Origin of the sequence: Paenirhodobacter huangdaonensis (assembly GCF_004022465.1) — a bacterium.
In the GTDB taxonomy this organism is placed as follows: Bacteria; Pseudomonadota; Alphaproteobacteria; order Rhodobacterales; family Rhodobacteraceae; genus Rhodobacter; species Rhodobacter huangdaonensis.
In genome coordinates this window covers 110,021-164,819 of sequence record NZ_SAVA01000009.1, presented here as the reverse complement: position 1 = coordinate 164,819, position 54,799 = coordinate 110,021, and the positions used below count along the sequence as shown (strand labels likewise).

Annotated in this window: 58 protein-coding genes, 1 tRNA gene and 2 pseudogenes (2 of these 61 cut by a window edge); 35 read left to right on the top strand and 26 right to left on the bottom strand. The window is 66.9% G+C overall.

The features are described 5' to 3' along the window. The 3 genes in view from EOW66_RS15555 to EOW66_RS15545 are tightly spaced (each overlapping or abutting the next) and all read right to left on the bottom strand, a layout consistent with a single transcriptional unit that may run on beyond the window. Positions 1-803: the 5' portion of a site-specific tyrosine recombinase XerD gene (locus EOW66_RS15555; protein WP_128157209.1), read on the bottom strand. 139 nt of this gene lie to the left of the window's left edge; 803 of the gene's 942 nt are visible here — the first part of the coding sequence; it begins with the start codon at positions 801-803; its stop codon lies beyond the left edge, outside the window. Continuing rightward, positions 800-2,374 (bottom strand): hypothetical protein, encoded by a 1,575-nt coding sequence (locus EOW66_RS15550; protein ID WP_239017606.1) that lies wholly within the window; start codon positions 2,372-2,374, stop codon positions 800-802. Before EOW66_RS15550 ends, EOW66_RS15555 begins: the two co-directional genes overlap by 4 nt. Then, positions 2,364-2,711: a hypothetical protein gene (locus tag EOW66_RS15545; RefSeq protein WP_128147288.1), complete on the bottom strand. Its 348-nt coding sequence runs from the start codon at positions 2,709-2,711 to the stop codon at positions 2,364-2,366. Before EOW66_RS15545 ends, EOW66_RS15550 begins: the two co-directional genes overlap by 11 nt. Before the next feature lie 80 nt (positions 2,712-2,791). On the opposite strand from EOW66_RS15545, the gene EOW66_RS15540 reads away from it, so the two are divergent. Next, entirely contained in the window at positions 2,792-3,346 is a 555-nt protein-coding gene (locus EOW66_RS15540) for a shikimate kinase (protein WP_128157248.1), read from the top strand. Continuing rightward, positions 3,339-4,448: a 3-dehydroquinate synthase gene (gene aroB, locus EOW66_RS15535; protein WP_128157208.1), complete on the top strand. Its 1,110-nt coding sequence runs from the start codon at positions 3,339-3,341 to the stop codon at positions 4,446-4,448. The genes EOW66_RS15540 and aroB overlap by 8 nt, the downstream gene beginning before the upstream one ends. Before the next feature lie 252 nt (positions 4,449-4,700). Here the strand turns inward: aroB and EOW66_RS15530 are convergent, their stop codons facing one another. Both EOW66_RS15530 and EOW66_RS15525 read right to left on the bottom strand, forming a co-directional pair. Further along, positions 4,701-5,249, bottom strand: a complete 549-nt coding sequence (locus EOW66_RS15530; RefSeq protein WP_113898738.1) for a peroxiredoxin — start codon at positions 5,247-5,249, stop codon at positions 4,701-4,703. Between the two features lie 163 nt (positions 5,250-5,412). Further along, positions 5,413-6,096, bottom strand: coding sequence for an aquaporin (locus EOW66_RS15525; RefSeq protein WP_128157207.1), 684 nt, complete (start codon positions 6,094-6,096; stop codon positions 5,413-5,415). A gap of 259 nt (positions 6,097-6,355) precedes the next feature. On the opposite strand from EOW66_RS15525, the gene lipA reads away from it, so the two are divergent. The 10 genes from lipA to EOW66_RS15475 all read left to right on the top strand — a co-directional run bounded on the left by lipA (position 6,356) and on the right by EOW66_RS15475 (position 21,590). After that, entirely contained in the window at positions 6,356-7,306 is a 951-nt protein-coding gene (lipA, locus tag EOW66_RS15520) for a lipoyl synthase (protein WP_128157206.1), read from the top strand. Positions 7,307-8,104: 798 nt separating this feature from the next. Beyond that, positions 8,105-12,067 (top strand): Hint domain-containing protein, encoded by a 3,963-nt coding sequence (locus EOW66_RS15515; RefSeq protein WP_128157205.1) that lies wholly within the window; start codon positions 8,105-8,107, stop codon positions 12,065-12,067. Positions 12,068-12,398: 331 nt separating this feature from the next. Further along, positions 12,399-13,493 carry a Hint domain-containing protein gene (locus EOW66_RS15510; protein WP_164881150.1) on the top strand — a complete coding sequence of 365 codons (1,095 nt, stop codon included), beginning with the start codon at positions 12,399-12,401 and terminating at the stop codon, positions 13,491-13,493. 225 nt (positions 13,494-13,718) lie between these two features. After that, a complete protein-coding gene (locus EOW66_RS15505; RefSeq protein WP_128157203.1) occupies positions 13,719-15,263 on the top strand; it encodes a Hint domain-containing protein in 1,545 nt (514 codons plus the stop codon). Between the two features lie 151 nt (positions 15,264-15,414). Then, a complete protein-coding gene (locus EOW66_RS15500) occupies positions 15,415-16,434 on the top strand; it encodes a BMP family protein (RefSeq protein ID WP_128157202.1) in 1,020 nt (339 codons plus the stop codon). Beyond that, a complete protein-coding gene (locus EOW66_RS15495; protein WP_128157201.1) occupies positions 16,431-17,963 on the top strand; it encodes an ABC transporter ATP-binding protein in 1,533 nt (510 codons plus the stop codon). Before EOW66_RS15500 ends, EOW66_RS15495 begins: the two co-directional genes overlap by 4 nt. Then, the gene (locus EOW66_RS15490; protein WP_128157200.1) at positions 17,953-18,999 is read left to right on the top strand and encodes an ABC transporter permease; all 1,047 of its coding nucleotides are present in this window, start codon (positions 17,953-17,955) and stop codon (positions 18,997-18,999) included. Before EOW66_RS15495 ends, EOW66_RS15490 begins: the two co-directional genes overlap by 11 nt. After that, the gene (locus EOW66_RS15485) at positions 18,996-19,943 is read left to right on the top strand and encodes an ABC transporter permease (protein ID WP_128157199.1); all 948 of its coding nucleotides are present in this window, start codon (positions 18,996-18,998) and stop codon (positions 19,941-19,943) included. The genes EOW66_RS15490 and EOW66_RS15485 overlap by 4 nt, the downstream gene beginning before the upstream one ends. Next, positions 19,940-21,235 (top strand): amidohydrolase family protein, encoded by a 1,296-nt coding sequence (locus EOW66_RS15480; protein ID WP_128157198.1) that lies wholly within the window; start codon positions 19,940-19,942, stop codon positions 21,233-21,235. Before EOW66_RS15485 ends, EOW66_RS15480 begins: the two co-directional genes overlap by 4 nt. 106 nt (positions 21,236-21,341) lie before the next feature. Then, the gene (locus tag EOW66_RS15475; RefSeq protein WP_113898728.1) at positions 21,342-21,590 is read left to right on the top strand and encodes a hypothetical protein; all 249 of its coding nucleotides are present in this window, start codon (positions 21,342-21,344) and stop codon (positions 21,588-21,590) included. A 151-nt stretch (positions 21,591-21,741) separates the two neighbouring features. Here the strand turns inward: EOW66_RS15475 and EOW66_RS15470 are convergent, their stop codons facing one another. Continuing rightward, entirely contained in the window at positions 21,742-21,939 is a 198-nt protein-coding gene (locus EOW66_RS15470) for a DUF1127 domain-containing protein (RefSeq protein WP_128157196.1), read from the bottom strand. A gap of 89 nt (positions 21,940-22,028) precedes the next feature. Here EOW66_RS15470 and EOW66_RS15465 point away from each other — a divergent pair, with 89 nt between their 5' ends. The 4 genes from EOW66_RS15465 to EOW66_RS15450 all read left to right on the top strand — a co-directional run bounded on the left by EOW66_RS15465 (position 22,029) and on the right by EOW66_RS15450 (position 26,451). Continuing rightward, positions 22,029-23,441 (top strand): aminotransferase-like domain-containing protein, encoded by a 1,413-nt coding sequence (locus EOW66_RS15465; protein WP_128157195.1) that lies wholly within the window; start codon positions 22,029-22,031, stop codon positions 23,439-23,441. Positions 23,442-23,642: 201 nt separating this feature from the next. Then, on the top strand, positions 23,643-24,524 hold the full coding sequence (locus tag EOW66_RS15460; protein WP_128157194.1) for an ABC transporter permease: 882 nt from the start codon (positions 23,643-23,645) through the stop codon (positions 24,522-24,524). Then, positions 24,521-25,327, top strand: a complete 807-nt coding sequence (locus EOW66_RS15455) for an ABC transporter permease (protein ID WP_128157193.1) — start codon at positions 24,521-24,523, stop codon at positions 25,325-25,327. Before EOW66_RS15460 ends, EOW66_RS15455 begins: the two co-directional genes overlap by 4 nt. A gap of 47 nt (positions 25,328-25,374) precedes the next feature. Beyond that, a complete protein-coding gene (locus EOW66_RS15450) occupies positions 25,375-26,451 on the top strand; it encodes an ABC transporter ATP-binding protein (protein ID WP_128157247.1) in 1,077 nt (358 codons plus the stop codon). Between the two features lie 173 nt (positions 26,452-26,624). Here EOW66_RS15450 and typA read toward each other — a convergent pair whose 3' ends face one another. From typA to EOW66_RS15430, 4 genes are all read right to left on the bottom strand, one after another. After that, positions 26,625-28,445 carry a translational GTPase TypA gene (gene typA / locus EOW66_RS15445; RefSeq protein ID WP_128157192.1) on the bottom strand — a complete coding sequence of 607 codons (1,821 nt, stop codon included), beginning with the start codon at positions 28,443-28,445 and terminating at the stop codon, positions 26,625-26,627. 61 nt (positions 28,446-28,506) lie between these two features. After that, positions 28,507-28,839, bottom strand: coding sequence for a DMT family transporter (locus EOW66_RS15440; RefSeq protein ID WP_128157191.1), 333 nt, complete (start codon positions 28,837-28,839; stop codon positions 28,507-28,509). An 18-nt stretch (positions 28,840-28,857) separates the two neighbouring features. After that, the gene (locus EOW66_RS15435; protein WP_113898721.1) at positions 28,858-29,472 is read right to left on the bottom strand and encodes a YitT family protein; all 615 of its coding nucleotides are present in this window, start codon (positions 29,470-29,472) and stop codon (positions 28,858-28,860) included. A 73-nt stretch (positions 29,473-29,545) separates the two neighbouring features. Continuing rightward, entirely contained in the window at positions 29,546-30,163 is a 618-nt protein-coding gene (locus tag EOW66_RS15430) for a YitT family protein (RefSeq protein ID WP_128157190.1), read from the bottom strand. Positions 30,164-30,577: 414 nt separating this feature from the next. Between EOW66_RS15430 and EOW66_RS15425 the strand changes: the two genes are divergently transcribed. Then, positions 30,578-30,814, top strand: a complete 237-nt coding sequence (locus tag EOW66_RS15425) for a hypothetical protein (protein WP_128157189.1) — start codon at positions 30,578-30,580, stop codon at positions 30,812-30,814. Positions 30,815-30,869: 55 nt separating this feature from the next. Here the strand turns inward: EOW66_RS15425 and EOW66_RS15420 are convergent, their stop codons facing one another. From EOW66_RS15420 to EOW66_RS15400, 5 genes are read right to left on the bottom strand one after another with little or no spacing between them, the layout of a single operon-like run. Next, on the bottom strand, positions 30,870-32,084 hold the full coding sequence (locus tag EOW66_RS15420) for an NADP-dependent isocitrate dehydrogenase (RefSeq protein WP_128157188.1): 1,215 nt from the start codon (positions 32,082-32,084) through the stop codon (positions 30,870-30,872). A gap of 60 nt (positions 32,085-32,144) precedes the next feature. Beyond that, a complete protein-coding gene (locus tag EOW66_RS15415) occupies positions 32,145-32,576 on the bottom strand; it encodes a hypothetical protein (protein ID WP_128157187.1) in 432 nt (143 codons plus the stop codon). Further along, positions 32,573-33,172 carry an HD domain-containing protein gene (locus EOW66_RS15410; RefSeq protein ID WP_113898716.1) on the bottom strand — a complete coding sequence of 200 codons (600 nt, stop codon included), beginning with the start codon at positions 33,170-33,172 and terminating at the stop codon, positions 32,573-32,575. Before EOW66_RS15410 ends, EOW66_RS15415 begins: the two co-directional genes overlap by 4 nt. Next, a complete protein-coding gene (locus EOW66_RS15405; protein WP_128157186.1) occupies positions 33,169-33,423 on the bottom strand; it encodes a hypothetical protein in 255 nt (84 codons plus the stop codon). The genes EOW66_RS15410 and EOW66_RS15405 overlap by 4 nt, the downstream gene beginning before the upstream one ends. Continuing rightward, entirely contained in the window at positions 33,423-34,082 is a 660-nt protein-coding gene (locus EOW66_RS15400; protein ID WP_113898714.1) for an alpha/beta hydrolase, read from the bottom strand. Before EOW66_RS15400 ends, EOW66_RS15405 begins: the two co-directional genes overlap by 1 nt. A 191-nt stretch (positions 34,083-34,273) precedes the next feature. On the opposite strand from EOW66_RS15400, the gene EOW66_RS15395 reads away from it, so the two are divergent. From EOW66_RS15395 to EOW66_RS15345, 11 genes are all read left to right on the top strand, one after another. Then, complete coding sequence (locus EOW66_RS15395) at positions 34,274-34,732, top strand: Fe-S cluster assembly transcriptional regulator IscR (protein ID WP_128157185.1); 459 nt, start codon at positions 34,274-34,276, stop codon at positions 34,730-34,732. Positions 34,733-34,889: 157 nt separating this feature from the next. Then, on the top strand, positions 34,890-35,966 hold the full coding sequence (locus EOW66_RS15390) for a cysteine desulfurase family protein (protein ID WP_128157184.1): 1,077 nt from the start codon (positions 34,890-34,892) through the stop codon (positions 35,964-35,966). Between the two features lie 36 nt (positions 35,967-36,002). Then, positions 36,003-37,517 carry a Fe-S cluster assembly protein SufB gene (sufB, locus tag EOW66_RS15385; RefSeq protein WP_128157183.1) on the top strand — a complete coding sequence of 505 codons (1,515 nt, stop codon included), beginning with the start codon at positions 36,003-36,005 and terminating at the stop codon, positions 37,515-37,517. Between the two features lie 105 nt (positions 37,518-37,622). Further along, positions 37,623-38,156: a hypothetical protein gene (locus tag EOW66_RS15380; protein WP_128157182.1), complete on the top strand. Its 534-nt coding sequence runs from the start codon at positions 37,623-37,625 to the stop codon at positions 38,154-38,156. Positions 38,157-38,187: 31 nt separating this feature from the next. Then, positions 38,188-38,793 (top strand): hypothetical protein, encoded by a 606-nt coding sequence (locus EOW66_RS15375; RefSeq protein WP_128157181.1) that lies wholly within the window; start codon positions 38,188-38,190, stop codon positions 38,791-38,793. Between the two features lie 30 nt (positions 38,794-38,823). After that, the gene (sufC, locus tag EOW66_RS15370; protein ID WP_128157180.1) at positions 38,824-39,594 is read left to right on the top strand and encodes a Fe-S cluster assembly ATPase SufC; all 771 of its coding nucleotides are present in this window, start codon (positions 38,824-38,826) and stop codon (positions 39,592-39,594) included. Continuing rightward, positions 39,591-40,877 carry a SufB/SufD family protein gene (locus EOW66_RS15365; RefSeq protein ID WP_380710867.1) on the top strand — a complete coding sequence of 429 codons (1,287 nt, stop codon included), beginning with the start codon at positions 39,591-39,593 and terminating at the stop codon, positions 40,875-40,877. Before sufC ends, EOW66_RS15365 begins: the two co-directional genes overlap by 4 nt. A 1-nt stretch (position 40,878) precedes the next feature. Then, complete coding sequence (locus EOW66_RS15360) at positions 40,879-41,364, top strand: YIP1 family protein (RefSeq protein ID WP_128157178.1); 486 nt, start codon at positions 40,879-40,881, stop codon at positions 41,362-41,364. Then, on the top strand, positions 41,364-41,951 hold the full coding sequence (locus EOW66_RS15355; protein ID WP_128157177.1) for a YIP1 family protein: 588 nt from the start codon (positions 41,364-41,366) through the stop codon (positions 41,949-41,951). Before EOW66_RS15360 ends, EOW66_RS15355 begins: the two co-directional genes overlap by 1 nt. Positions 41,952-41,962: 11 nt before the next feature. After that, positions 41,963-43,183, top strand: coding sequence for a cysteine desulfurase (locus tag EOW66_RS15350; RefSeq protein WP_128157176.1), 1,221 nt, complete (start codon positions 41,963-41,965; stop codon positions 43,181-43,183). 89 nt (positions 43,184-43,272) lie between these two features. Beyond that, positions 43,273-43,349, top strand: a tRNA-Arg gene (locus EOW66_RS15345). Between the two features lie 54 nt (positions 43,350-43,403). On the opposite strand, the gene EOW66_RS15340 is transcribed toward EOW66_RS15345, so the two are convergent. The 7 genes from EOW66_RS15340 to EOW66_RS20830 form a co-directional block, all read right to left on the bottom strand. After that, positions 43,404-44,303, bottom strand: a complete 900-nt coding sequence (locus tag EOW66_RS15340; protein WP_239017605.1) for a tyrosine-type recombinase/integrase — start codon at positions 44,301-44,303, stop codon at positions 43,404-43,406. Between the two features lie 333 nt (positions 44,304-44,636). Next, positions 44,637-44,960, bottom strand: coding sequence for a hypothetical protein (locus EOW66_RS15335; protein ID WP_128157174.1), 324 nt, complete (start codon positions 44,958-44,960; stop codon positions 44,637-44,639). Next, positions 44,957-45,673, bottom strand: a complete 717-nt coding sequence (locus tag EOW66_RS15330) for a hypothetical protein (RefSeq protein ID WP_128157173.1) — start codon at positions 45,671-45,673, stop codon at positions 44,957-44,959. The genes EOW66_RS15335 and EOW66_RS15330 overlap by 4 nt, the downstream gene beginning before the upstream one ends. After that, on the bottom strand, positions 45,670-45,852 hold the full coding sequence (locus EOW66_RS15325) for a hypothetical protein (protein WP_128157172.1): 183 nt from the start codon (positions 45,850-45,852) through the stop codon (positions 45,670-45,672). The genes EOW66_RS15330 and EOW66_RS15325 overlap by 4 nt, the downstream gene beginning before the upstream one ends. Next, entirely contained in the window at positions 45,852-46,256 is a 405-nt protein-coding gene (locus EOW66_RS15320) for a DUF2312 domain-containing protein (RefSeq protein WP_338054886.1), read from the bottom strand. Before EOW66_RS15320 ends, EOW66_RS15325 begins: the two co-directional genes overlap by 1 nt. A gap of 177 nt (positions 46,257-46,433) precedes the next feature. Continuing rightward, positions 46,434-46,742 carry a hypothetical protein gene (locus tag EOW66_RS15315; protein WP_128157171.1) on the bottom strand — a complete coding sequence of 103 codons (309 nt, stop codon included), beginning with the start codon at positions 46,740-46,742 and terminating at the stop codon, positions 46,434-46,436. Then, a complete protein-coding gene (locus EOW66_RS20830; protein WP_275402048.1) occupies positions 46,742-46,876 on the bottom strand; it encodes a hypothetical protein in 135 nt (44 codons plus the stop codon). Before EOW66_RS20830 ends, EOW66_RS15315 begins: the two co-directional genes overlap by 1 nt. Before the next feature lie 461 nt (positions 46,877-47,337). Between EOW66_RS20830 and EOW66_RS15310 the strand changes: the two are divergent. Then, a pseudogene (locus tag EOW66_RS15310) lies at positions 47,338-47,493 on the top strand (Grx4 family monothiol glutaredoxin); the annotation flags it as partial. Positions 47,494-47,567: 74 nt separating this feature from the next. On the opposite strand, the gene EOW66_RS15305 reads toward EOW66_RS15310, so the two are convergent. The 4 genes and pseudogenes from EOW66_RS15305 to EOW66_RS15290 form a co-directional block, all read right to left on the bottom strand. Continuing rightward, positions 47,568-48,722, bottom strand: a complete 1,155-nt coding sequence (locus EOW66_RS15305; RefSeq protein ID WP_128157170.1) for a hypothetical protein — start codon at positions 48,720-48,722, stop codon at positions 47,568-47,570. A 97-nt stretch (positions 48,723-48,819) separates the two neighbouring features. Beyond that, a pseudogene (locus EOW66_RS15300) lies at positions 48,820-49,008 on the bottom strand (IS481 family transposase); the annotation flags it as partial. Positions 49,009-49,247: 239 nt separating this feature from the next. Beyond that, positions 49,248-50,207: a hypothetical protein gene (locus EOW66_RS15295; RefSeq protein WP_164881149.1), complete on the bottom strand. Its 960-nt coding sequence runs from the start codon at positions 50,205-50,207 to the stop codon at positions 49,248-49,250. A gap of 161 nt (positions 50,208-50,368) precedes the next feature. Continuing rightward, positions 50,369-51,031 carry a LexA family transcriptional regulator gene (locus tag EOW66_RS15290; RefSeq protein ID WP_239017604.1) on the bottom strand — a complete coding sequence of 221 codons (663 nt, stop codon included), beginning with the start codon at positions 51,029-51,031 and terminating at the stop codon, positions 50,369-50,371. Between the two features lie 88 nt (positions 51,032-51,119). Between EOW66_RS15290 and EOW66_RS15285 the strand changes: the two genes are divergently transcribed. The 6 genes from EOW66_RS15285 to EOW66_RS15260 all read left to right on the top strand — a co-directional run. Continuing rightward, positions 51,120-51,323: a hypothetical protein gene (locus tag EOW66_RS15285; protein ID WP_128157167.1), complete on the top strand. Its 204-nt coding sequence runs from the start codon at positions 51,120-51,122 to the stop codon at positions 51,321-51,323. A 159-nt stretch (positions 51,324-51,482) separates the two neighbouring features. After that, the gene (locus EOW66_RS15280; RefSeq protein ID WP_128157166.1) at positions 51,483-51,923 is read left to right on the top strand and encodes a hypothetical protein; all 441 of its coding nucleotides are present in this window, start codon (positions 51,483-51,485) and stop codon (positions 51,921-51,923) included. Between the two features lie 178 nt (positions 51,924-52,101). After that, positions 52,102-52,713 (top strand): hypothetical protein, encoded by a 612-nt coding sequence (locus EOW66_RS15275; protein ID WP_128157165.1) that lies wholly within the window; start codon positions 52,102-52,104, stop codon positions 52,711-52,713. A 205-nt stretch (positions 52,714-52,918) separates the two neighbouring features. Beyond that, a complete protein-coding gene (locus tag EOW66_RS15270) occupies positions 52,919-53,506 on the top strand; it encodes a hypothetical protein (RefSeq protein ID WP_128157164.1) in 588 nt (195 codons plus the stop codon). Beyond that, positions 53,503-54,345, top strand: coding sequence for a hypothetical protein (locus EOW66_RS15265; RefSeq protein ID WP_128157163.1), 843 nt, complete (start codon positions 53,503-53,505; stop codon positions 54,343-54,345). The genes EOW66_RS15270 and EOW66_RS15265 overlap by 4 nt, the downstream gene beginning before the upstream one ends. A gap of 96 nt (positions 54,346-54,441) precedes the next feature. After that, positions 54,442-54,799: the start of an HNH endonuclease gene (locus EOW66_RS15260; RefSeq protein ID WP_128157162.1), read on the top strand. The gene runs 482 nt beyond the window's last position; the window shows 358 of its 840 coding nt (coding positions 1-358); its start codon is at positions 54,442-54,444; its stop codon lies beyond the right edge, outside the window.

The window sequence follows — 54,799 nt, the reverse complement described above, 5'->3', positions numbered from 1 at the left end:
TGCAGCAGATGCGTGGCGAAGGCGTGGCGCAGAACGTGCGGCGTGACCCGCGCCGGGCTGACCCCCGCGGCGACTGCAATGTCCTTGAGCAGCCCGTGAAAGCCCTGCCGGGTCAGGTGGCCTTCCTTTGCGCTCGAGGGGAAGAGAAAGCGCGAGGCCGGCACCCGCCGGTTCAGCCGCGCCTCTTCCTCGGCTGTATCTCGGGTCTTCAGCCACGCGCTCAGCGCCTCACGCGCGGGCGGGCTGAGCGGCACCATCCGTTCCTTGCCGCCCTTGCCGCGGATCAGCAGCATCGCCGGATTGCCGCGCGCCGCCGCGACCGGCAGCGAGACCAGCTCGCTCACCCGCATGCCGGTGGCATAGAGCAGTTCCATCAGGCAGCGGTTGCGGATCTGCTCGGAGAGCGACTGGCCCTGATCGCGCGCCGCCTCGAGCAGCGCCTCGACCTCTTCGAGGCTCAGCGTCTTCGGCAGCCGCTGGGCCTTGCCCGGGCCGGTGATGCGCAGCGTCGGGTTGTCGGCGCGCCAGCCTTCCTCATAGGCGAAGCGGAAGAGCTGCCGGATCGCCGAAAGCCGCCGCGCGCGCGTCGATTTCGCCAGCCCCTCGGCCTCGCAGCGCACGAGGTAATCCTCGACCGCCTCGCGGCCGAGTGTGGCAAAGGCCAGATCCCGCGCCTCGACGAAGCCGAGGAAGTCGGTCAGGTCGCGGCCATAGCTCAGGATCGTGTTGCGCGCGGCGCCCGCCTCGGCCGCCTGCGCCTCGAGAAAGGTGGCGATCCAGCGTGCGTTCGGCGGGGCGCTCATCCGTTGCGCTCCAGGATCACCATTTCAAGCGCCGCACGCCGCGCGACCTCCTCGAGCCCGTTCAGCCGCATCAGGTCGAGCCCGCTCTCGACACGGCGGTAATCGCCCTTCGCGCCTTCGGTGATGTCATCGACGGCGGCAAGCAGCGCCTCGCCCTGCCGGTTCGGCATCATCTCGGCATAGGGCGCGGGCACGGTCGTCGCCGGGGTGTCGAAGACCCGCTTCAGCATCAGCCCGAGCTGGTCCTGCGCCGGCACCGTCGCGGTCGCCCCCTGGGCGATGCCGCACAGCAGCTGCTCGTCGGCATCGGCCGGCACATGCGCGCGGGCCACCTTCTCGTAGCCCGCGCTCAGCAGGCCAAGGCGGAAGGCGATGCCGCCCGCCTCCTCCGGCAGATCCATTGCCGCAAGCCGTTCGCCATAGATCGCGGCAAGCGCCGGTTCGAGTTCCTGCGCCTGCATCGCGTCCCAGACCGCGGGCAACAGCTGTGCCACGCGGCCGGCGTCATTTTCGTTCAGCGCGGTGTCGAAGTCGGAGATCAGCGTGACCCGGTCCCACACCCCGCCCGAGGCCGCGGCCTTGTCCTGGGTGTAGAGCCCGAGCAGCTGGTTCGGATCGAGCACCCCCATCCGGGTCAGCCGCTCGGCCGCCTCGAGCTGCGCCTTCCAGCCGGTGTTCGAGCGCAGGTCGGCCTGGGCGAACGCCACCGGCAGGCTGTTCGTCGACATCGGCTGACCGATCGCCTCCATCATCCGGAAGACGAGCGGCGAGGGGCGCGAGGGCGGCGGCAGATCCTCGGCGCCGTCCGCGAGCTCGGGCTCGAGGAAGCGCTCGAGCAGGTCGGCCGTTTCCGGGTCGATCTGGCCAAGCGCGCGGCCGGTGCCGAAGCTCAGCGCCGCCGTCTGCCAGTCGCCCGAGCGGGCAAGGCAGAAGATCCGCGCCGGGAAGGACGGCGCCAGACGCGGCGTCTTTTCCATGATCTCGCAGGCCTTGTTTTCCTCGCCGAGCAGCAGCGCCACGTCGAAGCGGCGGCGGAAGACCTCGGGATCGGTCGCATCGGCCTGTTCCAGCAGCGCCATCGCCTGATCGAGCGCACCCATGTCGAGCAGCCGGTCGACGCGGGCGAGGAACAGCACGTTGTGCCCCGCCGGCGCGGGCACCCGCGGCGGATCGAGCTCGGCGAGCAGCAGCTCCATCAGGAAGGCCTGGATCGAGGGCAGGGTGTCGATGCGCTCCTTGCGCAGCGCCGCGGCAAGCTGCGCCTCGGGCGTGTCGCCCCACAGATCGCGCGGCAGCCCGGTGCGCGCCACCGGCACAAGGCCGAGCGCATTCGCCGGCGGCCGGTCGAGCGACATCACCGAGACGGATTCATTCGTCACACCGCTGCTCACCGGCGGCTCGCCCGGGCGTGCGCCGGGCACCGCAAGGCTGTGCGGCGCCATCGCGGCCGGCGTCACCACCGAGCGCGACAACCAGTCGATCGCCGAAAGCGGCTCGCCTTCGGCTTGTGCCGTGCCGGGCAGGGCCAGAGCGGTCAGCAGCAGGAAGATCCGGCCACGCTCAGTTGCCACCCGCATTCCCCGGCAATGTGACCTCGAGCCGCTGCTCGCCGGTCTGAGGATGCATGTCGCCGAAATAGGCATAACCAATCACCGCAAGCACGGCAAAAACCAGGAGAATCGCGATGGCCTGAAAAATACGCCCCATAAGTCCGTCTTCCGTTTCTTCTTGCTCGATGTTTTGCCCTCCGCGCCGGACGTCCCGGAGATCGCGGCACGCCGCGACGCGCGGTCTGCGCCGCCCCGATACGCCCTGCGGCGGAAACTCGCAAAGATTATATATGGCATTTCGCCGAAGATCACGCCATTCAGGGGGCCGGAATTCACGTTTGCGCAAGCGCCCGCGCATCGGCGGCACTCCGCCCGGGCGCGACGAGGGAGGACCGCTTGACCGAAGAGAGCCCGCACGGCCCGCGCCCGGCGCCGCAGATGCCCCCGAAACTGACCCGCACGATCGTGCTCGTCGGCATGATGGGGGCGGGCAAGACCGCGGTCGGCACGGCGCTTGCGCGCACTCTGGGCGTGCCCTTCCTCGACAGTGACGAGGAGATCGTGAAGGCGGCGCAGATGTCGGTGGCCGAGATCTTCGCCCGTGACGGCGAGCCCTTCTTCCGCGCCCGCGAGAGCGAGGTGATCGCGCGGCTGCTTGCGGGGCCGCCGGCCGTCGTCTCGACCGGCGGCGGCGCCTTCATGAGCGCGGCGAACCGCGAGATGATCGCGCGGCTCGGGGTCTCGGTCTGGCTGCAGGCGGGGCTCGAGCTCCTGTGGCAGCGGGTGCGGCACAAGAACACCCGGCCGCTGCTGCGCACCGCCGATCCGAAGCGCACGCTGAGCGAGCTGTTCGAGACCCGCGCGCCGGTCTATGCGCTGGCGCAGGTGGCGGTCGAGGCCGAGCCCGGTCTGTCGATCGAGGACATGGCACAGAAGGTGGTCGCGGCGCTGCGCGCGCGCGGCGGAGTTTTCGAGGAGGAACGGGATGCGTGAGACGGTTCGGGTCGAGCTGGGATCGAGGTCCTATGACGTGCGCCTCGGCGCGGGGCTGATTGCCGGGGCCGGCGCCGAGATCGCGCCGCTGCTGCGCCGTCCGCGCGTTGCGGTGATCACCGACGAGACCGTCGGCGCGCTGCATCTTCAGGCGCTGCGCGCGGGGCTTGGCGACATCGAGATGGTCTCGCTTGCGCTGCCGGCGGGTGAGGGCACGAAATGCTGGGCCTCGCTCGAGCGCGCCTGCGAATGGCTGCTCGAGCAGAAGGTCGAGCGCAAGGACATCGTCATCGCCTTCGGCGGCGGGGTGATCGGCGATCTCGTCGGTTTTGCCGCCGCGATCCTGCGCCGCGGCGTGCGGTTCGTGCAGATCCCGACGACGCTGCTCGCCCAGGTCGACAGCTCGGTCGGCGGCAAGACCGGGATCAACGTCAAGGCCGGCAAGAACCTGATCGGCGCCTTCCATCAGCCCGCGCTGGTGCTTGCCGACATCGCGCTGCTGGGCACGCTCACCGCGCGCGATTTCCTCGCGGGCTATGGCGAGGTGGTGAAATACGGGCTGCTCGGCGATCCGCTGTTCTTCGAATGGCTCGAGGACATGGGGCCGAAGCTCGCGGCCGGCGACCTCGCGGCGCGGCAGATGGCGGTGAGGCGCTCGGTCGAGATGAAGGCCGAGATCGTCGCGCGCGACGAGACCGAGGAGGGCGACCGCGCCCTGCTGAACCTTGGCCACACCTTCTGCCACGCGCTCGAGGCGGCGACCGGCTATGGCGACCGGCTCTTGCATGGCGAGGGCGTGGCGATCGGCTGCGCGCTCGCCTTCGAGCTCAGCCAGCGGCTTGGCCTGTGCAGCCAGGAGGCGCCGTCGCGGGTGCGCGCACATCTGAAGGCGATGGGGATGAAGACCGATCTGGCCGACATCCCGGGCGATCTGCCCGATGCCGAGGGGCTGATTGCGCTGATGGCACAGGACAAGAAGGTGCTCGACGGCAAGATGCGCTTCATCCTCGCGCGCGGCATCGGCGAGGCCTTCGTCACCTCGGACGTGCCGCGTGACGTGCTGAAGCGGCTGCTCGAGGAGGCGCTCGCGGCGCGCGGCTGAGGGCCGGGCAGGGGGCACTGCCCCCTCGGGCTTCGCCCTCACCCCCGGGATATTTCAGGCAATTGGAAGCATAGAGCCGCGCTCCTCTTCCAATCGCGCCAAATATCCCGGGGGTGAATTGGCGCAGCCAAGAGGGGGCAGCGCCCCCTCGCGCCCGCGCCCGGCATGCACGGCGGATGAAAAAGGGCCGGAGGTTTCCCTCCGGCCCTTCCCGTTCGCGCCCTTTCCCGGGGGCGCGACAGCGGCGACGGCTCAGGCCGCCTGTTCCTTGCCGGCCTCGCGCAGCCAGCCCAGAACGGTTTCCGGCGAGGACACGCCGTAGGGGTCATCCGGGCAATTGTCCATCAGGCCGGGTTCCTCGAACCAGGCCTCGACCACACCATCGTTGACCACCGCGGCATAGCGCCACGAGCGCAGACCGAAGCCGAGGTTGTCCTTGCGCACCAGCATGCCGACGCGGCGGGTGAACTCGCCCGAGCCATCCGGGATCACGGTGACGTTCTCGAGCCCCTGGGCCTTCGCCCACTGGTTCATCACGAAGCTGTCGTTGACCGCAAGGCAGTAGATCGCGTCGATGCCGAGCGCGGCGAAATCGCCGAAGCCCTTCTCGTAGCCCGGCAGCTGGTAGGTCGAGCAGGTCGGGGTGAAGGCGCCCGGCAGCGCGAAGAGCACGACGCGCTTGCCCGCGAAGTAATCGGCGGTGGTCTTGTCCTCCCAGCGGAACGGGTTCGGGCCGCCGACGCTCTCGTCGCGGACGCGGGTGTGGAAGGTGACTTCGGGAAGCTTGGAACCAGCCTGCATGGGTCTCTCCTGATCTGGCATTTTCTGGAATCGTTCTAAGACAACGATAGTCCCGTCACAATGGCTGACCTTGCACTTGCAGCGAAAAAAGGCTGCGCCGCGGCGAAGTGCGCATGAAAAACGGGCGGCCAGGCCGCCCGTTCGGGTCTTGCGGGGAAGGGGCTCAGGCCTCGGCGCTGGTCAGCCCGGCGCGATGCGCGATCCCGGCAAGCGCACCGCCGACCAGCGGCGCGACGATGAAGAGCCACAGCTGCGCGAGCGCCGTGCCGCCGACGAAGAGCGCCGGGCCGATCGAACGCGCGGGGTTCACCGAAACGCCGGTGACGTCGATGCCGACCAGGTGGATGCCGGTGAGGGTGAGGCCGATGGCAAGGCCGGCAAAGCCCGCCGGCGCGCCGGCGCCGGTCACGCCGAGGATGACGGTGACGAAGAGGAAGGTCGCCACCGTTTCAAAGACCAGCGCAGCGCCCATCGAATAGCCGCCATTGTAGCCGGGGCCGAAACCATTCTGGCCAAGCCCGTTCGTCGCGATCGCGTAATCGGCCTTGCCGGTGGCGATCACATAGATCGCGAAGGCGCCGACGATCGCGCCGAGAATCTGTGCGACGACATAGGTCAGGAACTCGGCCGCGCTCATCCGGCCGGCGAGTAGCACACCGAGCGAGACCGCGGGGTTGAGATGCGCGCCCGAGATCGCGCCAAGCCCGTAGGCTGCGGCGACGATCGACAGGCCGAAGGCGATCGCGATGCCCTGCATGCCGACATGGCTGCCCATCAGCACCGCCGAGCCCACGCCGAAGAACACCAGGATGAAGGTGCCGAGGAATTCTGCCGTTGCTTTCTTCATGGAATAATCTGTCCCTTTTACGTTTCACCAAACTGCCGCGGGCAGGGCCGCGCGGCCGCATACAGGCGCCGAGTATGGCGGAATTCGGGGCCTGTGTTAGTGGGAAAGCTGCACCGGCGCTCCCCAGCTCCTGCAACGTCATCCCTGCCGCAAGGGCCGGTCCGCAGCGCGAGGGGCGGTGGCTGACGCGCGCGGAAATTGCATCCCGGGCCGTTTCATCCTATGTGAGGGGCACCCACGATCGGAAAGGATGTCCCCGATGCGCGACCTGAAACTTCCCGGCCAGCGCCACCCCGAGAAGGCGCATCGCCCCGATCATGCGCAGCCGAAGAAGCCGGACTGGATCCGGGTCAAGGCGCCGACCTCGCAGGGCTACAAGGACACCCGCGAGATCCTGAAATCGAACAAGCTGGTCACCGTCTGCGAAGAGGCGGGCTGCCCGAATGTCGGCGAATGCTGGAGCCAGGGCCACGCCACGATGATGATCATGGGCGAGGTCTGCACCCGCGGCTGTTCGTTCTGCAACGTCGCGACCGGCCGGCCCGACGCGCTCGACGTGTTCGAGCCGGGCCGCGTCGCCCATGCGGTCGCGACGCTCGGGCTGAAGCATGTCGTCATCACCTCGGTCGACCGCGACGATCTCGAGGATGGCGGGGCGGAGCATTTCGCCCAGACGATCCGCGCCGTGCGCCACCGCGCGCCCGAGACCACGATCGAGATCCTGACCCCAGACTTCCTGAAATGCCGTCCCGAGGTGCTGGAAAAGGTGGTCGAGGCGCGCCCCGACGTGTTCAACCACAATCTCGAGACGGTGCCGGGGCTCTACCCCGAGGTGCGCCCCGGTGCGCGCTACTTCCATTCGCTGCGGTTGCTGCAGCGGGTGAAGGAGCTGGATCCGGGCATGTTCACCAAGTCGGGGATCATGGTCGGGCTGGGTGAGAGCGCGATGGAGGTGAAACAGGTGATGGACGACATGCGTGCCGCCGACATCGACTTCCTGACCATCGGCCAGTACCTGCAGCCGACGCCCAAGCACCACGCCGTCGACCGGTTCGTGACGCCCGACGAGTTCCGGGAATATGAGCGCGCCGCCTATGGCAAGGGCTTCCTGATGGTCTCGGCGACGCCGCTGACGCGCTCGAGCTATCACGCCGGCGACGACTTCGCCCGGCTGCGTGCGGCGCGGCTTGAAAAGCTCGGCCGCGGCTGAGCCGAGGGGCAGCGCCGCCCGCATTGCGGCGCGGCAGAAGGCCCTGGCGGCAAGGTTACCAAAACGTGATTCGGCGTGAGCCGGAGGGGCAGGGCGACAAACCCTGCCCCGTTTCACATTTGAAGATGATTTGTGCACAATCGATCGGGACGGATTGTTCCCGAATGGCGGCGAAATTGATCCTGTTTCGGAAACGAATGGCGACGTTCATTGTTTCTTAACCATGCACGGATTTCGGCACGGCATCGGGACGGGCACGCAGCGGTCTGGTGCGGCCGGGTCGGTTAATGATTGGTAAAGAAGGCAAAGCCGCAATTCCGGGGCGCCGCAATCATGCCGAAAACGGAAACAATCCTGCGCCGAGGGGGAGAAGATTTTCGCAATTGTGGCGCGCCGCGCCGGAACCTTGCCTGAAATCTGGCGAGAATAAGGCAAGTTTGCCCTTTTCCGGAGGCCGGCTGGGGCGCTATCACCGGGCTGCCCAACTGGGGGGCAACGGGCCGCGGGGGCGGCCGAGTTACGGTGATGCATCCGCTGATGCGCACTGGTTCGTGAATGGTGCTGCCAATGTTCGGGGGCAGCTTTGGCCCCGAAACGCCTTTGAAATGACGTCGAGGTCGTCACCCGCGCATTTGCGGGATGGTCCGTTGCACCCTGAACCCGCGCGTTGACGCATAGCTGCGCCGTGAGAGTCGTCCGGAGGATCGCGAGAGCCTCCGGTGTGTGTCACAGGCGCCGCCGTTGCGCGCCGAGGGAAGACGCGGGCCGCAAGGCTCGGCGGGCGAAGGAGAGGCTGCCATGACCTGGATTATCTGCAATCACGATCCGGTTGCGCGCGACGATACCGCGAGCACCGCCTACAATACCGCGGTAACGATCAAGGTGCTCGCGAACGACTACGATCCCGATTGCGACCGGATCAGCGTCTATGGCACGCCGACGGCAAGCCACGGCACGGTGGCGGTGAATTCGGACGGTTCGATCACCTTCACCCCCGCCGCGGGGTTCTCGGGCGCCGCCACGATCACCTATCAGATCTCGGATGGTCACGGCGGCTATGACACCGCTACCGCCACCGTCACCGTCTGCGAACCGCCCTCGGACGGCATCGTCTCGGGCACCGCGGGCAACGACCTGATCGACCTCGCCTATACCGGCGATCCCGATGGCGACATGATCGACCACAATGACGCGATCCTGCCCGGCGAGACCGGCAATGACGACATCGTGCAGGCCGGCGCGGGCAATGACACGGTGCTGGCCGGCGCGGGCAATGACGAGGTCTATGGCCAGGACGGCAACGACAGCCTCGATGGCGGGGCGGGCGACGACTATCTCTCGGGCGGCAAGGGCGATGACACGCTGCACGGCGGCGCGGGCAACGATACCTTCGAGGGCAACCAGGGCCTCGACCTGATCGACTATTCGGACTCGACCGGCGGCGTCTCGGTCAACCTCGCGACCGGCGCGCTTTCGGGCGGCGCGGCCGCGGGCGACTCGATCGCCGGCGGCATCGACGGGGTGATCGGCTCGGCCTATGGCGACAGCCTCGTGGGCTTCGATCAGGAAGGCACCACCAGCGCCGACACCTTCACCAATGTCTTCTACGGCAACGGCGGCGACGACACGATCGAGGGCGCGGGGGCAGGGGACAGCCTCTATGGCGGCTCGGGCAATGACTCGATCGACGGCGGTTCGGGCAATGATTACATCGAGGGCGATGGCGGCGACACCACCGGCTCGGGCGCGGGCGCGGCGCTGACCCTCGACTGGTCGGATTTCGGCAGCTCGGGCTGTGGCATCTCGAACGGTGCGACCGCCGACATGGGCGGCGTGACCGTCACCTTCGGCTTCCAGGCGCAGGACCAGGGCGCCACCGCGACGGTCACCAACGAAACCCAATATGTCGAAAACGGCGACGGGCTGTCGTCTTCGGGCGGGCTGCGGCTTTACGGCTGCGGCGGCGAGGGCGGGGTCGACAACACCTCGAGCACCACGCTGAGCTTCGCCTCGAACGACGCGGCCTATGGCGACACGATCTCGAACGTCTCGTTCCGGATCAACGATCTCGACCAGGGCACCAGCTCGGATTACCACCGCGATATCGTCACGGTTTACGCCTATGACGCCGATGGCAACCTGCTGCCGGTGACCTACACGCCCGAGGGCAGCCAGACCGTCTCGGGCAATACCGTGACCGGTCAGAACGTCGACAACGGCTCGCTCACCTCGGCCTCGCAGGCCGGTTCGGTGCTGGTGCAGGTCTCGGGCAACGTCGCGCGCATCGTGATCGATTACGACAACGGCGGCCCGACCGACCAGGCGATCACCATCACCGACATCACCGCCACCACCACCGCGGCGACCGATGACGAAGAGGGCAACGATACCCTTCTGGGCGGCGAGGGCGACGACACCATCCTCGGTCAGGGCGGCAATGACCTGATCGCGGGCGGCACCGGGGCGGACCATCTGTCGGGCGGCGACGACCGCGACACCTTCACCGTGGGCTCGGCCGCGGAAGGGGTGGGCGACCACATCGACGGCGGCGAGGGCGGCGACGATTATGACGTGCTCGACCTCACCGGCGCGGGCCCGGTCAGCATCGCCTATGACAACACCAACCCCGAAAATGGCACGGTCAGCTTCCTCGACACCGATGGCAACGTCGTCGGCACGCTCGATTTCGCCAACATCGAGAACGTGATCGTCGATCACGGCGACGGCTATGTCGAGGGCACCTCGGGCGACGATCTGATCGACATCGCCTATACCGGCGATCCCGAAGGCGACATGATCGACCACAATGACGCGATCCTGCCGGGCGACGCGGCGAATGACGACCGGGTTCTGGCCGGCGCCGGCAACGACACCGTCTATGCGGGGCTGGGCGACGACACCGTCTGGGGCGATCTCGGCAATGACTCGATCTTCGGCGAGGCGGGCGACGACAGCCTGATCGGCGGCGAGGGCCGCGACACGATCTCGGGCGGCGCGGGCAATGACACGATCGAGGGCGGCAATGACGCCGACGTGCTCTCGGGCGGGGCGGGCAGTGACCTCGTCGATGGCGGCGAGGGCGATGACGTCATCACCACCGGCCCCGACGGGCTGGCGAACTATGCCCCCGACCGCGGCTATCCGGGCCTGTTCCCGGGCGATGCCGATCCCTACAACGACCGCGACACCGTCTATGGCGGCGGCGGCAACGACACGATCAGCACCGGCGACGATGCCGATTACATCGACGGCGGCACCGGCAATGACTCGATCGACGCGGGCTGCGACGACGACACCGTGCTGGGCGGCGACGGCAATGACGTCATCGTCGGCGCCGAGGGCTCGGACCTGATCTTCGGCGGCACCGGCAACGACACCATCTATGGCGGGCTGGCGCCGGGCTATCCCGACTCGCTGAACGTGCCCGATGCCACCGACCTGCGCCCCGACAACGGCATGGACACGATCCACGGCGGTGACGGCAACGACGTGATCTTTGGCGCCGACGACAATGACATGCTCTATGGCGACGGCGGCGACGATTACATCGACGGCGGCATCGACAATGACACGATCGAGGGCGGCGAAGGCAACGACACGCTGATCGGCGGGCAGGGCGACGACTATATCGACGGCGGCGCGGCCTCGGACACGATCGACGGTGGCGAGGGCAACGACACGCTGATCGGCGGCGAGGGCGATGACAGCATCACCGGCGGCGCGGGCGACGACAGCATTGAGGGCGGCACCGGACAGGACACCATCCACGCCGGCGCCGGCAACGACATCGCCAATGGCGGCGACGGCGACGACCGGATCTTCGGCGAGGACGGCGACGACCTGCTCACCGGCGGCCAGGGCCAGGACAGCCTTGACGGCGGCGCGGGCAATGACACGCTGACCGGCGGGCAGGGCGTCGATACGCTGATCGGTGGCCTTGGCAGCGATACCTTCATCGTCGGCTCGATCGACGACGGCAACCACGATTTCGTCGACGGCAACGAGGACCCGGACAACTCCGACTGGGACGTGCTCGATCTCAGCGGCGTCGGCCGCGACCACCTGAACATCATCTACACGACGCCCGACCACGAGAACGGCACCGTGCAGTTCCTGGATGATTACGGCAACGTCACCGGCTCGATGGAATTCCACAACATCGAGCAGATCGTGCCCTGCTTCACCCCCGGCACGCTGGTCGCGACGCCGAAGGGCGAGCGGCTGGTCGAGGAGCTGCAGCCCGGCGACAAGGTCATCACCCGCGACAACGGCATCCAGGAGATCCGCTGGGCCGGCCGGCGCGACCTGAACCGGGCCGAACTGATGATGGCCCACCATCTGAAACCGGTGCTGATCCGTGCCGGCGCGCTTGGCAACGGCCTGCCCGAGCGCGACATGATGGTCTCGCCCAACCACCGGATGCTGGTCTCGAGCGAGCGCACCGCGCTCTACTTCGAGGAGCACGAGGTGCTGGTCGCGGCGAAGCACCTGGTCGACAACATCGGCATCAAGCCGGTCGAGACGCTGGGCACGAGCTACATCCACTTCATGTTCGACCGCCACGAGGTGGTGCTGGCGAACGGCGCCTGGACCGAAAGCTTCCAGCCCGGCGACCAGGCGCTTGGCGGCATGGGCAATGCGCAGCGGGCAGAGATCTACGAGCTCTTCCCCGAGCTGCAGAACCACGAGGGCCGCGAGGCCTATGGTGCGGCGCGCAAGACGCTGAAGCGGCACGAGGCGCAGCTGCTGATGCACCGCTGAGCGGCGCCGGAACGGACAGGACGGCGCCCGGGCATCCTCGGGCGCCGTCGTCTTGCGGCGAAACGGCCTGTGGCGATTCGTCACGGATGGGGCCGGGAGAGCGGGGACTGTCGTCATTTTGGAAACGACGCCCGGGCGTTCCCGCGATTGTTTTATGTTCGCCCCATAAATGCCGCAATATTAACCAAGCGCATAGATAATCGCGTTTTCACCCGTCTGACGTCTTCTCTGCGCCTGCAAAATGCCTTAATGTTTCCTTAATTCGAGCATCGCGGGCCCAGAGCAGTGTGCACCGTGAGCCGCCCTTCAGCGAACAATTTCGAGGATGCTCATGGCCTGGATTCCGGGAAGTAATGGTGACGACTCACTCGTCGGCACCAACGGCGCAGATTACATCTCGGGCGGAAATGGCGACGACACGATCGTCGGCAAGGCCGGGAATGACACCATCTATGGCGGCAATGGCGATGACCTGATCTATGCCGGCGACGGGTATGACAAGGTCTATGGCGGTGATGGCAACGACACCATCTATGGCGGCGGCGACAACGACGTGCTGGATGGCGGTGACGATGCCGACGTCTTCATTGTGAACCTGTCGTCGACGCCGGACGCCTGTGGTGGCACGCTGAACACCACGGTGGACGGTGATTGCGGCGGCAGGGACTTTGACACGCTCGACTTCTCGGCGCTGCTGCAGCAGGGCTTCGAGATCAAGAACTTCGTCAAGAACCCCGAGACCAACGGCCAGCCCGGGTTCAACGGCCAGATCCAGCTTTACAATTCGACCACGAACGAGTGGGCGAACATCAACTACCACGACATCGAGAAGTTCGTGCCCTGTTTCACCCCCGGCGCGATGATCGCCACGCCCGGCGGCGAGAAGCCGGTCGAGAGCCTGCGCCCCGGCGACAAGGTGCTGACCCGCGACAACGGCATCCAGGAGATCCGCTGGACCGGTCAGCGTGACCTCTCGGCGGCCGAGCTGGCCGTCTCGCCGAACCTGCGCCCGGTGCTGATCCGCGCCGGCGCGCTTGGCCGCGGCCTGCCCGAGCGTGACATGATGGTCTCGCCCAACCACCGCATGCTGGTCTCGAACGAGCGCACCTCGCTCTATTTCGAGGAGCACGAGGTGCTGGTCGCGGCGAAGCATCTGGTCGACAATGTCGGTGTGAAGGCGATCGAGACGCTGGGCACCAGCTACATCCACTTCATGTTCGACCGCCACGAGGTGGTGCTGGCCGACGGCACCTGGACCGAAAGCTTCCAGCCCGGCGACCAGACCCTCGACAGCATGGGCCGCGAGCAGCGCGCCGAGATCTTCACGCTGTTCCCCGAACTGCGCGAGAAGGCCGGTCGCCAGGGCTATGTCGCTGCCCGCAAGACGCTGAAGCGCCACGAGGCCGCGATGCTGCGCCGCGCCTGAGGCGTTTCGCAAATCGAAACGGACTGTTGACCAATCCACCGCCCGGCCCGCCACGATGATGTGGGGCCGGGCGGCTTTTGTCATTGTGCCGCCTCTGCCCGGGGCCACCTTTCCGCCACAAAGCCATCGCGGAAATGCCTTGCCGCCGACGCCGTGTTGCCACCGCCAGCCGCGATCTTCATCGCGAGATGCTGCGTCGAGCGGTTGCGTGATGGTGGAGTGAGCATGGCGACGATCAACGGGAACAACTGGAACAACACGCTCAACGGGACTTCCTCTGCCGACACGATCAAGGGTTATGGCGGCAACGACACGCTCAGCGGCAATGACGGCAACGATTCGCTCGATGGCGGCACCGGCAATGACTCGCTGCTGGGGGGCGCGGGCGATGACACGCTGCATGGTGGTTCCGGCTCCGACGCCCTGAACGGCAGTTCGGGGATGGACTATGCCGACTATTCCGATTCCGGCGCGGGGGTGAATGTCAACCTCGCCTCCGGGGCGGCCAGCGGCGGCGACGCGGCGGGCGACACGCTCTCGGGCGTCGACGGGATCTATGGCTCGGCCTACAACGACACGCTGGTCGGCTTCGACGGGTCCAGCACCGTGCCGGGCGACGCCTATACCAACGTCTTCTATGCCGGGGCGGGCAATGACTACCTCGACGGGGCGGGCGGCGATGACTCGCTTTATGGCGAGGCGGGCAAGGACACGATCTACGGCGGAAGCGGCAACGACCTTCTCGACGGCGGGGCCGACAATGACCTGCTCTATGGCGGCACCGGCGACGATTCCATCTTTGGTGGCACCGGCAACGACACCATTCACGGCGGCGATGGCGCCGATTACATCGACGGCGGCGACGGGGCCGACGTGCTCTATGGCGACGGCGGCAATGACACGATCTATGGCGGCGCCGGCAACGACTATATCGTCGGCGGCGATGGCGGTGACGTCTACGACGGCGGCACCGGCAGCGACACCATCGTTGTCGATTATGGCGACACCGCGATCATCAATGGCGAGGAAGACGCCGACGGCAGCGATCGGGACACGCTGATCCTGAACGGCCGCGCGCGGGTGATCTATGATCCGAACGACCCCAGCGGCGAAAGCGGCATCATCCGCTGGGCGAACGGCACCACCACCACCTTCTCGAACATCGAGAACGTGCAGGTCGTGCCCTGCTTTACCCCGGGCACGCTGATCGAGACCAACGAGGGCCCCGTCGCAGTCGAGGAGCTGGCCGTCGGCATGCGGGTGCTGACCCGCGACAACGGCTATCAGACGATCCGCTGGATCGGCCGGCGCGATCTCGGCCGGGTCGAGCTGATGCTGCGCCCGCAGCTGCAGCCGGTGCGGATCCGCCGCGACGCGCTTGGCCCCTCGATGCCCGAGGCCGACATGATCGTCTCGCCGCAGCACCGGATGCTGCTGACCGGCCCGCGCGCCGAGCTTCTCTTCGGCGAGGCCGAGGTGCTGGCGGCGGCGCTGCATCTGGTCGGCACGCCGGGGGTCGAGCGGCTCGAGGTGGACCGGGTCAGCTATCTGCACCTGCTGTTCGACAACCACGAGATCATCCTGGCGAACGGCGCCTGGACCGAAAGCTTCCAGCCCGGCGACCAGTCGCTCGGCAGCATGGATGCGCCGCAGCGCGACGAGCTTTTCACCCTTTTCCCCGCGCTGCGCGAGCGGGCCGGCGACGGCAGCTGGGAAACGGCGCGGCTGTCGCTCAAGCGCCACGAGGTGCGGGTGCTGATGGCGGCCTGAGCAGGGCCTGCCCAAAACCCGGGCGGTCATGCCCGGGAAACGGGCGCCCGCCCGGCGCCGCCCCGTCCTCCCCCCGAACGGGCCGGGCTTCGCTTGCGCGAATCCCGCGCCCCTTTACCGTCTGGTCAAACACCAGACACGGGGGACAGGAATGAAACCGACGACCGCGACGCTCACCCTTTCGCGCCGCCAGCTGCTTGCCGCTTCGGGCGCGGTGCTGGCCACGGCCGTTCTGCCCGGCCGGCTGCGCGCCGCAGAACCGGTGAAGGTCGCCGGCGTCTACACCGTCCCGGTCGAGCAGCAATGGGTCAGCCGCATCCACAAGGCCGCGATGGCGGCGAAGGAGGCGGGGCTGATCGACTACAGCTGGTCCGAGAACACCGCGAACACCGACTATCCGCGGGTGATGCGCGAATATGCCGAGGGCGGGGCGAAGCTGATCGTCGGCGAGATCTTCGGCGTCGAGCAGGAGGCGCGCGAGGTCTGCGCCGATTATCCCGACACCGCCTTCCTGCTCGGCTCCTCCTTCCCGCCGAGCGACGAGGTGCCGAACCTCGGCGTCTTCGACAATTACATCCAGGACGCCTCCTATCTGAGCGGCATCATCGCCGGCGCGATGACGAAGACCGGCAAGATCGGCATGGTCGGCGGCTTCCCGATCCCCGAGGTGAACCGGCTGATGAACGCCTTCATCGCGGGGGTGAGGGAAACCCGCCCCGATGCGAGCTTCATGGTCAGCTTCATCGGCTCGTGGTTCGACCCGCCGAAGGCGAAGGAGACCGCCTTCGCGATGATCGAGGGCGGCGCCGATCTGCTTTATGCCGAACGCTTCGGCGTCTCGGATGCGGCGAAGGAAAAGGGCGTGCTGGCGATCGGCAATGTCATCGACACCCAGGCCGATTACCCCGAGACCGTCGTCGCCTCGGCGCTGTGGGATTTCCAGCCCACCTTCGACGCCGCGCTGAAGGCAGTGACCGCGGGCAGCTTCACCGCCGCCGATTACGGCGTCTATTCGACGATGCGCCACGGCGGCTGCAGCCTTGCGCCGCTCGGCACCTTCGCGGGCAAGGTGCCCGCCGCGGCGCTCGCTCTGGTGGCCGAGAAGGAAGCCGCGATCAAGGCCGGCAGCGTCACCGTGACCGTCGACGACAGCGAGCCGAAGGCATCGTGACCCGGACAGATCCGGCGCGGGAAATCGTCCTGCGCCTTGACGGCATCACCAAGCGCTTCGGGGCGCTCACCGCGAATGACGCGGTGAGCCTGAGCCTCGCGCGCGGCGAGGTGGTGGCGCTTCTGGGCGAGAACGGCGCGGGCAAGACCACGCTGATGAACATCCTCTTCGGCCATTACACGGCGGATGCCGGCACGGTCGAGGTGAGGGGGCAGGTGCTGCCGCCCGGCACCCCGCGCGCGGCGATCGCGGCGGGGGTCGGCATGGTGCATCAGCATTTCACCCTCGCCGACAATCTTTCCGTGCTCGACAACATCCTGCTGGGCACCCGGCCGCTGTGGTCGCTGCGGCTGAACCGGGCGGCGGCGCGGGCGCGGGTGCGGGCACTGGCAAAGGATTTCGGGCTGAAGGTCGAGCCCGAGGCGCGCACCGGTGCGCTTTCGGTGGGCGAGCGTCAGCGCGTCGAGATCCTGAAGGCGCTTTACCGCGAGGCGCAGGTGCTGATCCTCGACGAGCCGACGGCGGTGCTGACCCCGCAGGAAAGCGAGGCGCTCTTTGCCACGCTGCGGCGGGCGACGGCGCGGGGGCTGTCGGTGATCTTCATCTCGCACAAGCTGCACGAGGTGATGGCGGCGGCCGACCGGGTCGTGGTCTTGCGCCACGGCAAGGTGGTGGGCACGGTCGCAACCGCCGATACCAGCCCCGCGGCGCTCGCCGCGATGATGGTGGGCGCCGAGGTCGCGCTGCCGCGGGTGGCGGCGGGCGTGCCGGGGCCGGTGCTGCTGCGGCTCGACGACGTCACGACGCCCGACGCGGGCGCGCGGCCGGGGCTGAAACACGTCAGCCTCGATCTGCGCGCGGGGCAGATCACCGGGCTTGCGGGGGTGTCGGGCAATGGTCAGGCGGCGCTCGCCGATCTGCTGTCAGGGCTGATCGTTCCGGCGGCGGGGCGGCTCATCCTGTCGGGTGCAGCACCCGCCGAGTGGAGCCCGCGCGCGGCCCTTGCCGCGGGCATCGGCCGGATCCCGGAGGACCGGCACAGGACCGGCACCATCGCCGATTTCACCCTGACCGAGAATGCGATCCTCGAGACCTATCCTCAGCTCACCCGCGCGGGGCTTCTCGACATGGGCACGGCGCGGCGCTTCACCGAAGAGCTGATCGCCGATTACGACGTGCGCTGCCCGGGCCCCGAGACGCGGATCCGGCTGCTCTCGGGCGGCAACATGCAAAAGCTGATCCTCGGCCGGGTGCTCGAGGCGCGGCCGAAGATCATCCTCGCGAACCAGCCGGTGCGCGGGCTCGACATCGGTGCGGTGGCCTATGTCCATTCCCGCCTGATCGCCGCGCGCGATGCCGGCGCGGCGGTCCTGCTCATTTCCGAGGATCTGGATGAAATCATGGGTTTGTCGGACGTGGTTCAGGTGATCTCCGAAGGCCGGCTGTCGCCCGGTTTCGCCCGCGGCACGATGGGCGCAGCCGAGCTGGGGCAATGGATGGCGGGCGCGGGGTTCGATCATGCGGCTTGAGCCCGTCGCCAATCCGGGCCTGCTGCGCCGCCTTGGCCTGCCCGCCGCGGCGCTGGTCGCGACGGTGGTCACCGGCTCGCTTCTTGCGCTCTCGGCCGGGGCCGATCCGCTCGCCACGCTCGGGCTGATCGTGCAGGGCGCCGTCGGCTCGAAATTCGCCGCGCTCGAAACCCTGAACCGGGCGACGCCGCTCATCTTCACCGGCCTTGCCGTCGCCGTCGCCTTCCGCGCGAAGCTGTGGAACATCGGCGCCGAGGCGCAGCTTTACGCGGGCGCGCTGGTCACCGCCGTTCTGGGCGCACATCCGCTCGTGACGGGCTTTGCCGGCAGCGCGCTGATCGGGCTCGCCGCGGCGCTTGCCGGGGCGCTGGTCCTGCTCGGCCCGGTGCTGCTGAAAACCCGGCTCGGCGTCGACGAGGTGGTGACCACACTGCTTCTGAACTTCGTCATGCTGCTCGTCGTCTCGATGCTGCTCGAGGGTGTGCTGAAGGACCCGATGGGGATGGGCTGGCCGAAATCGGCGCCGGTCGCGAAATCGGTGCGCCTGCCGCGGCTGATCGAGGGGCTGCGGCTGCACTGGGGCTTTGGCCTCGCGCTGATCGCGGCGGGGCTGGTGTGGCTGATGCAGGCGCGGATGCGGCTTGGCTACGAGATCCGCGCGGTGGGGCTGAACCCAGCCGCCGCGCGCTTTGCCGGCGTGCCGGTGGGCGCGGTGCTGGTGAAGACGGCGCTGATCTCGGGCGGGCTTGCGGCGCTTGCGGGCTTTTCCGAGGTCGCCGGGCTCAAGGGCACGCTGACCCTCGATCTGAGCCCCGGCTTTGGCTACACCGGCGTCATCGTCGCGATGCTCGCCGCGCTGCATCCGGGCGGCGTGGTGGTCGCGGCGCTGTTCGTCGCCGGGATCTTCGTTGGTTCCGACGCGATGAGCCGCGCCGCCGGCGTGCCGAGCTATATCGCCGATCTGCTGCTCGCCTCGGCGCTTCTTTACATGGTGCTGGCGATGCAGCTGGTGCGCTATCGGGTGGTGTGGCGATGACCGATGTTCTCGACATCCTGCTGTCGGCAAGCTTCTGGGTGGCGCTGGTGCGCATCGCCTCGCCGCTGATCTTCGCCACGATGGGCGAGCTCATCTGCGAGCGCGCCGGGGTGCTGAACCTCGGCATCGAGGGGATCATGGTCTTCGGCGCCTTCGCCGGCTGGCTGACCGTCTATCTGGGCGGCGGGCTGTGGCTGGGCGTGGGCGTCGCGATGCTGGCGGGGATGGCCTTCGGTCTGCTCCATGGCGTGCTGACCGTGCCCTTCGGCCTCAGCCAGCATGTCGTCGGCCTCGGCATCACGCTGCTGGCGACGGCGGCGGCCTATTTCGCTTATCGCCTCGCGCTGCCCGAGGTCACGAGCCCGCCCAAGATCACCCCCTTCGCGCCCTGGTCCGTTCCGGGGCTGGCCGCGATCCCGCTGATCGGCGAGGGGTTCTTTGCGCAGACCCCGCTCACCTATGCGGGCTTTGCCGTGGCGGCACTGACCGCACTCGTCCTTTTCCGCACGCCCTTGGGCCTTGCCCTGCGCGCGGCGGGCGAGAACCCGGCCGCGGTCGCGGCGCAGGGGCTCTCCGTCACCGCGCTGCGCATCGGCGCGGTCACCGTGGGCTCGGGGCTGATGGCCGTGGGCGGCGCCTTCCTGACGCTTTCGGCCTTTTCCTCCTTCTTCTTCGAGATGGTGAACGGCCGCGGCTGGATCTGCATCGCGCTCGTCGTCTTCGGCGGCTGGAAGCCGGGCAAGGCGGTGCTGGGCGCGCTTCTCTTCGCCGCCTTTGACGCCGGCCAGATCCGGTTGCAACAGACCGCACTTGGCGCCACGCTGCCCTATCAGGTGTTCCTGATGGCGCCCTATCTTCTGTCGATCCTCGCGCTCGTCGTCATGTCGCGCCGCGCGAGCGTGCCGGCGGCGCTGATGGTGCCGTTCAACAAGGGGGAAAGATGAGCTTCGACATTCTGGTGAAGGGGGGCGTGCTGCCCGACGGGCGGCAGGCGGATATCGGCATCAGAGGCACGACGATCGCCGCCGTCGGCCGGATCGAGGCCGAGGCGGGCAGGGTGGTCGACGCCACCGGCTGCCTGGTGGCGCCGCCCTTCGTCGACCCGCATTTCCACCTCGATGCCACGCTCAGCTATGGCACGCCGCGGATCAACGCCTCGGGCACGCTGCTCGAGGGGATCGCGCTCTGGGGCGAGCTGCGCGCCGAGGCGACGGTCGAGGAGATGGTCGAGCGCGCGCTTTCCTATTGTGACTGGGCGGCCTCGATGGGGCTTCTGGCGATCCGCTCGCATGTCGACACCACCGACCCCGCGCTGCGCACGGTTCAGGCGCTTCTGGAGGTTCGGGAAAAGGTGAAAGACTGGCTCGACCTGCAGCTTGTCGCCTTCCCGCAAGACGGGCTCTACCGCGCCCCGGGCGGGCGCGAAAACCTGATCCGCGCCCTCGACATGGGCGTCGACGTGGTCGGCGGCATCCCGCATTTCGAGCGCACGATGGCCGAGGGTGCGGCCTCGGTGCGCGACCTGTGCGAGATTGCGGCCGGCCGCGGGCTGCCGATCGACCTGCATTGCGACGAGACCGACGACCCGATGAGCCGCCACATCGAGACCCTGGCCTATGAGGTCACCCGCACCGGGCTGCAGGGCAGGGCCGTCGGCAGCCACCTGACCTCGATGCATTCGATGGACAATTATTACGTCTCGAAACTCCTGCCGCTGATCGCCGAGGCGCGCATCGCGGCGATCCCCAATCCGCTGATCAACATCATGCTGCAGGGGCGCCACGACAGCTTTCCGAAGCGGCGCGGCCTGACCCGGGTCAAGGAGATGCTGGCGCAGGGGATCGAGGTCGGCTGGGGTCAGGATTGCGTTCTTGACCCGTGGTATTCGCTCGGCACCGCCGACATGCTCGACGTGGCCTTCATGGGGCTGCATGTGGCGCAGATGTCGGCGCCGGCGGAGATGGCGCGCTGCTTCGAGATGGTGACGGCGGGCAACGCCCGGATCCTCGGGCTCGAGGGCTATGGGATTGCGCCGGGCTGCACCGCCTCGCTCGTCGTGCTCGACGCCGGCCACCCGGTCGAGGCGCTGCGCCTGCGCGCCGAGCGGCTGTGCGTGATCGCCAAGGGCCGCGTGGTGTCCGAGCGCGCGCGCAACGACGCGCGGCTGAGCCTGCCGGGGCGCCCGGCGACCGTCGCGCGCCGCCATGCCGCGGGCGCGCCTGTTGCGACGAGGTGACGCGGCCCCCGCAGGATCCGCCCTCACGCCCCCGTGTCTTGACCCGAGTCGCGGCCGGGCGCATCACCAAGGCACCGAAACAAAAAAATAATCGGGCAGTGAACAGATGCAGACAGGCTTTCACGCCCCTGACGGGGGCTTCGATTTCATTGGCATGCGCAAGCGCGAGGATGCGCTCGAGATCGTCTATGACGACGGTGTTTCGCGCCGGCTGGTCTGGCGTGTGCGTGGCAAGACCTCCGAATCGCAGCTCGAGGAGGCGCTCGCCCGCGCCTCGCGGCAGCTGAAGGTGCTGCCCGCGCTTTATGCCGAACTGCGCCGCCGCTCGATCGCGATCGAGGCCGTGCTGCACTGATCCCGACCGGTGCCGCCGCCGATCAAGCCGCGCGTTTCGCGCGGCCTTTTGGCGTTTCGGCTGTGCCGAAAGACGGCTGGACAGAAAAAAAGCCGGGTGCAAGCACCCGGCTCAGGAAGAGGGCCGACAGGGGACTGCGCGGCACCCGAACTCAGGTTCTCCAGAACGGGCGCTGCGCTTCTGCCTGCGCCGCTTCCCAGGAGATGCCGATGTCACGCAGCAGATGCGCATCGAGATGCGCAAGGGCCAGACGGGTGCGGCGGGTCTCGATCCGGTGCGTGACAAGGCGCAGCAGAGCCACGGCCTTGAGCGGCAGGAGAGACGAGCGGCGCAGCGTGAGCGACGACATGGAGATACCCTTTTCTGTATTGATACAATCATGTGATCTCTGGTAATGGACCCTATAATAAAGGTTACAATCCGTGCCAGAGAAACATTGTGACAGATACAAGTTGGAAGCCTGACCTCTCCCTGAACGCCGGTCCGAAATATCTTTCGCTGGTGCGCGCCTTGCGTGAAGGGGTGCGCCGCGGCGATCTGGCGCCGGGGGCGCGGCTGCCGACGGTGCGCGACCTGGCCTGGCGGCTGAGCGTGACTCCGGGCACGGTGGCGCGCGCCTATCAGATCGCCACGCAGGAGGGGCTGCTCGAGGCGGCGGTGGGCCGCGGCACGTTTGTATCGACACAATCACGCCGCCTTGGCCCGACCGAACCGCTCTACCGCCAGCCGCTCACCGATTGCGACGATGACGATGGCGTCGTCGATCTGCGCTCGCCGCAGCTGCCCGATGTCGGCCAGACCGAGGCGCTGAAGGCGGCGATGAGCGAGGCCGCCGAGAACCTTGGCCGGCAATATCTGGAATATCCCGGGCTGAGGCGCGATCTCTTTTGCCGCGAGGCGGTGATCGAATGGTTCTCGGGCTATACCTTCGAGCCGATGATCTCGGCCGACGATCTGGTGCTGAGCCACGGCGGGCAGAACGGCATCAACATCGTGATGCAATGCTGCCTGCGTGGCGACCGTCCGGTGGTGCTGTGCGAAGAATTCGCCTATCCGGGCTTTCGCCATGCCGCGCGGCTGAACCGCGCCGAGGTGGTGCCGGTCGCGCTCGACGACGAGGGGATGGTGCCGGCCGCGCTCGATGCCGCCTGCAGGCGGTACGGCGGGCAGGTGGTCTGCGTCACCCCCGACGCGCAGAACCCGACGACGGTGCGCATGGGCGCCGAGCGCCGCCTCGCCATCGCCGAGGTCGCCCGCCGCCATGATCTGCAGATCATCGAGGACGACTGCTACACCGCGCCGGTCTCGGGCCTCGACAGCCTGCGCGCGATCGCGCCCGAACGCACCTGGCATGTCACCTCGCTGTCGAAGACGATCTCGGCAGGGATGCGCTTTGGCATCGTCGTTGCCCCCGATGGCATGGGCGAGGCGGGGCGGCTGACCGCGCAGCACAGCTTTTTCGGCCTGCCGCGGCCGGTGACCGACATCATCACCCGGCTGTTCCGTTCGGGGGATGCGATGCGGCTGCGTCGGGCGGCGCAGGAGGTGATGTCGCGCCGGCTCGAGATCCTGGTCGACCGCTTTGCCGGGCAGGAAATCGGCTGGCAGCCCGGGCTGAGCTTCATCTGGCTGCGGCTGCCGCTCGGCTGGCGCGCCTCGACCTTCGCGCGGGTCGCCGAGGCCGAGGGGGTGCTGCTGCGCTCGGCCGACGAATACATCCTGCAGGACGGCGCGGCGCCGAATGCGGTGCGCATCGCGCTCGCCGGCGGCGTGCCCGAGGAGCGTTTCCTGCGTGCCACCGGCCGCCTTGCGCGGATTTTGGAGAATCCGCCCGGCGACCTGCCGATCTGAGCCCGGGCCGGAACCGCGCTCCGCCGCTGCGTGCCGCCCCGGCGCAGGGGGCGGAAACACGCTGAAAAATCAGGCATCTGCCGAAGAGCTCTGCAGCTGCCGCGAAAAACCCGGAAAGCTTCCCCTTTCCTCTGCCGGTGCCTTGTGCTTTCGTGAGCCCGAAAGCGCCGCACAGACGGTGCGCTTGGGAGACGGTGGAATATGGCAGCATCCCCTCTGAAGCGATGGGCCCGGTCAGAGGCCGTGAGCGGCTACATGATGATCAGCCCGACGCTGATCTATGCAATCCTGCTTCTGGCGGCGCCGCTCGTCACGCTCGTCGCCTATTCCTTCTTCACCGACGGCTATCTGGTGGTGATCCCGGACCTCACCACGGCGAACTATGCCGAGGCCTGGAGCGACCCGATCTTCCGCTCGATCCTGCTGCGCTCGGTCATCGTCTCGGCGCTGGTGACGCTGGTCACCGTGGTGCTCGCCTTCCCGATCGCTTATTTCATCTCGTTCCACGTGCCGGCCTCGAAGAAGTCGCGCTGGCTGTTCCTGATCACCATCCCGTTCTGGACCTCCTATCTGATCCGGGTGTTCCAGTGGAAGGTGATCCTGAACTACAACGGCGTCATCAACTCGATCCTGACCGGGCTCGGCATCACCGATCACCCGCTGCAGATGCTGAACTCGATCGGCGCGATCTCGATCACGCTCGCCCATGCCTATGCGCCCTTCGCGATCCTGCCGATCTTCGTCAGCCTCGAGAAGATCGACCGCTCGCTGCTCGAGGCGGGGCTCGATCTGGGGGAAAACCGGCTGATGACCTTCTGGCGGGTGACGCTGCCGCTCGCCATGCCCGGCGTGATCGGCGCGGTGATGATCGTCTTCATCCCGACGATCGGCGATTACGTCACGCCCGAACTGATCGGCGGCGGGAAACTCCCGATGGTGGCGAACGTGATCTATCAGCAGCTTCTGAAGATCGACAACAAGCCGCTCGGCTCGGCGATGGCGATCTCGGCGATGCTGGCGGTGGCGGCGGTGGCGCTCGTCTTCCTGTTCCTCAACCGGCGCTTCCTGCGGGGGTCGAAATGAAGTTCTCCTCGCTCAAGGGCTATGCCTTCCTCTATCTGATCTTCCTCTATGCGCCGATCGTTCTGCTGCCGGTCTTCGCCTTCAACTCGGGGACGATCATCGCCTTTCCGCTGAAGGGCTTCACGCTCGACTGGTTCCGCGATCTCTTCGCCAACGAGACGCTGGGCCTTGCGCTGAAGAACTCACTGATCATCGCGGTCTCGACCTCGATCCTGTCGACCACGCTCGGCGTCTTTGCCGCGCGGGCGAGCACCCGGTTCAAGTTTCCCGGCAAGACCGGGGTGATGGGGCTGATCATGCTGCCGCTCGTGCTGCCCGAGATCATCATCGCCTCCTCGCTTCTCGTCGTGCTGCTCGCCGTCGGCATGCCGCTCTCGCTCTTCACCGTGATCCTCGGCCATACGCTGATGGCCACGCCCTATGCGATCGCGGTGCTGAACGCGGCCTTCTCCTCGCTCGACCGCTCGTTCGAGGAGGCGGCCTATGACCTTGGCGAGACGAAATGGTCGACCTTCCGCCTCATCATCCTGCCGCTCGTCACGCCGGGCATCATCTCCTCGGCGCTGATGTCCTTCACCATCTCGCTCGACGAGTTCATCGTGGCCTTCTCGCTTGCCGGCAAGGAGACGACGCTGCCGATCTACATCTTCTCGCAGCTGCGCTTCCCGAAGCAGATCCCGATGATCATGGCGCTCGGCACCTGCCTCGTCGTCGCCTCGATCGTGCTTCTGACCATCGCCGAATATTTCCGCCGCCGCGGCCTCGCGAAGACCGGCGCCAAAGATACCGGAGGTTTCCTGTGAGCCAGCTCAACGCCGCGGCCCGCGCACCGCTCGACAGCCGCGCGAAGATGATCGAGTTCCACGAGGTGCACAAATACTACGGTGATTACCACGCGCTGCGCGGGATCACCGCGACGATCCGCGAGGGTGAGTTCTTCTCGCTGCTCGGCCCCTCGGGCTGCGGCAAGACCACGCTTCTGCGCACCATCGCGGGCTTCGAGGACATCTCCTCGGGCGCGGTGCTGATCGACGGCAAGGACATGTCCGATGTCGCCCCGAACAAGCGCCCGACCAACATGGTGTTCCAGTCCTACGCGATCTTCCCGCATCTCACCGTGGGCGAGAACGTCGGTTTCGGCCTGCGCCGCGATCCGCGCTCGAAGGCCGAGAAGGCGAAGGCGGTGGAAGAGGCGCTCGAGATGGTCGGGCTCAAGGGCTATGGCGCGCGCGCGGCCCATGCGCTTTCGGGCGGCCAGCGGCAGCGCGTGGCGCTCGCCCGCGCGCTGATCCTGAAACCGAAGGTGCTGCTTCTCGACGAGCCGCTCTCGGCGCTCGACAAGAAGATCCGCGAGCAGATGCAGGTCGAGCTGATCAAGCTGCAGCGCGAGGTCGGCATCACCTTCGTCCTCGTCACCCATGACCAGGAAGAAGCCCTCGTGATGTCGGACCGGATCGCGGTGATGTTCGAGGGCGAGATCGCCCAGCTCGCCGACCCCGAAACCCTCTACCGCCGACCGAATTCGCGTCGTGTGGCCGATTTCATCGGGGTGATGAACTTCCTGCCGGCGCAGATCCTCGGCGAGGCGGCAGGCCACGTGCAACTTGACGTCGGCGGCCTTGGCCGTTTCGAGGTGACCGGGGAACAGGCCTCGGCCCGGGCCTCGGGCAGCGAACCGGTGGTGGGCTTCCGGCCGGAGACGCTGACCATCCTTTACGAGGGCCAGCAGGCGCATGACCGCGAGGCATCGGCGACAATCGACGAGGTCGTCTATTACGGCGACATGACCTATTACGACGTCAAGCTCGACGGCGTCGCGGCGCCGGTGCGGATCTCGATGCGCAATGTCTTCGGCCGCCCGGTGCTCGATGTCGGCACCCGCACCCGCGTCGCCTGGTCGCCGGGCGCGCTCGTGCTCTTCCGCTGAGAAACAGGAAAAGGGGGGCGCTGCCCCCCTCTTTGGCTGCGCCAAATTCACCCCCCGGGATATTTGCGGCAATTGGAAGGGGGAACGCCCCGGGCTTCCAATCGCCCGAAATATCCCGGGGGGTGAATTTCATTCGGCACGAATGAAAGAGGGGGGCAGCGCCCCCCTGTTTCTTATTCTGCTGCGCGGGAGGCGCGCTTGCGCTCGTTCGGGTCGAGCAGGCGCTTGCGCAGCCGCACGATCTTCGGCGTCACCTCGACCAGCTCGTCGTCGTTGATATAGGCGATCGCCTCTTCGAGCGACATCCGCACCGGCGGCGTCAGGCGCACTGCCTCGTCCGTGCCGGAGGCGCGCATGTTGGTCAGCTTCTTCGAGCGCATCGGGTTCACCTCGAGATCGTTCTCGCGCGAATGTTCGCCGATGATCATCCCGACATAGACCTGTTCCTGCGCGCCGATGAAGAGCTTGCCGCGATCCTCGAGCCCCCACAGGCCGAAGGCCACCGAGATCCCCGATTCCATCGAGATCAGCACGCCCTGACGACGGCCGGTGATCGTGCCCTTGTAGGGCGCCCAGCTGTGGAAGATGCGGTTCAGCACGCCGTTGCCGCGGGTGTCGGTCATGAACTCGCCCTGATAGCCGATCAGGCCGCGCGAGGGCACATGGGCGACGATGCGGGTCTTGCCGTGGCCGGCCGGGCGCATCTCGACGAGGTCGCCCTTGCGGTTGCCGGTCAGCTTCTCGATCACCACGCCCGAGTATTCGTCGTCGACGTCGACGATCACTTCCTCGATCGGCTCCAGACGCTCGCCGTTCTCTTCGCGGAAGATCACCCGCGGACGCGAGATCGAGAGCTCGAAGCCTTCGCGGCGCATGTTCTCGATCAGCACGCCCATCTGCAACTCGCCACGGCCCGAGACCACGAAGGCCTCGCCGCCGGGGGTGTCCTCGACCTTGATCGCGACGTTGACCTCGGCTTCCTTCATCAGCCGGTCGCGGATCACGCGCGACTGCACCTTGGTGCCGTCCTTGCCGGCGAGCGGGCTGTCGTTGATGCCGAAGGTGACCGAGATCGTCGGCGGGTCGATCGGCTGCGAGGGCAGCGCGGTGTCGACGTCGAGCGCGCAGAGCGTGTCGGCGACGGTCGCCTTCGCCATGCCGGCGACGGTGACGATATCGCCCGCGACGGCCTCGTCGATCGGCTGCTGGCTCAGGCCGCGGAAGGCGAGGATCTTGGTGCAGCGGAACTGCTCGAGCCGGTCGCCCTCGCGCGAGAGCGCCTTGAGCGCGTCGCCGACCTTGAGCTTGCCGGCCTCGACGCGGCCGGTCAGCAGGCGGCCGAGGAAGGGGTCGGCCGAGAGCGTGGTGGCGAGCATCTGGAAGGACTCGTCCTGCCGCGCGATCTGCTTCGGCGGCTCGACGTGTTTCACGATCAGGTCGAACAGCGCCGAGAGATCCTTGCGCGGGCCGTCGAGCTCGGCATCCGCCCAGCCACCGATGCCCGAGGCATAGACATGCGGGAAGTCGAGCTGCGCGTCGCTGGCGCCGAGGTTGGCGAAGAGATCGAAGACCTCGTTCAGCGCGCGGTCGGGTTCGGCCGCCGGCTTGTCGACCTTGTTCAGCACCACGATCGGCTTCAGGCCGAGCGCGAGCGCCTTCGAGGTGACGAATTTCGTCTGCGGCATCGGGCCTTCGGCCGCGTCGACCAGCAGGCAGACGCCATCCACCATGCTCAGGATGCGCTCGACCTCGCCGCCGAAGTCGGCGTGGCCGGGGGTGTCGACGATGTTGATGCGCGTGCCTTTCCATTCGACCGAGGTACACTTGGCCAGAATGGTGATGCCGCGTTCGCGTTCGATGTCGTTGCTGTCCATCGCCCGTTCGGCAACCGCCTGGTTCTCGCGGAAGGCCCCCGATTGCTGCAGGAGCTTGTCAACGAGGGTCGTCTTGCCGTGGTCGACGTGTGCAATGATCGCAATGTTGCGAATGTCCATGAGTTCAGCCTTGTCAGAATTTGGCCCGGCCTTACGGCAAAAGCCGGGGCGATGCCAGCACCTAGTGCGTAGCGGCCGATGAAAACAGGTTGATGACGACGATTCCGGCGAGGATCAGGCCGATGCCGAGAATTGCGGCAAGGTCGAGCTTCTGTCCGAAGAGCAGCCAGCCCGAGCCGGCGATCAGCACCATGCCGATGCCCGACCACAGCGCATAGGTGACGCCGAGCGGCAGATCGCGCAGCACCAGCGAGAAGAACCAGAAGGCGCCGGCGAAGCCCGCCACGACGCCCAGCGTCGGCCAGAGCCGGGTGAACTGGTTCGAGGCCTGAAGACAGCTCGAGCCGAAGGTCTCGAAGGCGACGGCGATCAGCAGGAAGAGATAGGTTTTCAAGCGCGGCCCCGGCTGGTGTCAGGTGACGATATACCAGTCGCGCCGATGGTTGAAGGCGATCACCACGTTCAGCACCACCGCGCCCAGAAGCGACCAGGCGACCTGGTGCCAGGGCATGATGGTCAGCGCCGCGGCGAACAGGATCAGATCGTGGATGGTCTGGGTCCAGCCCGCCTTGAAGCCGAACTTGTCCTGCAAGATCACCGCGACGATCGACACCCCGCCAAGCGAACCCGAGTGCCGGAACAGGCCGAGCAGCCCGACCCCGGTCGAGACGCCGAAGAGCACGGCCGCCGCCGCCGGGTTGATCGCCGAGATCTGCAGCAGCGGCTTCAGCGCCTCGGCCATCAGCGACACGAAGGTCACGGTCATCAGGCTCTTGATGCAGAACACCGTGCCGCGCGCGTAATAGGCAAAGCCGTAGAACGGGATGTTGATGACGAAGAAGATCGCGCCGAAGCTCCAGTGCGTGACATAGCTCAGGATCAGCGCAAGCCCTGCGGTGCCGCCCGTCACCAGCCCCGCCGCGCGCAGCAGGTGCAGGCCAAGCGCCGCCTGCGCCGAGGCGATCACGAGGCCCTGCAGGTCTTCGAAGAGGGTGTAGTGCTTTTCGGGGTGAAGGTCAGAATCCATGACCTAATTATCGCGCTGCGCCGCAGCGACGTCCATTCATCCTTGCGCATGGCTGGCATGCGGGATGCGCATGTCAGTGCGCGATATAGCGGTCGCGGCGGTGGTTGATGAGGATGATGATGTTCAGCACCATCGCACCGAGGGCCGACCACAGCACCTTGTCGAAGGGCAGCACGAAGGCGGCAAACAGGAACACGCCGCAATCGAACAGGACCTGGGTCTTGCCCGCCTTGAAGCCGGTCTTGTCCTGCAGATAGAGCGCCACGATGCCGACGCCGCCAAGGCTCGCGCCATGGCGAAAGAGCATCAGGAGACCCGCGCCCGAGATCACCCCCGCCAGCACCGCCGCCGCCGCGATGTTCAGCCGGCTGAAGTCGAGCAGATGCGGCGCGAGCGTGGTGAAGCCCGACATCAGCGCGATCGCGGCAAAGGTCTTGAGCGTGAACGTCGCCCCCATGCGGCGGAAGGCGAGCCAGTAGAAGGGCAGGTTCAGGCAGAAGAACAGCGTGCCGAAGCCGATCCCGGTGACATAGCTCAGCACCAGCGCCAGCCCGGCGATCTGCCCGGTGAACAGACCCGTCGCATGCAGGAAGCTGACCGAAAGTGCGGTCAGCATCGTGCCGGAGACGAGCCCCTGCGCGTCTTCGAGGGCGGTGTGGCGGTCGGGGGCGGGCGAGGTGAGCAGCATCATGGCTGCGGTTCTCTCACGGGTTGCCCGATGCGGCAAGAGGGCGCGGCTGTGGCCGATGTGCAACGCCTGTGGCGCCCGCACCGCGATGCGCGGCCTTTTTTCTTGGCGCGACTCACTGTCGCGGGGCAGGGTGCCGCCATCCGGCAATTTCAGACAGGAGGGCGGACCATGTTCAATTACGCATACGCACTCCTGACCGGCGGGCAGACCGCCACTCATGGCACCTCGGCACGAGCCTATTACCGACAGGCCTGACCTTTCTGCCCCGGGCGCTCCGGCGCCTGTTCTGAAACCTCCGACCGGATACCCCTGACAGCCCTGTGGCCGCTTTCGGCCCCGTCGCGTTCCGTCGTGTCCGGTCTTCCTGTCCACACCCCAAGGAGGCCGGTGGCGCGTGCCGCCCCGGAACACAAAATGACCAGGACCGATCCTGTTTCCACCCTCAGCCTGTCGTTGCTCGATGCGATCGTCGCCCGTCACGGACTGCGGCGCGTCACGCTTGCCCTGCTGGCCGCGGCGCTGCGCGGCGATGGCACGCGGCGCACGAAAGCTCGGCTCGACATGCTCGACGATCACCTGCGGCGCGACGTCGGTCTGCCGCCGCGGGGGGCCTCGCCGCCGATGCCGGACTGGGTGAGACACATGTGGTGAGGTGAAAAGGGCCGGCGCAAGCGCCGGCCCTTCCCTCCCTGCGCGGCGGGCTTCTTCAGCCGGCCAGCGCCTTGTTCAGGTATTCGTCGACCTTCTCGAGGTAGCCCATGGTGGTGAGCCACTTCTGATCCGGGCCGACGAGCAGCGCGAGGTCCTTGGTCATGAAGCCGTCCTCGACGGTCTGCACGCAGACCTTCTCGAGCGTGGTCGCGAATTTCGCCAGCTGCTCGTTGCCGTCGAGCTTGGCGCGATGCTTCAGGCCGCCGGTCCAGGCGAAGATCGAGGCGATCGAGTTCGTCGAGGTTTCCTTGCCGGCCTGGTGCTGGCGGTAGTGACGGGTCACGGTGCCATGCGCCGCTTCCGCCTCGACGGTCTTGCCATCGGGGGTGAGCAGCACCGAGGTCATCAGGCCGAGCGAGCCGAAGCCCTGCGCCACGGTGTCCGACTGCACGTCGCCATCGTAGTTCTTGCACGCCCAGATGTAGCCACCCGACCACTTCAGCGCCGAGGCGACCATGTCGTCGATCAGGCGGTGTTCGTAATGGATGCCGGCGGCCTTGAACTTCTCTTCGAACTCTTCCTCGTAGACCTTCTGGAACAGGTCCTTGAAGCGGCCGTCATAGGCCTTGAGGATGGTGTTCTTGGTCGAGAGATAGACCGGCCAGCCCTTCATCAGGCCATAGTTCATCGACGACCGGGCGAAGTCGATGATCGACTGGTCGAGGTTGTACATGCCCATGGCGACGCCGGCGCCGGGGGCGTCGAACACGTCATATTCCTGCACGGTGCCGTCTTCGCCCACGAATTTCATCGTGATCTTGCCCTTGCCGGGGAAGCGGAAGTCGGTGGCCTTGTACTGGTCGCCGAAGGCGTGACGGCCGACGACGATCGGCTGGGTCCAGCCCGGCACGAGCCGCGGCACGTTCTTGCAGATGATCGGTTCGCGGAAGATCACGCCGCCGAGGATGTTGCGGATCGTGCCGTTCGGCGACTTCCACATCTTCTTCAGGCCGAATTCCTCGACGCGGGCCTCGTCCGGCGTGATGGTGGCGCATTTCACGCCGACGCCATACTGCTTGATCGCGTTCGCGGCGTCGATGGTGACCTGGTCTTCGGTCGCGTCACGATTCTCGATGCCGAGGTCGTAGTACTTCAGGTCGATGTCGAGATAGGGAAGGATCAGCTTCTTCTTGATGAACTCCCAGATGATCCGGGTCATTTCATCGCCGTCGAGCTCGACGACGGGGTTCTCTACCTTGATCTTCGTCACAGGTGCCTCCTCGGTTGGATGACTCGTCGGCTGCGTCTTAGCCGATTTCAGGGTGCCTGACTAGTGCTGTATGCCTTGGTATACCGACTTTCGCCGCCGCAACCAGAGGAAGGTCGCAAGCGCGGTTCCGGGCAGCGCCGCGGCGGCGCTGAGCACGACGGCGGTCATCAGCGCGGCCTGTCCGTCCTCGCCCTCGGGCGTCGCCGCCAGCGCGCCGAGAAGGTTGACGACGAAGAGCGCGACCCAGGCGGTGGTGAGCAGGTTGACGAAGCCCATGTAGGGCGCGCGGTCCTCGGCGATGACGCCGCAGAGCGCAATCGCCACCAGCATCGGCAGGGCGCGCAGCACGAGGGCCGCAAGCGGAAAACTCCCGGCCGCGGTCTCGGGGGCGGGCAGGGCAAGGTGCACCAGCAGGGCGCCGATCAGCCACGCCAGAACCGGCAGCGCGATCGCGGCGGCAAAACGGGCCACGATCGACGCCAGCGGGATCATCTGCCGCGGTCCTCGAACCACGGCCGGATCTTCGCCTCGACCCAGTCCCAGACCCGCGGCAGCCCGCGCGCGACCTTGCCGCCGACCCGGGTTTCAAGCTGCGGCCAGGTCACGTCGTATTCAAGCCAGGAGCCGCCGCCGCCCAGATGGTTGAGCAGCACCGGCTGCACCCGGTCGAGCGATTTCGCAAAGACCGCGGTCGGGGTCTCGTTCGCCTCGAACTCGGTCCAGATCGCCCGCAGCTCGGGGCCGAGATCGGCGGGCAGAAGGCCGAACAGCCGCTCGGCCGCCGCGGCCTCGGCCGCCTGCACCGCGGGCGCGTCATGCGCAGCGCCATTGCCCGAATGGATCGGCACGTCGCCCACGTCGATCTCGACGAGATCGTGCAGCAGCAGCATCCGGATCGCGCGGTTCACGTCGACGCCGGGCGCCGCCTGATCGGCCAGCACCAAGGCGTAAAGCGCGAGCGTCCAGCTGTGCTCGGCCGAATTCTCGCGCCGGCTGTTGTCGGCGATCGGCGTCGCGCGGGTGACGGACTTCAGCTTCTCCGCCTCGAGCAGGAAGGCGAATTGCTGCGCAAGGCGCGGCTCGGTCACTGCCCGCCCTCCGTGTCGCGCGGGGCCGCCGCCCCCTCGCGCCAGGCCTTCAGTGCGTCAGCCAGAAACGCCTCGCCGCGCTGCGCCGAGATCCGCAGCCGGCAGGAGGTCATGAAGGCCTCCTGCAGCGAGGGCGAGGAGGTGCCGATCACCTTCGCCACCTGCATGTAGAAGCGGTCGTCGTCGAGCTCCTTCATCGCCACCATGGTCTTGGCGGCGAGGTCGTCGGCAAGCTCGTCGATCAGGGCCATCAGCGCGACCCTTCGGTCAGGCGGCGCCGGACATAGGTCTGCACATGGTCGATCATCGGCTTCATATGCGCCTCGTCGTCCTTGAAGAAGTGATCCGCCCCCTCGATCTCCTCGTGCGAGATGGTGATTCCCTTCTGCTCGCGCAGCTTGCCGACCAGGGTGTGGGTGTCCTTCGGCGGCGCCACGCGGTCGGCGGTGCCGTTGATGATCAGACCCGAGGACGGGCAGGGGGCAAGGAAGCTGAAATCATACATGTTCGCCGGCGGCGCGACCGAGACGAAGCCGGTGATCTCGGGCCGGCGCATCAGCAGCTGCATGCCGATCCAGGCGCCGAAGCTGAAGCCCGCGACCCAGCAATGCTTCGAATTCGGGTTCATCGCCTGCAGATAGTCGAGGGCCGAGGCGGCATCCGACAGCTCGCCGATGCCCTCGTCATACTCGCCCTGCGACCGGCCGACGCCGCGGAAGTTGAAGCGCAGCACGGTGAAGCCGATCTTGTGGAAGGCGTAATGCAGGTTGTAGACGACACGATTGTTCATCGTGCCGCCGAATTTCGGATCGGGGTGAAGAATGATCGCGATCGGCGCGTCCGGGATGGGCTGCGGGTGGTAGCGGCCCTCGAGGCGACCTTCGGGACCGGGGAAAATGACTTCGGGCATCGTCTCTCGCCTGCTCAATCGCGTGCGTCCAAAGGGGGTGCGGCGGCGCGCGTTCTTGACGCTTTCGCTCGGACACCCTAGGACGAACGGGCCCGGCATCATGCCGGGGTTCGGGTGCTTTCGAGTTAAGCGGCCCAAGGCCCGGCGTCAATGCTTGCGCAGGGATTTCGCGGCGACGCGGGAGGTGGAGGATGAAGCTTTCGACGAAAGGGCGCTATGCGATGGTGGCGCTGGTCGACCTGGCGATGGTGGGCGCGGGTCAGATGACCTCGCTTGCCGAGATCTCGAAACGGCAGGACATCTCGCTGCCCTATCTCGAGCAGCTCTTCGTGCGGCTGCGCCGGGCGGGGCTGGTCGCCTCGGTGCGCGGCCCGGGGGGCGGCTACCGGCTGGCGAAGGAGCCGAAGGACATCCGCATCTCCGAGATCTTCGAGGCGGTGGACGAGACCGTCTCGGCACTGCATGTCGGCGCCGGCGCCTCGGGGGGGATCTCGGGCTCGCGCGCGCAGTCGCTGTCGAACCGGCTGTGGGAAAGCCTGAGCGCGCAGGTCTTCGTCTTCCTGCACCAGACCACGCTCGAGGATGTGGTGAAGAACGGCCTGAAACCCTGCCCGGCGGTGCCGAGCCTGTTCTCGGTGGTGGACGAGTAATGCCCGAGGGCAGCGCCGGCGGCACCTGCGGGACGCTCCGCGGGGAGTATTTTTGCCAAGAAAAAGCCGCGGGGGCAGGTTCTGATACGTCCCGGCTTTTCCTTGCCCAAATACTCCCGCCGGAGGCATCCCCGGCCGGGGCCGGGAGCGCGCTCTGATGTCGCGCCTCTATCTCGACTGGAATGCCACGACGCCGCTGCGCCCCGAGGCGAAGGCGGCGATGGTCGCGGCGATGGAGGTGCCCGGCAATCCCTCCTCCGTGCATGGCGAGGGGCGGGCGGCGAAGGCGCTGATCGAGCGGGCGCGGGCGCAGGTCGCGGCGGCACTTGGTGCCGAGGGGCAGGATGTGATCTTCACCTCGGGCGCGACCGAGGCGGCCTCGCTGGCACTCACCGGACGCGACCTTGCCTGCGCCGGCGTCGAACATGATGCGGTGCAGGCCTGGTGCGCGCCGAGCCTCGCCGTCGACGGGCTTGGCCGGGTCGCCGTGCCCGATCCCGCGCAGGCGACGCTGCAGCTCGCCAATTCCGAGACAGGGGTGATCCAGACCCTGCCCGAGGGGCTCGCGGTCAGCGACCTGACCCAGGCCTTCGGCAAGATCCCCTTCGCCTTCAACTGGCTCGGGCTGACCGCGGGGATCGTCTCGGCGCACAAGCTCGGCGGGCCGAAGGGGATCGGCGCGCTCATCGTGAGGCGCGGCACCGACATCGCGGCGCAGTTGAAGGGCGGCGGGCAGGAGATGGGCCGCCGCGCCGGCACCGAAAACCTGATCGGCATCGCGGGCTTCGGCGCCGCCGCCGAGGCTGCGGCGCGCGATCTGGCGGCCGGGGTCTGGGACGAGGTCGCCGAAGTTAGAAATATTCTAAAGAATGCTCTGGAATACCCGACGAAAGAAGTCTATTTTCCAGGATGGGAGATCGCTGAGGGTGGACCGGGGGTGCAGGGAGACGCGCCCGCGATCCTGCCCAACACGCTTTCGGTCATCAGCCCCGGCTGGAAGGGGGAAACGCAGGTGATGCGGATGGATCTGCTGGGCTACGCGGTTTCCGCGGGCTCGGCCTGTTCCTCGGGCAAGGTCCGCGCGAGCAAGGTGCTGCGCGCCATGGGCTGGCCAGAGGAGGCCTCCGCCTCGGCCCTGCGGATCTCGCTTGGCCCCGGGATCGGACGGGACGAGGTTTTGCGCTTCGCCGAGGCATTCCTCGGGGCGCTTCGCAAACACCGCGCAAGGCGCTGAGACGCGCCCGGCGCAGACGCGGAAAGGAAGACGGCGTTGGAACAGGAACTTGAGATCCGCGAAGGCGTGGACCGCGAGACCATCGAGACGGTCCAGAACATGGGCTCCTACAAATACGGCTGGGAGACCGAGATCGAGATGGACTATGCCCCGAAGGGCATTTCCGAAGACATCGTGCGGCTGATCTCGAAGAAGAACGACGAGCCCGAATGGATGCTCGAGTGGCGACTGGCGGCCTATCGTCGCTGGGTGACGATGGCGGAGCCGCACTGGGCGCTGCTCGACGTGCCGAAGATCGACTTCCAGGATCTCTACTACTACGCCCGGCCGAAGAGCATGGAGAAGAAGCCGCGCTCGCTCGAGGAGGTCGACCCGAAGCTTCTGGCGACCTATGAGAAGCTCGGCATCCCGCTGAAGGAACAGCTGATCCTTGCGGGTGTCGAGGGCGCCGAGGACATGCCCGAGGGCGAGCGTCAGGTCGCCGTCGATGCGGTCTTCGATTCGGTTTCCGTCGGCACCACCTTCAAGGCGAAGCTCGCCGAGGCCGGGGTGATCTTCTGCTCGATCTCGGAGGCGATCAAGGACCACCCCGAGCTGGTGAAGAAATACCTCGGCTCGGTCGTGCCGCAGACCGACAACTTCTATGCCACGCTGAACGCCGCGGTGTTCTCGGACGGTTCTTTCGTCTACATCCCGCCGGGCACCCGCTGCCCGATGGAGCTCAGCACCTATTTCCGCATCAACGCCGAGAACACCGGGCAGTTCGAGCGCACGCTGATCATCGCCGACCGCGGCGCCTATGTGAGCTATCTCGAAGGCTGCACCGCGCCGAAGCGCGACACCGCACAGCTGCACGCGGCGGTGGTCGAGATCGTCATCCTCGAGGATGCCGAGGTCAAATATTCGACCGTGCAGAACTGGTTTCCCGGCGACGAGAACGGCAAGGGCGGGATCTACAACTTCGTCACCAAGCGCGCCGATTGCCGCGAAGCGCGGGCGAAGGTGATGTGGACCCAGGTCGAGACCGGCTCGGCGATCACCTGGAAATACCCGTCCTGCGTGCTGCGCGGCGATGACAGCCAGGGCGAGTTCTACTCGATCGCCATCGCCAACAACTATCAGCAGGCCGACACCGGCACGAAGATGGTGCACCTGGGCAAGAACACCCGTTCGCGCATCGTCTCGAAGGGGATCTCGGCCGGACAGGCGCAGAACACCTATCGCGGCCTCGTCTCGATGCACCCGCGCGCCACGAATTCGCGCAACTACACGCAATGCGACAGCCTGCTGATCGGCGACAAATGTGGCGCCCATACCGTGCCCTACATCGAGGTGAAGAACAACTCGAGCCGGGTCGAGCACGAGGCCACCACCTCGAAGGTCGACGACGATCAGCTCTTCTATTGCCGCGCCCGCGGCATGGACGAGGAAGAGGCCGTGGCGCTGGTGGTGAACGGCTTCTGCCGCGAGGTGCTGCAGGCGCTGCCGATGGAATTCGCGATGGAGGCGCAAAGCCTTGTCGCGATCAGCCTCGAAGGGTCGGTCGGGTGAGACACGCCGCCGCAGGTCACGCTTTTCCCGCGCGCTTGCCGCAATTCCGGCAAGATCCGGGTGTTGGGTTCCTTCCGGACGACAACACCTGGACGGGGGCGGCGCATGACCATTTCGACGGCATCCTTCAACGAACGGCTGGGCCGGATCGAGCGGGAACGCGCGCGCACCAAGGGCCGTGTCGTGCTGCATGTGGGCGCCGAGGAGGTTCTCGTGCGCTCGGCCGAGGACTTTGCCGGGGTGCGGGCGCCGGCGCCACATGGCGCGGCCTCGCCGCTGGCCATGGCGCTCTGCGTCACGCTCGGCATGGTCTCCTATGCCGCCTCGGTGGCGCTGCGGGCGCGGTTTTTCTCGCTGCCCGAGGCCGGGCAGGTGCTGAGCGACCGCGCGATGCTGACCGGGATCGGCTGCGGGCTGGTGCTGGCCGTGGCGCTTGGACTGGCGCTGCGGCTGCGTGGCACCGGGCTCTGGACGGCGCAGGTTGCGGGCGTGGTGCTTGCGGCGATGACGCTGCACAATCTCGCCTTCTGGGCGCCCGATCAGGCCGGCTTCGCCTTCACCTATCGCTGGGTCGAAAGCGCGCAGGCGGCGACCGCGCCCGCAAGCCTCGTCTTCCGGGAAAAGCTCTTCACCTTCTGAGCCTGCACCGCCGGACCGGGGAGGGCGCGTGATGGCAAAGCCCGCGAAACCCGCCCCGGTGCGCCCGGTGCTGACCCTGCCCGCGGCCGAGGCCGGGGCCGTGCGCGCGGCCTATGAGGCGGCGGATGTCATCCTCGAATACGGCTCGGGCGGCTCGACGGCGCTCGCGGCCGAGCTGCCGGGCAAGACCGTGTTCTCGGTCGAGAGCGATGCGAAATGGCTGGCCGGCATGCGCGCCTGGTTTGCCGCCACCCCGCCCGCGGGCCGGGTCGAGTTGCATCACGCGAAGATCGGCCCGACGAAGGAATGGGGCTATCCCAAGACCGAGCGCCAGTTCCGTGCCTGGCCGGGCTATGCGCTCTCGGTCTGGGACCGTCCCGGTTTTCTCCACCCCGACGTGGTGCTGATCGACGGCCGCTTCCGTGCGGCGTGCTTTCTCACCACGCTCTTCCGCATCACCCGCCCGGTGACCATCCTGTGGGACGATTACGCCGGGCGCGAACAATATCACGCGATGGAGGCCTTCTGCCCCTTGGGCGGAATGGTCGGCCGGATGGCCGTCTTCAGCGCGGAACCCACCGTGATCGAGCCCGCGAAACTCGGCCAGATTATCGCCACCTACCTGCGCCCGCTGTGACCGGCGCCCGCCATCCGAAGGACGGAAAACATGCTTGAAATCAAAAACCTGCACGTCAAACTTGAAGAACAGGACAAGGTCATCCTGAAGGGCGTGAACCTGACGGTCGAAACGGGCAAGGTGCACGCGATCATGGGCCCGAACGGTTCGGGCAAGTCGACGCTTTCCTATGTGCTCTCGGGTCGTGACGGCTATGAGGTGACCGACGGCTCGGCGCTGCTCGACGGCGAGGAGTTGCTCGAGATGGAGCCCGAGGCGCGTGCCGCCGCGGGCCTGTTCCTCGCCTTCCAATACCCGGTCGAGATCCCGGGCGTGGGCAACATGACCTTCCTGCGCACCGCGGTGAACGCGCAGCGCAAGGCGCGCGGGCAGGACGAACTTTCGGCCGGTGAATTCCTCAAGGTCGTGCGCGAGAAGGCGAAGACGCTGAAGATCGACGCCGAGATGCTGAAGCGCCCGGTCAACGTCGGCTTCTCGGGCGGCGAGAAGAAGCGCAACGAGATCCTGCAGATGGCGATGCTGGAACCGACGATGTGCATCCTCGACGAGACCGACTCGGGCCTCGACGTCGATGCGATGCGGCTGGTGGCGGATGGGGTGAACGCGCTGCGCGACGGCAAGCGCTCGTTCCTCGTCATCACCCACTATCAGCGCCTGCTCGATCACATCAAGCCGGACGTGGTGCACATCATGGCCGACGGCCGGATCATCCAGACCGGCGGGCCCGAGCTTGCGCTCGTGGTCGAAAAGAACGGCTATGCCGAGATCCTCAAGGCCCACGGCATCGCGGAGGCGGTGTGATGTCGGCGGTGGAAAAGGCGACGCCGCTTGATGCGCGGCTCGGGGCGCTGGCGATCCCGGCGGGCAGCTTCGCGGCCAAGGCGCGCCGCGGCGCGCTCGATCGTCTGACCGCCATGGGCCTGCCCGGGCGGCGCGACGAATACTGGCGCTGGACCCGGGCCGCCGATCTGAGCGCGGCCGACCCGGTTCCGGCGGCGCCCTTCGTGACCGACGAGGTGCCGGTCTTCGACGGGCTCGACCGGCTGAAGATCGTGTTCCGCGACGGCGTGTTCGACGCGGCGGCCTCGGACCCGTTCGTGCTCGAGGGGATCGAGATCACCCGCCTGGCCGAGACGGCGGAGCTGGGCTGGGCCGCGGGCTTCTATGGCAGCCTCGAGGAGGCCGGCCAGACCCCGGTGAAACGCCCTTTCGCGGCGCTGAACACAGCCGCCGCAACCGATGGCGTGCTGATCCGGGTGAGCGGCCGCCCCTCGAAACCTGTCAATCTGATTTATATCCATGAATCAGATGTTTCTGACCCGATCCTGCACCATTGCGTGAAGCTCGAGCCCGGCGCCGAGCTGACCCTGCTGGAGAACGGACCGGCCGGCGCGCGGTTCAACAAGGTGCTCGAGGTCGAGGTCGGCGAAGGCGCGCGCTTCCACCACATCCGCGCCCAGGGCCGTGACAACGACCGCCGCGCGATCACCCATATCTTCGCGCGGGTGGCGGCGCGCGGCCTGTTCAAGAGCTTCACCCTCACCGTGAACGGCGTGCTGACCCGCAACGAATGCGTGCTCACGCTTGCGGGCGACAATGCCGTTGCTCATGTCGCGGGGGCGGCGCTTGGCGATGGCGCCGGCGGCGCCTTCCACCATGACGACACCGTCTTCATCACCCATGATGCGCTGAACGGCGAAAGCCGGCAGGTGTTCAAGAAGGTGCTGAAGCACGGCGCGGTGGGCGTGTTCCAGGGCAAGATCCTGGTGAAGCCCGGCGCGCAGAAGACCGACGGCTATCAGATCAGCCAGGCGCTGCTGATGGACGACGACAGCCAGTTCCTCGGCAAGCCCGAGCTCGAGATCTATGCCGACGACGTCAAGTGTTCGCATGGCTCGACCACCGGCGCGCTCGACGAGACGGCGCTGTTCTACCTGCGCTCGCGCGGCGTGCCGGTCGAGGAGGCGCGGGCGCTGCTCGTGCTGTCCTTCCTCGCCGATGCGATCGGCGAGATCGAGGACGCGGCGCTGAAGGACGAGATCGTCGCCCGGCTCGAGGCCTGGCTCGCGCGGCACCGGGGCTGAGATGGCAGCGGTCGACGACATCTTGCGCAGCTACCGCGCGCCGCGTGCGGTGGTGCGCGGCCATCTGGCCCGCACCCGCTCCGAGCCGCGGGCGCTGACGCTGCTGCTGGCGGCGCTGGTGGTGATCTTCGTCGGCCAGTGGCCGCAGCTGTCACGGCAGAGCTTCGAGCATCCCGATCAGCCGATGACGGTGCTGCTGGTCGGCACGGCGATCGCGCTGCTCGCGACCGTGCCGGCCTTCTACGCGCTCGCCGCACTTGCGCATCTGGTGGCCAGGCTCTTCGGGGCCAGGGGCAGCTGGTATGGCGCGCGCATCGCGCTGTTCTGGGCGCTGCTCGCGGTCTCGCCGTTGATGCTGCTGCAGGGGCTGGTGGCCGGATTCCTCGGACAGGGGGTGCAGCTCGGCCTGATCTCCGGGCTCGTCTTCGTGGCCTTCCTGGCGATCTGGGGTGCAGGGATGCGCGTTGCGGAATTCGAGGCCGGGTGATGGAACGTCCGATGCTGACGACCCTCGTCCTGCGCTCGCTGCAGGCGCCGCGCGAGGTGGCGCGGTTCCTGATCGCGCTCGATCTGCCGATGTCGGCGCGGTTCACCGCGCTTGGCGCGGTGATGGCGCTGTCGGCGGCGCTTGGCACCGCGGCCGAGCTGCTGTTTTCCTTCGTCACCAAGGTCGACCTCGGCCCGCCGACGAACCCGCTGCCGATGGCGCTGGTGCAGGGCGCGCTGATGCTCTACGCCGCCGGCGCCATGGCCTTCTTCGGCCGGCAGTTCGGCGGCACCGGCCGCTTCGCCGATGCGCTGATCCTCGTGGTCTGGATCGAGTTTCTGCTGATCCTCGGCCAGGTGGTGCAGATCCTGGTGATGGTCTTCTTTCCGCTCGTCTCGGTGCTTGGCACGCTGGCACTGATCGGGCTGCTGTTCTGGCTGCTGACGCAATTCACCGCCGCGCTGCATGGCTTTGACACCCTGTTCAAGGTCGCCTTCGGGGTGATCGCGGTGTTCTTCGGCTCGGCGATGCTGTTCGGCATGCTGCTGCTCTCGCTCGGGATCGTGCCGGTCCCGACCCCCCTCTGAAAGGACCGCCGATGTATGACGTGAACCGCATCCGGGCCGACTTCCCGATCCTCGCGCGCGAGGTCAACGGCCGGCCGCTCGTCTATCTCGACAACGGCGCCTCGGCGCAAAAGCCGCGCTGTGTGATCGACGCGATGACGCAGTTCTACGAACAGGATTATGCGAACGTTCACCGCGGCTTGCATTACCTTTCGAATGTGGCGACGGAGAAATACGAAAGCGTGCGCGGCACCGTCGCGCGCTTTCTGAACGCGCCCTCGGAAGAGGAGATCGTGTTCACCACCGGCTCGACCGAGGCGATCAATCTCGTCTCCTATGCCTGGGCCGCGCCGCGGCTGCAGCCGGGCGACGAGATCGTGCTGTCGATCCTCGAGCACCACGCCAATATCGTGCCCTGGCACTTCCTGCGCGAGCGCCAGGGCGTGGTGCTGAAATGGGTCGAGATCGAGGCCGACGGCAGCCTCGACCCCGAGAAGGTGATCGCCGCGATCGGGCCGAAGACCCGGCTCGTCGCCGTCACCCACATGTCGAATGTGCTCGGCACCCGGGTCGATGTGAAGGCGATTGCGGCGGGGGCGCATGCGAAGGGCGTGCCGGTGCTGGTCGACGGCTCGCAGGGCGCGGTGCACGCGCCGGTCGACGTCGCCGACCTCGGCTGCGACTTCTATGCAATCACCGGGCACAAGCTTTACGGGCCAAGCGGTTCCGGGGCGATCTTCATCCGTCGCGAGCGGATGGAGGAGATGCGTCCCTTCCTGGGCGGCGGCGACATGATCGACACCGTGACCCGCGATGCCGTGACCTATGCGAAACCGCCGCTGCGCTTCGAGGCGGGCACGCCCGGCATCGTGCAGCAGGTGGGCCTTGGTGTCGCGCTGAATTACCTGATGGGCCTCGGCATGGAGAATGTCGCGGCGCACGAGGCCGCGCTGCGCGACTATGCGCAGGCGAAGTTCTCGGGGCTGAACTGGCTCAACATCCAGGGCAATGCGCCGGACAAGGGCGCGATCTTCTCGATGACCCTGAACGGGCCGGCGCATCCGCATGACATCTCGACGATTCTCGACAAGCGCGGGGTGGCGGTGCGGGCCGGCACGCATTGCGCGATGCCGCTGCTCACGAGCCTTGGCCTGACCGCCACCGCGCGCGCCTCCTTCGGGCTTTACAACACCCGCGAGGAGGTTGACGCGCTGGTCTCCGCCCTCGAGCTTTGCCACGAGCTGCTGAGCTGAGCTGAGCTTTGGTGCGGCGCGGAACTTTTCCGCGCCGCGCGATTGCCCGTTGCAGGCCCCGCGGCAATCGGCTATCCAGCACGGGCGCTGCACCCGTAGCTCAGCTGGATAGAGCGCTGCCCTCCGAAGGCAGAGGCCACAGGTTCGAATCCTGTCGGGTGCACCAATAAAATCAAACAGTTATGATCTATCTTGGTCGCCGCGTTCGCGGCGATATCTGTTACTTGTAACGGTTTGCAGCCCTTGACACACCATCCAGCGCGTTCTTCGCTGATTCCATGTGGTCGGGTGCGTGGTGTCCGTAAACTCTCTCGATTGTCTCGATGCTGGTTGAGAAGAAACCGGCGACATGCCATTTGTCAGCTCCGCCTTGCAGCGCCCAGGTGATCGCGGTGTGCTTGAGGGTGTGCGGCGTCACGTTATCCAGACCAGCCGCGGCCGCCGCTTTGGCGAAGCCCTTCTTGATGTCTCCGACCCGCGCCCCCTGGTATTCTACCGCCCACCGAGCGCCGTGCGCGTTCCAGCGCTTGAGATGCCCGAGCAGCTTGCGCGGGATCGGTGCAGGGGCCCGACGCTTGTTGGTCGCCCGCTCACCTTCCCCCATCCGATACATGATTCCGTTCGAAAGATCGAACCAGCCTCCGACCGTGTTCGGCGCGAATCCCATGCGCAGGAGCGCATCTTTTCGCGTCCCGGTGTAGAGGCCGATCAGGATGAACCGAGCAACGTGTGCCGCCTTGTGGCCGCGGTATGCTGCCCAGATCAGCCGCGCCGCCTCTGGGCGCGTCAGATAGCGCTCGCGCGGCGCAGTCTTGTCTGGCAGCGTCACGACCGGCGCGGACAGGATGTAACCTTCATGGTGGCAGTAATTCAGCGCAGCTTGCAGCGTTCCAAGCTCGCGGCGCACGGTGGCGGGCGAGACAGGCCTGCTTTCGCCATCGGTGCATCCTTGCGTCGTGCGGCGTGCCTTGGCGTAGCGCCGGCAGGTTTCGCCCCTCACATTTGCGACTTTGAGTGCGCCCCAAAATGGCAGGAGCGCATCGATCGCATATCCGATCCTCTCCGGTGCTGCGACGGTCGGTGCGTATTCCTCTGCGTAGATAGTCAGCACCTCGGCCACGGCTATTTCGTGCGCGTCAGCGGCAGCACTTTTCCGTCCCTTGGTCGCGATGTAGGCGGCGAGGGCTTTTTCAGCATCTGCGCGGCTGATGCAGCCCGTTGACTGATCTGGCTGTCCGGTGTCTCGGATATACCAGTGCGGGCGGTGGGAGAACTTGTGGAGGCGTGCGCCTTTTGCTGGTCTCGGCATTTCTGAATCAATTCCCCAAGGCTATCTTTCTCGATCCGCACGGCACGGCCCATCCGCACGAGATAGCCGTGAGTCTCTGCAGCATTACGCAGGCTTCGCATCGGGACGCCAAGTTCCGCTGCCGCGGCCTCAATCGTCAAGAGGTCATGCCTTGCCATCACTTCCCTCCATCTTGTCGAGCGCATCCAGTGCGATGCGGCGGATCGGCCCGCTGCTGATCGCTGCGATTTCGGTCAGCGCCGTGCGGGCTGCCTCAACCAGCACCCGCACCTTGGGGCAGCGCATGGCCTCTGCAGTGGTGGGGGTGATGTCTGCTCGGCGGTATTCTGTGATGCCGAGGCGTTCATTGCAGTAATGGTCGAAATCCAGCCTCTCCCCATCTCTCCATGCTCCGACGAGGCGCCCGCGACCATTCATCCCAGCTGCGTTCGCCCATATCCGGGCAGGCATTTCATGTGCACCACTCATGCGATCCTCCTGATCTCTTCGAGGGCGTGATCGCCCCATTGCTCGGCCATGGCCGCCGCGAGGCCGGGGAAGAACCGGCTGCGGAAGACCTTTCGCCCGGGGCCGGGCGGGGCGCGGTGGATTTCATCGCGCGCGGTGCTGCCGTCGAGCGTGCCGGTGGCCGTGAGCTTCGGCAGGCCGCGCAGCCACAGGCAGGTGCGCTTCGTGACATTGTCCGGGCCGGCGGGATCGGTGCCGAATTGCCAGGGCTGCACGCTCTGCGCAAAGGGGCGGAACTCGCGGATCCGTGCCTTGGCATGCTTGTGCATCACCGGGTTCTCGATCGCGATCCGCGGCACCGGAGCGCTCCAGCACGCCGAGAAGAGTGCCGCGCCCTCATCGAGCAGGCGCCACATGATCTGCAGGCGGGTTGCGTCATCGAGCCCGCGCCAGGCTGCGCGCTCGGCCGCGGTGACCTCGTCGGGCGGATTTCGCGGTGGGGTGGTCAGCCAGCGCACGCCGCTGTTGGCGAGGCGCGTGCAGGGCGGGTGGCAGATGACGGCCAGATCCCAGCCGAGGCCAAGCGCCTCGCGCACATCGCAGACCATGTGCCGGTTGCTGCCATCCTCGGCCGGGGCGAGGTCGCACGACCAGGCATCATGCCCGCGGGCCGCGAAGGCGCGGCGCACGATGCCCGAGCGCTCGCAGCCGATCAGGACGCGCAGAGCGGTCATGCGCGCCCCTCCGCCAGCATCTCGCGCAGCGCCACGACCAGCACCGGGATGCGGCGGCGTAGTCGGCGGGCGGGGGTGATGACGTCGCGAGGCGGCGCCGTCTCTACGCGCGGATCGTCAGGCCGCAGGCGCAGCGCCTCGAGGAGCGGGGCGAGGCTGACGTGGTGGGGCTGTTCCATCAGACCATCCCCAAGGCGGCCTTGTAGAGGTCGAGGGTAGCCTCTTCCTCGGCCAGATCGTCGCGGTCACGCTTGCGCTGCGCGATGATGATCTTCATCACCTTGGTGTTGTAGCCGCGCGCCTTGGCCTCGGCCATCACGTCCTTCTGCTGCTCGGCGATGTCCTTCTTCTCGGCTTCGAGGTGCTCGAATTGCTCGATGAACTGGCGCAGCTCTTCGGCGGTGACGTTGTAGAGATGATCCCCAACCGCCACGTCGGCCGGCGTGTTCTTGACCGGGATCCGCCCGCCCGTGTTGACCGGCGGCATGGCGGTGAGGCTGGCCATGCTGGCCTGCGTCTCGCTGCCGCCCGGGATCTGGGCCGGGGTGGAGTTCTGGGGATCGGGGGCGGGGGGCATGAACATCGGATCCTCCGTGAGGGGTTGGCGGGCGGGTGCCAGCCGAATGCAATCCCGCCCGCACCGGGCGACATGCCCGGATCACTGCCCCGGCGGCAGCTGTGGTCATCGTGAGTGGTGGCGCCGCCGGGGTCGCGGCTGCGCGGGCGGCGGCGGGGAGGTCCCGGCGCCCGCGCCGTACAATCAGCCGGTCAGCGCGAGGCGCGCGCGGGCCTCGGCCAGCGGGGCGGCATCGACCGCCGCGGCGATCCAGCGCGCGCAGAGCGTGGCAAGGTCGGGGCCGGTGGCCTCGATGCCGTGCAGCTCGATCTTGCCGCCGGCCAGCTCAACTACGAAGCCGGGCGGCCATTTCCAGGCGGGCCGCCAGTCCAGCTCGAGCTGGCCGGCGCCGGTCGCGGTGATCTCGCCGACGATCGCGTCGACGCGGTCTTCCGGCTCAAGCGGTGTGAGCCGGTCGAGCAGGCGGGCGAGGGGGGAGACGGGCAGCACCATCAGGCCAGCGCCCCGGCGCTGAGGTGGGGCAGCGCCAGCGCGGTGTCGAGCGCGGCGCGGGCGATGACCAGGCTGCCAGCGCAGATCAGCGCCGCGAGCAGCATGTCGGAAACGTGCAGGCGGGTCTTTCCCATGTGATCCTCCATCGGTGATCCCGCGATCGGCCCAGGGTGGGTGTCAGCGGCGGGTGATGGGGGGATACTAAATGGGGGAAAATCCCCATGTCAAGAACAATGGGGAAATACCCCTCTTTCTGGTCGGCGAAGAATCAGCCTTGAGAACGGAAGTTCAGCAGGTAGCCAGACATTCTGGGAATGGGTTGGTGCCGGCCGTTACCAGACCTCGACGGCACTGGTGGCCTCAGCGGTGTGGGGCGAGGGCATGCGGTTGATGTGGGCGGTGAGCGGCTGTTCGCTGCGGTGGGCGCGAATGGCCGGTTTGGGGCCGATTGCGGAATGGCAGGTCCGGGATGCTGACTGACCGAAGCGGACATCGCGCAAGCCGACCGACCCCGCCGCTCCCGAGCAATTGCCAACCTGGGTCCTGAATTGGCCGCTGCATCGCGGCTTCGTGAGAGCAGACTTTCGGATAAGCGACCATCCCCCAGCTCTACGTGAAGGGCGAATTCGTCGACGGCTGCGACATCGTCACCGAGATGACGCTGTCGGGCGAGCTCGACCAGCTCTTCGAGGCCAAGGGCATCGCCTACAACAAGGAAGCCGCCGAGAAGATCCGCGAAGCCAACGCCTGAGCGTGGCTTGTCCTGTCTGATGAGAGCGCCCGCCGGTCGGCCGACCGGCGGGCGTTTTCGGTCACCGGGCCCGCTCAGTCCGGCGGCACCCAGTCGCCCGGCTCCTTCAGCAGCATCAGGCCCGGGTGGATGCAGTTCACCACCTCGCGTTCGAGGCAGCGCTCGAACAGCGGGGTGAAACTGCCCACCGCCGCCGCGATGTTGGTGGTGACGATACCGATCACCGCGCTTCCCAACGCTGAGCGGATCGCGCAGGTCTCGGCGATCTTGAAGACGGTGCGACCAAGGTTCCTCGGCAGCGAGTAATAGACGTAGAACACCAGCTTGCTGAGCCGGACATGCAGCATCGGCACCGAAATGCTGATCGAGCTGCAGCCGATCCGGATGCGGATTCGCGTCCAGCTGATCTTGAACTCGGGCCAGGCGGCGAGGGCCAACAGCCCGAACTGCTCTCGCTTCATCTGGCCGCAACTGCTCGGGACGACCTGGCCGAGGACGTCATCGATCGCCCTGCCCACCTCCATGGGGTCCGTCGCGTGGCCCGGCGCGACCTCCTTGCCGGTCGTCGGATCGAGCGGCGGCGCGCTGTCCTCCTGCAAGACCGCAGTGCGGATCAGGACGAGGTCTAGCTGGTGGTCGTGCCCCCACTGCGGCAGCGAGTAATCGCCCACGACCGGGATCTCGCTGTGCGGCGGCTCGCCCCCGCCGACGCCGAGCAGCGCGAACAGCGCGTCGCGCTGGCTGATGTCGCGCTCCTGCGGCTGGTCGATCTTGCGCAGCGTCACCGCGGTATCGAGGACGAAATCGTCGAGTTGCAGGTTCGGCCCGATATGCGCCTGCACCCAAGCCTCGACGTCGTTGCCGTCGCTCGCCGGATCGTAGGACGCAAGCAGCGCCCGCCCCTCGGCGATTGCCGCGTCCGACAATCCGTCGCGGAAGAAGGCCCAGTAGCTGACGCTCAGTTCGACCCGCTGCTCCATCGCGACCACGACCCGGTGGACGCCCGCGCCGCTGCCCGCCTGCAGAAGCTGCCACCATTCCTGGACCAGAAATACGATGTCCTGGATCGCGGTGACCGGCTCACCGCTGGGTCGGCGGTCCTGCGAGTCGTGACCGAACCCCGCCGGCTGCGGTGGCTTGGCAGTGTAGGACGCCGCGCTGCCATCGAAAAGGAAGGCTTTGACGGAGGGATCGTCGAACGAGAATGCGGTATCGAAATGGATCGGCATAATCGGTTTCCTCATGATAGATCTTGATCACAGAAAGCGCCTGGGCACCGACATTACTATAACATGTTAACTGCCCATTCCCAAGATTAGCACTGAGTTAGGTGTTCAGTCCCGGCATCTGGTGGATCGGGTCAACGATGAATCTGTCCGGCTCTGAAGTCCAGACTTTGCCGATGTATTCTTAGGGTGTGAGGCCGCTGAGGGTCTTGAGCCTCCGCGCGAAGTTGTAGGCCGCCATGAAGTCCGTGAGGTGGGTGCGGAGATGGTCGTGGCTGTCGTAGTGGAAACCATCACTCGCCAAGGCTGAGATTGGCCGACTGCGACTGCTCAGGTAGAGCTTCGAGAGCCGGGATTGAAGGGCAAATCCGCCCGCATAGTGGGCCTTGGCAGGTGCTGCGGCCAAAGGCAGCTTTCAGGACGCCCAACTTTGACCGGGAACGGCCAGATGGGGGGCGCAAAGCGGACCCTCCCGGAGAGGCGTTTGAACGGCAGCTTGGGGCCGAATTAAGGCCGCAAATTTTTGACTTACTTGAACGTACCATGGCCTTTGGCCCAGTTTTCTCCCACCGCAAGCTTGATGCCATCAGGAAAGTAGCCTTGCTCAGTCAACTCTTGGCGGCTCCTGTCAGCTAGCTCTTTGGCTTTGGACCACTCTCCTTGCACAAGTAGCTCATAGATGTGTGGAGCAATCTCTACAGAAATGCCGATTTCGTCGGTGCCGTTAGGCTCATCCAATCCTTCGGTTTGGCTAAACGCCAACGCTGGAAGGTAATAGTGTTTCCAAGCATCTTCTGGGAGTCTCACCTCAAGTGGCTCCTCTTTGATCGGCTCAGGGTCACGCCAATAAAACTCTAAAGTTTCGCCCCGGAAGAAAGAAATTGCACCAATGTGCAGGCGGCAATCTTGGCCGTCAACGCGAACCAACCTTTGCGCCTGCTGCTTAGCCTTTTTCTTTGCATCATCATTTGGGGAGCTTGACCGTCCTTTACTCTCAAAGGCGTGCCAGTCCCCTGCATCATTCTGACCGACAAGGTCAGGTCGAGATTTCCCCGTGAGCAATTCTGGGTTTAGTTGGTCTTTGAATACATCAAGGTGAAGCAGCCAATGAGTGTTCAGCAACTTGTGCGCAAAGAGCTTACAGAAGGTCATACCCAGTGCGTAGCTCACTGCACCCTTCTCGGTTGGATCGAGCTGGCGAAAGGCGTTGGTTCGATAAAGATGTTGACTAAAGGTTTCTTGGGTTAGTGCCATGCGCATCTGAGAGATACGGTAGAGTGCTTCGAACAGCGAGGCCAATCCATGCTGAAAGATAAAGCTTATGCTCGGGCGCCCAACGGTTAAGGCGGCCCATAGTATCTCACGCCAGGTTGTTGATAAAAACTGAAAGCCATTCGCGGGACCGATACTTGTGGGAAATCCTTCGCTCTCAAAATCAATCAATAAAGAACTAGAAAAAACGCGGGTTCTGTTGATTATCGGTCTCACTTCGTCACCTCAAACGCTATTCAGCGGCACTATTCCAAGGATGTTATCCGTGTGCCAGAAAAATCTTGATGGCCAGCGTTGGACGTCTGCTTTCAGGAGCCGCACTGCAGCCAAGGTCTCCTGCGTCAAAGTCCGCTAAGGGCCGAAGGGGCAGGGGCTTCTCAGCCAACTATCTTCACGAACTCAGGCGGCAGGCTGAACTTAACCGGGGCTGCCCACTGCAGCCGGACGCCATGCTGCGGGTCGTGGTGCGGGTTCAGCGAGATAAGGGAGAAGGTTCCCTCCTCGAGCCCCGGCTTGATATGCTTCACCCACGCCCTGCCGCTGGCGTCCTCGCACACGCAAACCCGGCCAATGGCCTCGGTCGGAACCCCGAGGGCCTCCCGGCTGTAGAACAGAATCGTGCCGGGTGGATAGGCGGGGGACATGCTGTCGCCCTCGACCTCGACCGCAACGATACCGTGCGGATTGAGCTGTGGTGGACAGGCGACATGAAACAGGCCGTTCCCCTTGCCGTAGGCGTCGACCAGGTAGACCTCTGCCCCGGCGCCGACGCGACCGGCGACGGCGATGACTGGCACCTCAGGGCGATCTGACAGCAGCCCGGACTTCCCGATCTGGATGATCTCGTCGACCGTGCGCCCGAGAACTTGGCTGATCGCATAGGCATTGGAAACCTTGGGGGCCGAGGAGTAGCGGAACAGGTCCCGAATGCCGGATTCTCCCATGCCGGCGGCTTCGGAGAGCGGTTTCATCTTCCACCCCTCGGCATCCATGATGATTTTGAGGCCGCGCGCGAAGGCGTCGAGGTTCTGTTTCTGCATATGGGGAAGATGCCCCACAAGTGGCGTTGGGGCTATGGGGGTCTTCCCCCTTTTCAATATGGGGGAAATCCCCCATACCATAGTGCCCATGGAACAGCTCATCCTCGACCTCTCTGCTTACGCTAACACCACCGGGCGCTCGCCTCAGGCGGTGCTGCGGTCTGCGATCAACGCGAAATGGGGCACCTGGGACGCATGGCGCGCGGGCCGGTCGAGCCCGACGCTGTCGAGTGTCGACCGCGTGCGCCGCTACATGGCCGCGCATCCGCCGCTCCGCGAGGAGGCCGCATGATGACCCCGGTTGCCATCCTTGGTTCGAGCCGTGCATGCGCTTTCCCATGCCAGAGCTTTCTCATAGCCGCGGGCGCGCGTCACGGAATCCCGGTTTCTCCGGCGGTCACGGCCCGAGGCGCTTGCCGCAATTGGCATCAGCATTCCTCGGAGGTGTCCCATGTCTGACCGGGTGATGATCAACCAGTTCATGCACGCGCTGGTGTCGCGTGTGGGCGGGGTGGAGAACGCGGCGCGCTTCGTCGACGCGCGCCTCGGCATCGCGCTGGACGGCTCGGGCTTCTCGATGCGCAAGGGCACGTTTTCGAAGCGGTTGGCGGGGCATCTGGACTGGCCGCTGGTCGAGATCATGGCGCTTGAGGATGCCGTGGGCGACCCGGTCGTGCGGCGCTGGCTGGCGCGCAGCCTGCCCGAAACCACCGAGGCGATCGACCTCATGCTGTGCGTGTCGGAGACGGCGCGCGAGGTGGGCGAGGCGGTTGGTGCGGTGGCCGATCTTGCCTCGGGGCGGGGCAACCGGGCGCGGGCACGCAAGGAAGTGCACGAGGCCCGCGGCGCGATCGACCGCCTCGCTGCCGCCGTCGATGGGGAGGAAGCATGAGCGCGTTCCGTCTCTCGGCTGATGTGCGCTCGGGCGGAATGCCTGCAATGAGCGGCACCTCGGATTTCCCGCCGGCCTGCGACCCTGTCCACGGGCGCCGCACGGCAGGCCGGCCAACTGGCGCGGCGGGTCGATCCCGCCGCGCCCCTTTGGGGGTTCGTGCGCGGGAGGTGACGAGATGATCGATCCGGCAAGGCCGCGGCTCGTGCCGATGGACGAGCTCGAGGAATATCCGATCGGCCGCGACGAGCGGCTCGACGCGCATTCCTTCGTGAAGTGGTGGCATCACCGCTGGCTGTCCTCGCGCACCTTCCGGCTGGCGTCCTGGGAGACGCAGGGGATGGCGCGGGCGCTGTTCGACATGTCGCAGACGGAAAGCCCGATCGGGACCTTGCCCGATGACGACGACGAGCTGGCGGTGATGCTGCGGGTCGAGCGGCGGCGGATCGGCGAGCTGCGGCGCGCCGAGTTCGGGCCGTTCCGGGGCTGGCGACGGTGCCGGTGTGGCGACGAGGTGCGGCTGATGCACCCGGTCGTTCTCGAGCAGGTGCGCGATGCGCTCGACCGGCGCGAGGCGCGCGAGATGTCGCGGGAGGCGGCGGCGGTGCGCAAGCGGCGCGAGCGGCTGCGCGACGGGTTGGGCAAGCTCGGGCTGTCGGATGCCATTCTGGGCAGCGATCTGCTGATCGAGCGCATGGACGAGTGGATGCTCGCCAATGTGCGCGGCCGGCGGGACGGGCAGTCCTATGGCGCGGCGCTGCTGCATGCGCGGCGGGAAAGATGGCTCTAGGCGGGGGTGTGACTGTCCGGTGAGTGTCACGCGTGACGGTTTGTGACTGTCACGGACAGTCCGGGACAGTCACGCCTGTCGTGTGACAGTTCTGCCTAGAGAAGAAGAGACAAGAAAAGACAAGAAAAGACAGACGCGGCCGTGACGGCCGGGCAACGGCGCCTGTGGATAACTTCGGCAATGCGATGAGAAGGGAACAGGTGGAATGGACAGTGCAGAACAGGCAGCCGGCGAGCGTCGGGTGCGGGAATTGCTGATTGAGCCGCTGGCGCGGCGGGGGCTGGCGCGGCCGAGCAGCCTGACGCGGGCGCAGTATGAGGAGATGTGCCGCGACCTCTGCGCGCGGCTCGCCTACATGGACAGCCTCAGCCTCGAGGCGCTCGAGGAACAGGTGGCGGCGAACCCGGCGGGCAAGGATCTGGACCGGCTGCCGATCGCGAACCGGATCCTCGACTGGGCCGGACAGATCCAGCCGCCGCGCGATGACAGCGTGTCGCCGCTGATGCGGCGGGCGTTCTCGCACCGCATGGGCGCGGCCGCGATCGAGCAGGGCTGGGGGCCCGAGCTGCTCGACTACCTGCGCCGCAAGCGACTGTGGCCGGGCGAGTTCATGGTCGGTGAGCTGCGCAAGGCGGGCCATGACAATGCGCGGCAGATGACGCTGATCGAGGAGCGGCTCGCGGCCGGCCGGGCGGTTCCGCCCGAGCAGGTGCGCTGGCGCGACGAGCGGGCCGCGGCCGCCGTGCGGTGCCGCCGGATCGCCGAGCTGGTGCAGACCGGGGGTGCGGCATGAGCATGATGGCAGAGGCGGCGCGGCCGGTGGGGGTGTCGGTGCAGGACTGGGCGCGGCTGAGCGCGGCGCAGCGGCTGGCGGCTGGCGAGCTGCTGGCGGTGCGGCCGGCGGCGATCTCGGTGACGCGCTGGCTTGCGATGAGCGAGGCGGGGCGGCGCGCAGCGCTGCTGCAGGGCGGGGCGGCGCCCGAGGGCTGCGGTCCCGAGATCCCGGTGGCGCCGGCGCGCGGGGCGCTGCGGGCGGGAACGCTCCACCTTGTCGAGGCGGCGGGGGATGCCGAGGCGCCGCGGGCGACGCTGATCCGCGGCTATCAGGCCCGGGGCGAGGCGGGGCCGCGCAAGGCGGCCTCGGTCGTCGACGTGTTCGACCGGATGGAGGTGGCGGCGCTGCGGGCGCGCAAGCCGCTCGGGCTGAGCGCGTTGCAGATCGCGACGGGGCGGCAGTATCGGACGCTGGTCGAACGTCAGGCGGCGGGCGCGGTGAAGCTGTCGAGCCTCGAAGGGCGGACGGGCGGCTCGGGCCGGGGGCTCGACGTGACCGACCTGCGGCTTGCCGAGGCGCGCCAGCTTGCGGCGATGCGCGGCCGGATCGGCGACGGCGCGGCGCTGGCGGTGCGGCGGGTGCGGCCCTCGGCCCGGGGCGGCGTGGCCGCGTCGATCATCCGCGACCGGGTGCTGGTGGACATGGTCTGCCTGGAAGACATGGACCTGAGCGCGGTTCTGGAGGCGCATGGGTGGTCGGTTCGCACCGGCAGCCTCGACACGCTCAGGACGGCACTTGCAGCCTCTCTGGACCGCATGGGCACCTACCTGGGCGAGTGGGTGAAGAAAGGGGCTTGACCACTAAGTCAGTCGGCGGCATGTCTATGAGCATGATCCACACGAGCGCCCGGCGGGAACCAACCCGACCGGGCGCTTGGTTTTGGAGCGCTCCCCATGATCCGCAAACTTTGCCGGGCTCCCGGCTGCGACGAGGTCGCGGCCGAGGGGGAGGCGCATTGTGCAGAACACCTGGCCGAGGTGAAGGCGCGCGCCGCGGCGGGCAAGCAGCAGGCCAAGCACTCGGCGGTGGCGCGGGCCGGCGCGCAGTTTTATCGCACCAGGCGCTGGAAGCAGGCGCGGCTGGCCTTCCTGAACGCGCATCCGCTTTGCGCTGATTGCGGCGAGGTGGGGCTTGTCGTCGAGGCAACCGAGGTTGACCACGTGGTGCCGCATCGTGGCGACCCGTCGCTGATGTGGGACAGGTCGAACTGGCAGGCGCTGTGCAAGAGCTGCCACAGCCGGAAGACGGCGC

Bases quoted from the DNA above. Each gene is read 5' to 3' on its own strand.
- EOW66_RS15545 (WP_128147288.1), bottom strand. From the start codon at position 2,711: ATGCGCGGGCGCTTGCGCAAACGTGAATTCCGGCCCCCTGAATGGCGT.
- EOW66_RS15540 (WP_128157248.1), top strand. From the start codon at position 2,792: ATGCCCCCGAAACTGACCCGCACGATCGTGCTCGTCGGCATGATGGGG.
- aroB (WP_128157208.1), top strand. From the start codon at position 3,339: ATGCGTGAGACGGTTCGGGTCGAGCTGGGATCGAGGTCCTATGACGTG.
- EOW66_RS15530 (WP_113898738.1), bottom strand. From the start codon at position 5,249: ATGCAGGCTGGTTCCAAGCTTCCCGAAGTCACCTTCCACACCCGCGTC.
- EOW66_RS15525 (WP_128157207.1), bottom strand. From the start codon at position 6,096: ATGAAGAAAGCAACGGCAGAATTCCTCGGCACCTTCATCCTGGTGTTC.
- lipA (WP_128157206.1), top strand. From the start codon at position 6,356: ATGCGCGACCTGAAACTTCCCGGCCAGCGCCACCCCGAGAAGGCGCAT.
- EOW66_RS15515 (WP_128157205.1), top strand. From the start codon at position 8,105: ATGACCTGGATTATCTGCAATCACGATCCGGTTGCGCGCGACGATACC.
- EOW66_RS15510 (WP_164881150.1), top strand. From the start codon at position 12,399: ATGGCCTGGATTCCGGGAAGTAATGGTGACGACTCACTCGTCGGCACC.
- EOW66_RS15505 (WP_128157203.1), top strand. From the start codon at position 13,719: ATGGCGACGATCAACGGGAACAACTGGAACAACACGCTCAACGGGACT.
- EOW66_RS15500 (WP_128157202.1), top strand. From the start codon at position 15,415: ATGAAACCGACGACCGCGACGCTCACCCTTTCGCGCCGCCAGCTGCTT.
- EOW66_RS15490 (WP_128157200.1), top strand. From the start codon at position 17,953: ATGCGGCTTGAGCCCGTCGCCAATCCGGGCCTGCTGCGCCGCCTTGGC.
- EOW66_RS15485 (WP_128157199.1), top strand. From the start codon at position 18,996: ATGACCGATGTTCTCGACATCCTGCTGTCGGCAAGCTTCTGGGTGGCG.
- EOW66_RS15480 (WP_128157198.1), top strand. From the start codon at position 19,940: ATGAGCTTCGACATTCTGGTGAAGGGGGGCGTGCTGCCCGACGGGCGG.
- EOW66_RS15475 (WP_113898728.1), top strand. From the start codon at position 21,342: ATGCAGACAGGCTTTCACGCCCCTGACGGGGGCTTCGATTTCATTGGC.
- EOW66_RS15470 (WP_128157196.1), bottom strand. From the start codon at position 21,939: ATGTCGTCGCTCACGCTGCGCCGCTCGTCTCTCCTGCCGCTCAAGGCC.
- EOW66_RS15460 (WP_128157194.1), top strand. From the start codon at position 23,643: ATGGCAGCATCCCCTCTGAAGCGATGGGCCCGGTCAGAGGCCGTGAGC.
- EOW66_RS15455 (WP_128157193.1), top strand. From the start codon at position 24,521: ATGAAGTTCTCCTCGCTCAAGGGCTATGCCTTCCTCTATCTGATCTTC.
- EOW66_RS15450 (WP_128157247.1), top strand. From the start codon at position 25,375: ATGATCGAGTTCCACGAGGTGCACAAATACTACGGTGATTACCACGCG.
- typA (WP_128157192.1), bottom strand. From the start codon at position 28,445: ATGGACATTCGCAACATTGCGATCATTGCACACGTCGACCACGGCAAG.
- EOW66_RS15435 (WP_113898721.1), bottom strand. From the start codon at position 29,472: ATGGATTCTGACCTTCACCCCGAAAAGCACTACACCCTCTTCGAAGAC.
- EOW66_RS15430 (WP_128157190.1), bottom strand. From the start codon at position 30,163: ATGATGCTGCTCACCTCGCCCGCCCCCGACCGCCACACCGCCCTCGAA.
- EOW66_RS15425 (WP_128157189.1), top strand. From the start codon at position 30,578: ATGACCAGGACCGATCCTGTTTCCACCCTCAGCCTGTCGTTGCTCGAT.
- EOW66_RS15415 (WP_128157187.1), bottom strand. From the start codon at position 32,576: ATGATCCCGCTGGCGTCGATCGTGGCCCGTTTTGCCGCCGCGATCGCG.
- EOW66_RS15405 (WP_128157186.1), bottom strand. From the start codon at position 33,423: ATGGCCCTGATCGACGAGCTTGCCGACGACCTCGCCGCCAAGACCATG.
- EOW66_RS15400 (WP_113898714.1), bottom strand. From the start codon at position 34,082: ATGCCCGAAGTCATTTTCCCCGGTCCCGAAGGTCGCCTCGAGGGCCGC.
- EOW66_RS15395 (WP_128157185.1), top strand. From the start codon at position 34,274: ATGAAGCTTTCGACGAAAGGGCGCTATGCGATGGTGGCGCTGGTCGAC.
- EOW66_RS15390 (WP_128157184.1), top strand. From the start codon at position 34,890: ATGTCGCGCCTCTATCTCGACTGGAATGCCACGACGCCGCTGCGCCCC.
- EOW66_RS15380 (WP_128157182.1), top strand. From the start codon at position 37,623: ATGACCATTTCGACGGCATCCTTCAACGAACGGCTGGGCCGGATCGAG.
- EOW66_RS15375 (WP_128157181.1), top strand. From the start codon at position 38,188: ATGGCAAAGCCCGCGAAACCCGCCCCGGTGCGCCCGGTGCTGACCCTG.
- sufC (WP_128157180.1), top strand. From the start codon at position 38,824: ATGCTTGAAATCAAAAACCTGCACGTCAAACTTGAAGAACAGGACAAG.
- EOW66_RS15360 (WP_128157178.1), top strand. From the start codon at position 40,879: ATGGCAGCGGTCGACGACATCTTGCGCAGCTACCGCGCGCCGCGTGCG.
- EOW66_RS15355 (WP_128157177.1), top strand. From the start codon at position 41,364: ATGGAACGTCCGATGCTGACGACCCTCGTCCTGCGCTCGCTGCAGGCG.
- EOW66_RS15350 (WP_128157176.1), top strand. From the start codon at position 41,963: ATGTATGACGTGAACCGCATCCGGGCCGACTTCCCGATCCTCGCGCGC.
- EOW66_RS15335 (WP_128157174.1), bottom strand. From the start codon at position 44,960: ATGAGTGGTGCACATGAAATGCCTGCCCGGATATGGGCGAACGCAGCT.
- EOW66_RS15330 (WP_128157173.1), bottom strand. From the start codon at position 45,673: ATGACCGCTCTGCGCGTCCTGATCGGCTGCGAGCGCTCGGGCATCGTG.
- EOW66_RS15325 (WP_128157172.1), bottom strand. From the start codon at position 45,852: ATGGAACAGCCCCACCACGTCAGCCTCGCCCCGCTCCTCGAGGCGCTG.
- EOW66_RS15320 (WP_338054886.1), bottom strand. From the start codon at position 46,256: ATGTTCATGCCCCCCGCCCCCGATCCCCAGAACTCCACCCCGGCCCAG.
- EOW66_RS15315 (WP_128157171.1), bottom strand. From the start codon at position 46,742: ATGGTGCTGCCCGTCTCCCCCCTCGCCCGCCTGCTCGACCGGCTCACA.
- EOW66_RS20830 (WP_275402048.1), bottom strand. From the start codon at position 46,876: ATGGGAAAGACCCGCCTGCACGTTTCCGACATGCTGCTCGCGGCGCTG.
- EOW66_RS15305 (WP_128157170.1), bottom strand. From the start codon at position 48,722: ATGCCGATCCATTTCGATACCGCATTCTCGTTCGACGATCCCTCCGTC.
- EOW66_RS15290 (WP_239017604.1), bottom strand. From the start codon at position 51,031: ATGCAGAAACAGAACCTCGACGCCTTCGCGCGCGGCCTCAAAATCATC.
- EOW66_RS15285 (WP_128157167.1), top strand. From the start codon at position 51,120: ATGGAACAGCTCATCCTCGACCTCTCTGCTTACGCTAACACCACCGGG.
- EOW66_RS15280 (WP_128157166.1), top strand. From the start codon at position 51,483: ATGTCTGACCGGGTGATGATCAACCAGTTCATGCACGCGCTGGTGTCG.
- EOW66_RS15275 (WP_128157165.1), top strand. From the start codon at position 52,102: ATGATCGATCCGGCAAGGCCGCGGCTCGTGCCGATGGACGAGCTCGAG.
- EOW66_RS15270 (WP_128157164.1), top strand. From the start codon at position 52,919: ATGGACAGTGCAGAACAGGCAGCCGGCGAGCGTCGGGTGCGGGAATTG.
- EOW66_RS15265 (WP_128157163.1), top strand. From the start codon at position 53,503: ATGAGCATGATGGCAGAGGCGGCGCGGCCGGTGGGGGTGTCGGTGCAG.